Source organism: Vibrio sp. M250220 (assembly GCF_036533795.1).
Taxonomy (GTDB): domain Bacteria; phylum Pseudomonadota; class Gammaproteobacteria; order Enterobacterales; family Vibrionaceae; genus Vibrio.
Map to the genome: position 1 here is coordinate 57,672 of NZ_JATABI010000006.1, position 57,671 is coordinate 115,342.

Genomic DNA, 57,671 nt, shown 5'->3' on the forward strand with positions numbered 1-57,671 from the left:
AGTGAGATTTCATCCTCGTACAGCAGGTAGGGGCAAAGTTCCGTTATTGCGCCATGCTGCGTCACAAACTGGTAGCTGAGGGCGACATCGGTCGGAAATTGACCTCGGAAGTGTGCCAAGGTGAGATAGCAGTGAGCGCCAAGCGGTAACTGGTTACACTGTTCGAGGTCTTGGCTGAAAATTTGACCTTGGTTCGGTTCTAGATTGAGTTCAAATTTGCCTTGCAGTGGTTCACTGGTAACCAGCCAAAATACCAAGTCGTTGGCGGTTGTTTTTCTTAATATAGGGCCTGCGATAACAAAGGGTAACTTACTATTCATTGACTACTCAGTGGGTGGCTCAGGGACTTCAGGATCTTCCAGTATTTCGATGATGTCTGAGCTGGAAAGTTCATGACCCATGAGAAAAAGAGCCAGCATGGCATCTGCTTTCGTTTTCGTGTCCGAACTTTCTTCAAGAATCTGTTCAAAGCGATGGCGGATCATGGCGACTTCATGTTCGACAAAACCGCGACCTTCCTCTTCTCCCTGAGTCTCTTCTGGTGCTGAGTCGAAATGCAAAAACATCATTTCGCCATCTTGTGACGTATCAATCAGGCGCTCTGGTAGCCAGGCTTCACCTGTTACGATGTCTGGATCACTCCCTTCTGGCAGTGAATTTAATAAACTTTTTAGTTCAGATGCTTTCACAATATTTTGATTTAGTGGATCATATATACATATTTTAACGACGAATGACCAAGAAACATAAGTATTAACTGCGATGTTTAGCTAGATTTTGGCTCTCTTCGTCACTTTTGGACCAATAATGACATTTAATAAACGTCTCATTGCCTTAGCCGCGATGGCTAGCAGCATGACATCAATGCAACTGCGCGCAAGCCAAGACGCTTCAATCGGAGAACAAGATTGGGGTATAGCAGCAGTGTATCGAATGGCGTCGATTCCTTTTAATACTCAGAGTGAGGATCAGACCGTCAGCACGTTTGTTCCCCTGATGTACTTTAATAATGACCACTTTTTCGTCAATGGACTTGAAGGTGGCGCTTATCTTTATACATCGGACGACGAGCGTTACCAGTTGAATGGTTTAATGCGCTTACGTTTTGTCGATATTCCTGCGTCGGCACAAAATGCCCTCCAAGGCGATACCTTCGATTTTGGTGCTCAACTTAGATACCAAATTGACCAGCAGTGGCATCTTGATAGCGAACTGATGTCTGATTCAGATTCTCGTATTCATGCCAACCTCACGGCCTCAGGATATTATGAATTTGGCGATTGGGAGTTGGAACCTCATCTGACTGTGCGCTATAAAGGTGCTGATTTTAATAGCGAGTATTACGCCTTTTCGAGGCAGGCCAATCAACAAATTGGCGCAGGGGTGGATGTTAAGCTAGGGGTAAGTGCACGCTACCATGTTTACTCCAACTTGTACTTGCTTGGCGCGACCAGTGTCACTCGTCTCGATAATAATGCTTATAACGCTTCTGCAATTAACGACCGATATCAAGGTGAAGTTTATCTTGGCTTTGGATTCTTTAATGACAAGAGCAAAGCGCCAAAATCCGAGCTAACCAACAAGCGTTATTTCAGGGTTGCACACGGTTGGGCTACGCCATCCAATATCGGTGAGATTATGAAATTTAACACCGAGAAAGATCCCTATAATAACCAACTGACTTCGTTGTTTTATGGACACCCATTAACCGATGAGATCTTTGGCGTTCCGCTTGATATCTATTTCACGCCGGGTATTGTTCACCATTGGTCATCAGACGTTCAGTCGTCAGCCACTGAATATGTTGCGGCGATTAAGGCGTATTACACCGTTGATTGGCCAACCAAATGGCGTTTTGGTTTCGCAGAGGGTGTCTCTTATATCGACAGTTTTACTTACATCGAACATGAAGAGATGAAATCGAAACGCTACACACCTAGTAACTATTTGAACTATCTTGATTTTTCTTTTGATGTCAATGTCGGGGATCTGTTCAATAGCCGCGATTTCGATAAAGTCTGGGTCGGATACTCTTTGCATCATCGCAGCGCGATTTTTGAAAAAGCCTCTCAATACGGACGCATTAAGGGTGGCAGTAACTACAATTCCATCTACGTCCAGATCGATTTTTGATCCGAGCCGATTAGCTGGGCCAAACTCTTAAAACCGAGCGGCAGTGATGCCGCTCGGTTTTCATCGCATAAAAACTCTAACGAGCCCATGATAGTGCTTCCTGGGAACGGTTTACTCGTATAACACTAGCTTTGTTGAGACGCTAACATGTTTGCAGAACAGAGTGGTGTAAGCCTGACGGTAAGTTGTGTGATACAATTCGCACGCTTTTGAATGAGAAATAAAAAATAGGAAATGCTTTGACTTCGTCACAGCCTAAAAAAGAGACCAACATGACTGCATCAACAAATAGCGCAGCCACGTTACGTAAAGCCCTAAATGAGTGCATGCTGCGCGACCGCTTCCGTTTGAGTAAGCGTATTTCGGGTGCCAGTAAAATTAAGAATGACGCCTCACGCTCTGCCGTGTTTGATGAGATTGCGCTTGATATTGCCAAGTCTATGATGGAAGCAGAACAGCGAGGGCATAGCTCACCAACAATCGAATACCCTGAAATCCTCCCTGTCAGCCAGAAAAAAGACGATATTGCGAAAGCGATAGCAGAGAATCAGGTCGTGATCGTTGCAGGTGAGACCGGTTCAGGAAAAACGACGCAGCTGCCAAAAATTTGTGCCGAACTCGGGCGTGGAAAATATGGTCTGATTGGTCATACCCAGCCTCGACGTCTTGCGGCGCGCTCTGTCGCTAGTCGTATTGCACAAGAGATGGAAACACAGCTCGGTGAGTTTGTGGGTTATAAAGTTCGTTTTAACGACCAAATATCTGACAATACACAGATCAAGTTAATGACGGACGGTATTCTACTGGCTGAAATTCAGCATGACCGTTTTCTGAACCAGTATGACACCATCATTATCGATGAAGCGCATGAACGTAGCCTAAACATTGATTTTATTCTCGGCTACCTCAAAGAGCTGTTACCGCGTCGTCCGGATTTAAAGATTATTATCACGTCTGCAACGATCGATCCTGAGCGATTCTCTAAGCATTTTGGTAACGCACCGATCATCGAAGTGTCGGGGCGTACTTACCCTGTTGAAACACGCTACCGTCCACTTTTTGGTGATGACGATGTTGACCGTGACCAACTGCAGGGCATTTTCGATGCGGTTGACGAGCTTTGTGAAGAGGGTCTGGGTGATATCCTGATCTTTATGAACGGTGAGCGTGAAATCCGTGATACCGCTGATGCGTTAGCAAAACGCAATCTAAAGAGCACAGAAATTGTGCCTCTGTATGCGAGATTGTCAGCTGGCGAACAGAACAAGATCTTTCAGCCACATGCCGGACGTCGAATTGTGCTGGCAACTAACGTAGCCGAAACATCATTGACGGTACCAGGTATTAAATACGTGATTGACCCTGGTACCGCGCGTATCAGTCGTTACAGTTACCGAACTAAAGTACAGCGTCTTCCCATTGAGCCAGTTTCTCAAGCAAGTGCAAATCAGCGTAAAGGTCGATGTGGTCGTGTTGAGGAAGGGATCTGTATCCGTTTGTATTCAGAAGAGGATTTTAATGCTCGTCCAGAGTTTACTGATCCAGAAATCCTGCGTACCAACCTAGCTTCAGTTATCTTGCAGATGACGGCATTGGGACTGGGTGATATTGAAGCTTTCCCATTTGTCGAAGCGCCAGATAAGCGAAATGTCCAAGATGGTGTTCGTTTGCTGGAAGAGTTGGGTGCGATCAATGAAAAAGCGAAAGACCCGAAAAAACGCCTGACGCCGATTGGACGCCAATTAGCAAGATTGCCTATCGATCCGCGCTTGGCACGCATGGTACTTGAAGCGCCTAAATATGGTGCACTGAAGGAGCTAATGATCATAGCGTCTGCGCTTTCGATCCAAGATCCTCGTGAGCGTCCAAGTGACAAGCAGCAATCTTCGGATGACAAGCACCGTCGCTTCTTCCATGAAGATTCAGATTTCATGACTTTGGTAAACCTTTGGGATTACATTCAGAAGCAACAAAAGGCATTGACGGGCAACCAGTTCCGCAAACAGTGCAAGCAAGATTATTTGAACTACTTGCGTGTTCGTGAATGGCAGGATGTCTACTTCCAAGTCCATCAATCAATGCGTGAAATGGACTTTAAACTCAATGACGAACCGGCGAGCTACCAAGGTGTGCACAGTGCGATTTTAGTTGGTTTGCTTTCTCATATTGGTATGAAAGACCAAGAGAAAAATGATTATCAAGGCGCACGTAACGCTCGTTTTCATATTTTTCCAGCCTCAGGTCTGTTCAAAAAACAGCCGAAGTGGATCATGTCGGCTGAGTTGGTGGAGACCTCCAAGCTATGGGGTCGTATTATCGCCAAGATTCAGCCAGAGTGGATTGAGCCTTTAGCGAAGCATCTGATTAAACGCAGTTATAGCGAACCACATTGGTCGAAAAAACGTGCTGCGGTTATGGCTCACGAAAAAGTGATGCTTTACGGCGTGCTTATTGTACCAAAGCGTTTGGTTAACTACGGCAACATTGACCCAGTCGTCAGCCGTGAACTCTTTATTCGCAGTGCTTTAGTGGAAGGAGAGTGGGAAACCAAACATGCTTTCTTTAAGCAAAACCGTAAGCTATTGCAGGAAGTTGAAGAGCTCGAACACAAATCTCGTCGCCGTGACATTCTGGTTGACGATGATGAACTGTTTGATTTCTACGATCAGCGCGTGGGCACCGAAGTTGTGTCTGGCAAACATTTTGATACTTGGTGGAAGAACGCATCAAAACAAAACTCAGAGCTACTGAATTTTGAAAAAGAGATGCTATTTAAAGGCGATGCCAGTCATGTCACCGATCTGGATTACCCTAACTTCTGGCACCAGAATGGGTTAAAACTCAAACTAAGTTATCAGTTTGAGCCTGGTGAAGATAACGACGGTGTAACGGTTCATCTGCCGCTGCCAATATTAAACCAAGTAGACCCCGCTGGTTTTGATTGGCAAATTCCTGGTTTACGTCATGAGTTGGTGGTCAGCCTTATCAAGTCGTTACCAAAGACTATCCGTAAGAATTTTGTGCCAGCCCCTAACTACGCTGATGCATTTTTAGCACGCTCGACGCCTTTTGAGTCGCCATTGCTGGATTCATTGGAGAAAGAGTTACGTCGAATGACGGGGGTAGAAGTACTTCGCGAAGATTGGAATCTAGAGCAAGTTCCCGACCACTTGAAGGTGACTTTCCGTGCCGTTGATCATCGCAACCGCAAGCTCAGAGAGCATCGTAACCTTCATGAGCTCAAAGAGAGCTTAAAAGATAAGGTGCAGGAAACCCTATCAAAAGTTGCTGACGATGATATCGAGCAGCAGGGTTTGCACACTTGGAGCTTTGGCGAGCTACCGAAAGTTTATCAGCAGAAACGCGGTGGTTATGACGTTAAAGCGTATCCAGCGATCGTTGACAGCAAAGACAGCGTCGAAATCAAGCTATACGAAACCGAGTATGAGCAAATTTCAGCAATGAAAGCCGGTCAGCGCCGTTTGATATTGTTAAACGTACCGTCACCGATTAAATATCTGCATACCAACTTGCCAAACAAATCGAAGCTCGGTTTGTACTTCAACCCTTACGGTAAAGTTCTCGATCTCATCGATGACTGTATCGCTTGTGGTGTTGATAAATTAATAGAAGAGAAAGGTGGTTTGGTGTGGGAGCCAGAACAGTTCGAACAGCTTAAAGAGCACGTACGCGCTGAATTAGGTGACACTGTGGTAGAAATTGCTCAACAAGTAGAGACAATTTTAACGACGGCTTTTAATATCAATAAGAAGCTGAAAGGCAAGATTGACTTTACGATGGCTTTTGCCCTGTCTGACATTAAAGCGCAAATTGAAGGGTTAATCTTCAAAGGTTTTGCGACAGAGTGTGGGTGGAAACGTCTACCCGATATTCTTCGCTATATGAAGGCCATTGAGCGTCGGATGGAAAAACTGCCGATCGACCCTAACAAAGATCGTTTGCACATGCTCAAGATTGAGTCGGTCAGCAATGATTACAAAGAGCTGCTTAACAAGATACCTAAGGGTGTTGCCGTGCCTGATAACGTCAAACAAGTGCGTTGGATGTTAGAGGAATTGAGGGTGAGTTTCTTTGCTCAGCAACTTGGTACGCCATATCCGGTATCGGACAAACGAGTTAAAATGGCAATTGATGCCTGTTAGGTATGCAAATTGCATCAGTAAATATACAGTTCGGAATTTTGACAAATACGGCAGAAGCTTGCCAGCCTAAGCTTCTGCAACTTATAACTAGAGAAGGTTTATTATGAAAAAGACACTACTCGCGCTAGCTCTGATTGGCGCATCAGCTACAGCTTCTGCGGACTCTTGGATTTACGGCAGCGCAAGTGTGGGTCAAGCGGATCTGGGCAATGAATCATCAACCTCGTACAACGTTCACGTTGGTACAGGCATTCTTCCATTCATCGGCTTGGAAGCGGGTTACCAAAACTTTGGTGATTTCGATAATGTGAATTACGGTGGTGAAGTACGCGATCTTGAAGGTTCAGCTGTTTACTTCGCAGCAAAACCAAGCATCGATTTTGGTCCGCTTCACATTTACGCAAAAGCGGGTATTCACTCTTACGAACTGACTGGCCGTAATAGCGATTTCAAAGAAGACGAAATTGACATGATGTACGGTGTTGGCGCTGAGTACTTTGTAATGGGTCCAATTTCACTAGGCGCAAGCTACAACGTATTCTCAATGAAAGAAGAAGACGTTAAGAACTTCTCTCTTAACGCGACTTTCCACTTCCTATAATCAATAGGATAGAATGACTTAAAGCCTGACTCCGGTCAGGCTTTTTTTTGCCGACTCGATAGGGAAACGGTTTCTATCTTTACCAACTAGCGATAGTCTAGTGAGGCATTGTTAAGCGAACCCCGCTGCAATTTGATAATCACAAGGCCGTGTTATGCAATCGCAAATCCCAGTTCGTAACGATTCAGCATCGACAGCGACGTTTTCAAAACCTGACAACAAGAATCTCAGCATATTGCTAGAGTTAATGACCTTTATCAGACCTTATAAGCTCAAAGTGGCGGCGGCGCTGATTGCTCTCGTTTTTACCGCCTCGTTGACACTGGCAGTCGGCCAAGGGGTAAGAGTATTAATCGACCAAGGATTTGCTCAGCAGTCGATTGAAGAGCTCAATAGCGCGATCGTTTTTATCTTACTTATCACACTGCTCATTTCCGTGGGGACATTTTTCCGTTTTTATCTCGTGTCATCAGTGGGTGAGCGCGTCAGCGCCGACATCCGCCTCGCGGTGTTTAATCATGTTATCACGCTACACCCGAGCTATTTCGAGACCAATGGCAGTGGTGACATCATGTCTCGTATCACCACCGATACTACCTTGCTGCAAAGTATCATCGGCTCCTCCTTCTCTATGGCAATGCGCAGTGCGTTAATGTGTGTGGGGGCAATCATCATGCTGTTTGCCACCAACATCAAACTGACTTTGATCGTGCTTGCTAGCGTGCCTTTTATACTGGTGCCAATCCTATTTTATGGGCGCAAAGTTCGTGCATTATCTCGTCAGAGTCAGGACTCGATGGCCGACGTAGGCAGCTACGCTGGAGAAGCGATTGAACAAATAAAAACTGTACAAAGCTACAGCCGAGAAGCCCAAGAGACAGCATTTTTTGCCAATCAAGTTGAACGTGCTTATTCCATTGGTCGTAAACGGGTAAAGCAGCGAGCGATACTCATTTCTGGCGTTATCGTCATCGTTTTCAGCGCGATATCGGGCATGTTGTGGGTTGGCGGTAGCGATGTGATTAACGGGGCAATGAGTGCTGGCGATCTCGCTGCATTTGTGTTCTATGCCATCATGGTGGCATCTTCACTTGCCACGATTTCAGAAGTGATGGGGGAGCTACAACGCGCCGCAGGTGCAACGGAACGTTTGATAGAGATTCTTCAGGTAGAAAGCCACATTACCGCGCCTGCTGAAACTAAGCTGATCCCCATCAAACTCAGCGCCGATGTGACCTTCGAGGCAGTTAACTTTCATTACCCTTCAAGACCGGATCAAGCGGCACTGAGCCAGCTCAATTTAGCCGTAGAAGAAGGGAAAGTACTCGCTTTGGTCGGGCCTTCTGGCGCTGGCAAAACGACGCTGTTCGAACTTCTCCAGCGATTCTATGACCCTCAGAGTGGACGAGTAACGTTAGGGGGAGTCGATGTGCGTGATTTCACGCCGAGCGATTTGCGCCAAAGAATGGCGTTGGTACCGCAGCAGCCAGCCCTTTTTAGTCATGATGTTTTTCACAATATCCGCTACGGCAATCCTCAAGCGACGGATGAGCAAGTCATCGCTGCCGCTAAACAGGCGCACGCTCATGAATTTATTGTCGATTTGCCACAGGGCTATAACAGCTTTTTGGGTGAGCGGGGCGTACGCCTTTCGGGCGGGCAACGACAACGAATTGCAATCGCGCGAGCGATTCTAAAAGATCCCAACATTTTGCTGTTAGATGAGGCGACCAGTGCATTAGATAGCGAGAGTGAACATCACGTTCAACGCGCATTGGAAGAACTAATGCAAGGGCGCACAACCATCATCATTGCTCACCGTCTCTCGACAATCAAACACGCAGATAAGATTGCGGTACTTGATCAAGGCAAATTGGTTGATGTTGGCAACCACGACTCACTGATAAAGAGTTGTGAGCTTTATCAGCGTCTGGTTGAGCTGCAATTCAAACACCTTCACCGACAATAGTTATGCTTGGTTTAAGCCTGTTGATTGAGTTTGCACGTATACAAGGGTAAAACCCGCAGAGAAGTATTATGGCGACAAAACAGAGAAACATACCTACACACAGAATATCGCGCTTTGGCAAGCTTGCCTCTTTAGCCACGCGTGTCGCCGGCAACGTGCTGAGCGAATATTCATCGTCTTGTCACGCCATATCTTACACTCTAAGTGAGCATGAAATCATAGTGTTCTGGTTATAGCTTTGCAGGTTCTCAAAGTATTACCGACACAAAAAAGCCACTCTTTTTGAGTGGCTTTCTATTAACTGAATATCGAGAAGCATTAAGCTTGTTGTTGTTTCAACTCTTGTTGTGCTTCTTCTTCAATAAGCGCGTCGACGATAACCGCACACGCTGCATCACCAGTGATGTTAAGTGCTGTACGAATCATATCGAAGATACGGTCTAGAGCGAACAGTAGCGGTAGACCTTCAATTGGAATACCAGCAGCCAGAAGAACAGCGACAACAAGGAAAGAAGGACCTGGAACACCCGCTTGGCCAACCGCACCCAGTGTAGAGGTCACGATGATCGCGATGTAAGCGCCGATACCTAGGTCGATATTGAATAGCTGAGCAAAGAAGATTGCCACTAGACCGTAGTAAATTGCGTTACCAGACATGTTGATGGTTGCACCTAGAGGCAGAACAAACGACGCGGTAGAGTTTCTTACGCCTAGTTCATTTTCAACGGTATCCATTGTTACAGGAAGCGTTGCCATAGATGACGCTGTTGATAGTGCAACCGCTTGTGGTTTCTTCATAGCAACAAGGAATTTTTTCGCTGAAGTCTTAGTGAAGATATGCACCATTAATGGGTAAGCGATGAAGCCGAAGATCATGATAGCGGCAACGTAAACAACGAATAGTTTGAAGACGACCATTAGCGCGCCAAAACCAAACGTACCGACCGCTTCAGCCATCAGACCGAATACACCAATTGGAGCAATGATCATGACTTTGTTGATCATCCATACCATTGCATCAACAATACAGTTCACGCCATTCATGATTGGTTCGCGACGCTCTTTTGACTGCTTAGAAATTGCAATACCAAAGAACATACAGAAAACCAGAATCTGAAGGATGTTTGCTTCGTTAAGTGATTGGAAAACGTTAGTTGGGATCATACCAGTAATGGTTGCCCAGAAAGTAGGTAGCTCACCTTTAGAAGCGTATTCTGCTGAGAACATGCCTTCAACACCTGATACGTCGATGCCAAGTCCAGGTTTGAATACTTCACCCATAAACAGCGCAAGTGCAACGGCTAATGCTGAAGTTAGACCGAAGTAACCTAAAGTTACTAGACCCACTTTACCAGCAGACTGGCTGTTACCTAGGCCTGCCGCACCTGAGATCAGGGCAACCGCAACTAAAGGAATAACCAGCATTTTGATTAGGTTAATAAAAATCGCACCAAGTGGAGCGAACATGGTAGCGCTGTCACCCATGAAGGCACCAACGGCAGTACCCAGGATCATGGCAATGACGACTTGTACGCCAATGTTGCTTAGTAAATTCTTTTGTTTTAACACTTCCATAACCTCTGTGCTAAGAAAATTTAAATTCCTAGAATTACCCACCAAGAGAAAACTTGTAATTGGATAATAATTTCGTCGTGAGTTGTACACTTAATTTTTACATTTAGCAATATCGAACAGGGCATGTTGAACGGATTATTCGATGATTTATTGACGAGTGCTAATTTTTTGCTCAATAGCAACCGTTTGCTATTTGATGTGATGATGGTTTGGGGTGAAATGATTGCTTATTGCGGTTGTTTAGCAGTGGCAACAAAGAGTGGGATTTGTTAAAAAAAAGATCAGCTTTTTATGCTTGATAAGAAGCTGATCTCATAGAAGTTTAGATGGCTAACACGTTACTTATGTGTTGCTGACTTCATTGAAGAAACAAAGTTTGCCAGTTGATTTAACATTTGTTGTGGGTCATCAAGGTTATTTTCGATGATTTTGACCACCGCCGAGCCCGAAATCGCCCCCGCAGCACCAGATTCAATCGCCTGCTTTACCTGAGCGGGTTCTGAAATACCAAATCCTAGCAACGCTGGTGGCGCATCAAAGCGTTTTAGTTTCTCTAGCATGTCACCCACGGGCATGTTGGCTTTGGTTTCTGCACCAGTAACACCAGCTCGAGAAAGTAGATAGGTATAGCCACCACCCAATTGAGAAACTTGCTTAAGCGTCTCGTCACTCGCCGTTGGCGGTGCGATAAAAATTGGATGAATGCCAAACTTTTCAGCCGCAGAGACAAACTCGCTACTTTCGTTGGTCGGAACGTCTGCGATAAGCACAGAGTCAATACCTGCATTCGCGCAGCGTTGGTAGAAGTTATCTATCCCACGTGAGTAAACTAGGTTCGCGTACATAAGCAGACCAATTGGTAGATCTGGATATTTGCTACGAATCTTCGCGATCATATCAAAGCAGATATCAGGTGTTGCACTCGCCTCAAGAGCACGAATGTTCGCCCCTTGAATGGTAGGGCCGTCTGCCAGAGGATCTGAGAATGGAATACCTAACTCAAGGGCATCTGCACCAGACTCAATCAAGGTTTCCATGATTTTGAATGACTGCTCAGGATTAGGATCGCAAACCGTTACGAACGGAACGAAAGCACCTTGATTGGCAGCGTTTAAGCGCGTGAATAGCTTTTCATAACGGTTCATTAGATCGCTCCTTTTTGTTGCAGAATGTCATGGACAGTGAAAATATCTTTATCGCCACGACCAGAAAGGTTTACCACAAGTAATTGTTCTTTTTCAGGGTTTTCACGTGCCATTCGTAACGCGTGAGCTAATGCGTGAGATGATTCTAACGCCGGAATAATCCCTTCGTTACGTGCTAGCTCTTGAAATGCTTCCAGCGCTTCATCATCCGTTACGTTATCGTATTCAGCTCTACCAATAGCGTTCAAGTAAGCATGCTGTGGACCTACAGAAGGGAAGTCTAGGCCGGCAGAGACAGAGTACGACTCTTCAACTTGGCCATGCTCATCCTGCATCAAGGGGGCTTTCATACCAAAGAAGATACCTGTTTTACCATGTTTCAGTGGTGCGCCATGTTGGTCAGTATCGATACCCTTACCAGCAGGTTCAACACCGATCAGGCGAACACTCTCTTCTTCAATGAAATCGGCAAACATCCCAATAGCGTTTGAACCGCCTCCGACACAGGCGATGACCGCATCTGGGAGACGTCCTTCACGAGCCAAAATCTGGTTTTTGGTCTCTTCACCGATCATATGTTGGAACTCGCGAACTATGGTTGGGAATGGGTGAGGGCCTGCCGCAGTGCCAAGGAGGTAGTGTGCTTCTTCATAACTGGCAGACCAGTCACGCAATGCTTCGTTACAAGCGTCTTTGAGCGTCGCTGAGCCAGAGTGAACTGGAATGACTTCTGCACCCATAAGTTTCATGCGGAATACGTTAGGGCTTTGACGTTCGACGTCTTTCGCACCCATGTAAACACGGCACTTGAGACCAAGCAATGCACATGCAAGAGCGGTAGCAACACCGTGTTGACCTGCACCGGTTTCCGCGATGATTTCGTGCTTACCCATGCGTTTTGCCAGCAGGGCTTGTCCTAACACTTGGTTAGTTTTGTGTGCACCACCGTGCAGTAGATCTTCACGTTTTAAGTAAAGTTTGGTTTTGGTGCCTTTGGTTAAGTTACGCGTCAAGGTCAAGGCAGTCGGACGGCCTGCATACTCTTGGAGCAGAGACATGAATTCGCTTTGGAACTCAGGGTCTTGTTGTGCGTCGATAAATGCTTGTTCAAGCTGATCCAGAGCTGGAACGAGAATTTGTGGTACATACTGACCACCATATTCGCCAAAGTAGGCATCAAGTTTTGCCATGGTGTTTAATTCCTTTAATTTTGTCCAACGTGAAGCAACTCACGTCGCTGATAATTTAGTAGTTTCTAATCGCAATAAAAGCTTGTTCGAGTTTGTCTGCGTCTTTTTTACCCGGGGAGTGTTCCACGCCTGAGTTAAGGTCGAGTCCAAGGCATCCTTGCTCGGCCGCTTTTTGAGCGTTGAAAGGAGTGATACCGCCCGCGAGCATGACTTTGGATGGGTCGCCAATTAAAGACCAGTCGAACACTAGGCCAGTCCCGCCAACTTGCGCACCGACTTTGGTATCGAGTAAATGGCGGTCGATGTTTTCACTTAATAGGACAGGAACGGATTGATTCACACCATACGCTTTCCAAATTTCTACTTGTGGTGGCAGTGCGGACTTGAGTTGATTTACAAATGCTTGGTCTTCACTACCATGCAATTGAACAGCGGCTAAACCCAGTTCACACACGGTGTCGACTATGGTTTCTAGACGGTGATTTTGGAACACGCCGACATAATTGAGCGGGGCTCCGCTCATTGTCAGACGTGCGCTTTCCTGATCGACGTAGCGTGGAGACTGTTCAACAAAAATTAGTCCGCCAAAAACGGCACCAGATTGATAGGCTTTCGCGGCATCGTTAGGGTGGGTGAGCCCACAGACTTTGTTCTCGCCCATGGTCACTTTACGAACTGCAAGTTCTAAGTCATCTTCAGCCATTAATGAACTGCCAATCAAGAAACCATCGGCATATTGGCTAAGGTCACGAACTTGTTGATGAGTATAAATTCCTGATTCAGAGATAATAACGGCATCAGGTGCGAGCTCACGGATGGTTGGAGCAAGTTGTTTGGTACGGTTCAAATCCGTTGTAAGGTCGCGTAGGTTACGGTTGTTAATGCCAATCACTTTTGCGCCTAATGCGACAGCACGTTGCAACTCTTCCTCATTGCTAACTTCGGTCAGGACACCCATATCAAGAGAGTGAGCGACTTCAGCTAACTCAACATATTCGTTGTCATCCAATACCGATAACATCAGCAGGATGGCATCAGCGAAGTAGTGGCGTGCAAGGTAAACCTGATAGCGATCAATCATGAAGTCTTTGCACAGAATAGGCTGCTTGGCTTGCTTCCTCACCTGAGGCAAAAACTCAAAGTTACCTTGGAAGTACTTCTCATCAGTCAGTACTGAGATTGCATTCGCATGGTTGTTATAAACATTAGCAATGTAATCTAGGTCGAACTCTGCACGGATTAAGCCTTTAGACGGAGATGCCTTCTTACATTCCGTAATAAAGACGGTTTTTTGTTGATTGAGCGCCTGATAGAAACTGCGATCAGATGCAACCAGTGTATCTTTGAAGGAGGCTAAGGGTTGGGCTTGCTTACGTTCAGCGACCCATTGATGCTTGTCTCTAACAATTTTTGCCAATACTTCTGCCATCTCAGCTTCTTTCACTGAAACGTGCTCGGATAATTTATCTTTCACCTGAGTCATTGTGCTTACCTTGTACTGCCGTTGTTATGCATGTGCTGCGAGTTGCTGAACTAACTGATACGCCTTACCGGAGTTCATCGCTTCGATGGCTTGTTGTGTGTTTGTTTTGAGATCTTCATGACCAAATAAACGCATCAAAAGCGCCACGTTGACGGCAACAGCACCTAACTGAGCGTCGGTTCCCTTACCAGTCAGCATATTGGTAATGATCGCACGGTTTTCTTCAGGAGATCCCCCCTTGATCGCTTCAAGAGGGTGCGCCTCAAGACCAAAGTCAGCTGGTGTCAGGCTGTACTCATGGATCTGACCATCTTTAATCTCAGCGACGGTGGTTTTGCCATGAATCGCCACTTCATCTAAGCCGCTACCGTGGACAACCGCGGCGCGTTTCATCCCCATCTGCAACATGGTTTCTGCGATAGGGCGAACCAGCTCCTCACTATAGACGCCCATCAGCTCAATGTTAGGGCGAGCAGGGTTAATCAACGGGCCCAAAATGTTAAAGATGGTTCGAGTTTTCATGGTTTGGCGAACAGGCATTGCGTGGCGAACACCAAGGTGGTATTGCGGCGCAAATAAAAATGCTACGCCTAGAGTATCGACCGCAGCTCGCGTGTCTTCGGCGCTCATTGCTAAGTTGATACCGAATGAATCAAGCAGATCTGAACTGCCTGATTTACTAGAGACACTGCGGTTGCCGTGCTTTGCCACTTTTAATCCACATGCCGCTGCCACAAATGCCGCTGTGGTAGAAATGTTGATTGTGTCGTGACCGTCTCCCCCTGTGCCGACGATGTCAGCAAAGTCGTAGTCTGGGCGTGGAAATGGATTGGCGTTAGCGAGCAAAGCCTTAGCAGCGCCAGCGATCTCGTCGGGTGTTTCACCTTTGATTTTCAGAGCGGTCAATGCTGCCGCCATTAAAATAGGGTCTAATTCGCCGCGAATAATCACGTCAAATAACTGCTGGCTCTCTTGCTGAGTTAACGACTGCTGTTCGTAGAGCTTACTAATAATCTGTTCCATGATTCTCTTCCTTATTTATTGTTCTTTTCTAGAGCCCATTCAATGGCATTCGCAAGCAATGTTGCGCCATATGTTGTCATGATTGACTCAGGGTGGAACTGGAATCCACATACCTTGTCTTGTTCTTGTACTACAGACATAACCAAACCATCAACCTCTGCGGTAATAGTCAGCGTTTCAGGCACCTTGGTTGCGACAAGTGAATGGTAGCGTGCAATCGCCAACGGTGATGGCAGTCCTTGGTAAGTCGCATGGTTTTCGTGCTCCATCATCGAAACTTTACCGTGGATGATTTCGCCAGCGCCCGCGACAATGCCGCCGTAGGCTTCCACAATGGCTTGGTGCCCGAGACAGATGCCAATCATTGGCACCTTACCTTTTAAGCGCTGAAGAATCTCAGGCATCGAGCCAGCTTCAGAGGGTGCGCCCGGCCCGGGAGATAAGAGTACGACGGGATTCTCGAGTTCGGCAACGGCGCTTTCAATCGCTTGGGCAGAAATGCTATTGCGGTATACCGTGACCTGATGACCAAGAGAGCGAAATTGGTCAACCAAGTTGTAAGTGAACGAATCAAAGTTGTCGATGAATATGATATTTGCCATCTCGATGCTACTCCTTGTGTGCTGCTTGAATAGCAGAGATTACTGCTTGTGCCTTGCCGCGCGTTTCATCGGCTTCGCTTTGTGGGTCAGAATCAAATACCACCCCTGCGCCAGCCTGAACCTGTGCAATGCCATTTTCAACATACGCAGAACGAATAACGATACAAGTATCCAGCGTACCTTCGCCCGTTAGATAGCCCACCGCACCACCGTAACTGCCACGTCGGGCTTGTTCGACATCGCGGATTAACTGCATTGCGCGAATTTTAGGAGCGCCGGTTAGTGTTCCCATATTCATGCAAGCCTGGTAAGCGTGTAGGGCATCCAAGTCATCGCGAAGTTGCCCAACCACGCGAGACACTAAGTGCATGACATGGCTATAGCGATCAACTTTCAACAGATCGGCAACGTGACGTGTACCTGGTTGAGAGATACGTGCTACGTCGTTTCGTGCTAAGTCGACTAGCATCATATGCTCAGCGTTCTCTTTTTTATCGGTGCGCAGCTCAAGTTCAATTCGACTATCGAGATCGAAATCAATCTCTCCGTTTGCGCGTTTGCCACGGCGACGAGTACCGGCAATAGGGTATATCTCGATTTGATTGGTATGAGTTTCGTATTTAAGTGCGCTTTCTGGTGATGCGCCGAACAGAGTAAACAACTCATCTTGCATGTAGAACATGTAAGGACTTGGGTTGCTTTGCTTCAGTGCTTTGTAAGCGGCAAGAGGCGACGGGCAAGGTAATGTGAAGCGGCGAGAAGGTACAACCTGAAACACATCTCCCTTGACGACATATTCTTTGAGGTCGCGAACAATCTGGCAGAAGTCTTGATCAGATATATTTGGTGTCGCTGTGGTATCGCTGACCAACGTCGCTTTTGGTAATGGCTTGAGCTCTGCACACTGTTGGCGGATAGAGTCAAGGCGTTGCTCTAGTTGAGTTGGATTCGAAGTGTCCGCAAATAGTGTCGCTTGCAGTTCACAAGATTGCTTCTGATGATCGACCACGAGCAGAGTTTCGGCCACATAGAACACATAATCTGGGCATTGATTCGTCGCTTCTGCATCGCCTAAGGGTTCGAAATTCGCCACAAGATCATAGGCAAACAGACCGCCGATAAAAATGGCGTGTTTGTGTAGCGAGTCGATATCAAAGCTATGTTGAATCAAACGTAAGGCATCAAATGATGAGGCCTCACGCAGACGAGAATCCTCGTCAATCGTGTCACAAGGCGTTGTAAAATGGAGGACCAACTGATTGCCATCAAACGAGTGTTCGATATTCGCTTGGATATTGTTGGTGAGGTGAGTAAGTAGGTTTTTACCGTTCTCCGTTAAGGCTGTCATGGTCACGGTATGGCCAAAACAGACAATGCGAACAGCTGAATCTACGATAAGCAGACTTTGCAGATCCTGTTTCGAATCAATTTCCGCCGACTCTAACAGTAAGCTATCACTTTTGTGTTCACATAAGGTGTGAAACAACTGTGTTGGATCTTCGGCATAAGGTGCGGTGGTTCGAAGCAGTTCGATAGCGCCTAGCTTTTTGATTTCAATGGCCTTGTTCACCAGACCTCCTTATCTCTAAAAATAGTTTCCTGCCTACATAGTCGCATAAAGCGCACAGTCGCCCAATCAAGTTTCGGTTAAATTTGTCCATTGTTTGAGCAGTTAGATGTGAGACAGATTACAAAACAAAAAAGCCCGCTTCGGCAGCGGGCTTTTGAACATGGTTTTCACTTATTAAAAGTACACGTTAGCCCACCAAGAACTTGTCCAAGTGCGCCACCAAGCAAGATCTACTGCTCTATTATTAATAGAGTGAGCAGTAACTTTTGCTTTTTGCTTTTGTTGGATGTCTTGTAACATAGTGAGCCTTAAATCAGGTACTTCGTATTTGTGTACTAGTTAACTAGTGCAGAGGTAAAAAGTCAACCAAAAAAACTAAAATTATGCGAATTGATTTACATAGTCACACTACAGCCTCAGACGGACGATTACCTCCCAATGAATTAATCGATAGAGCATTGAGCTTTCAGCTTGAAGTTTTAGCGATCACTGACCATGACACGGTCGATGCACTGGAGCCTGCGCATCAGTACATAAAGCAAAATAATTTACCGCTGACACTGATCAACGGGATTGAAATTTCCACTGTGTGGCAAAACAAAGATATCCATATTGTTGGATTAAACATCGATCCCCACTCTCAAGCGCTCACTGACTTGATTGAGCAGCAAAAGAAGCATCGAGAAGGTCGTGCGGAACTGATCGCCAGCAGGTTGGCTAAAGCCACTCGAGAAGGCGTGTTGGAAGAGGTGAAGGTTATTGCAGGCGACGCACCAATTACCCGAGCGCACTTTGCCAAATGGCTGGTGGATAACCAATATGCGAAGACCATGCAGCAGGTCTTTAAAAAGTACCTAACTCGTAACAATCCAGGGTACGTGCCCCCAACATGGTGCTCGATGAAAGACGCGATTGACGCGATTCATCAAGCTGGAGGGCATGCGGTACTCGCGCATCCGGGGCGCTATGATCTAACGGCAAAATGGATCAAGCGTCTGTTAACAGCCTTTACTGAAGCCGGTGGTGACGCGATGGAAGTCGCACAGCCGCAACAAGCTCAACAAGAAAGGCACAACTTGGCAGATTATGCTATACAATACAAACTATTAGCTTCGCAAGGTAGCGACTTCCATTATCCATCTCCTTGGATGGAGCTAGGTCGAAATTTATGGTTGCCATCGGGTGTTGAACCCGTATGGAAGGATTGGGGTATTGAACCTTCGGCAACAGATTCAGCCCATATTGAATAACTATAGAGTCGAGAGACTCGATAATGAGGAATTACAATGAGCCAGTTTTTTTACGTTCATCCAGAAAACCCACAGGCTCGCTTGATCAATCAGGCTGTAGCAATCATTCGTAACGGTGGGGTAGTGGTTTACCCGACCGATTCAGGCTACGCACTTGGTTGTCAGCTTGAAAATAAACAAGCATTGGAGCGTATCTGTCAGATACGTCGCTTGAACGACAAGCACAACTTTACTCTATTATGTCGTGACCTGTCAGAGATCTCTTTATACGCTCGAGTAGACAACACGGCATTTCGTCTACTCAAGAATAATACACCGGGGCCTTACACTTTTATCTTTAAAGGGACTAAGGAAGTACCACGTCGCCTAATGAATGCAAAGCGTAAGACGATCGGTATTCGTATTCCAGACAACCGCATTGCGCTTGATCTACTTGAAGCGTTAGGTGAACCATTGATGTCGACTTCTCTTATCCTACCGGGTAACGAAGTGACGGAATCTGATCCAGAAGATATCCGCGATAAGTTGGAACATGCGGTTGACTGCATCCTTAACGGTGGTTATTTGGGTGAACAACCAACCACTGTGGTTGATTTTAGTGAAGACGAACCTGTGATTGCCCGTGTGGGTGCTGGAGATCCTGCACCGTTCGAGTAATCAAAAGTACGTGATTTTTAGCACACTTTTTGCGATAATGTGCGACCGCGATTTTTGGTCGCACTTGTTTATTCGACGTCTGAGAAGACGACACATAGGTAGATAAATGAACGAAAAACTACAGAAAGTATTAGCCCGAGCTGGTCATGGCTCTCGTCGCGAACTAGAAGCTTTGATTAAAGCAGGTCGCGTGAGTGTGAACGGTGTCGTTGCTAAGCTTGGTGAACGACTAGAAGATGAAAACGCAGTTGTGCGTATCGATGGTCATACTGTTTCTGCTAAAGCGCAGGAAGAAGTGATCTGTCGAGTACTCGCATATTACAAGCCAGAAGGTGAACTGTGTACTCGTCATGACCCAGAAGGTCGTCGTACTGTATTTGACCGTTTGCCTAAAATCCGTGGCTCTCGCTGGATTTCAGTTGGCCGTTTAGATGCCAACACATCAGGACTTCTGCTTTTCACAACAGATGGTGAATTGGCAAACCGCTTGATGCACCCAAGTCGTCAAGTAGAGCGTGAATACTTAGTACGTGTTTTCGGCGAAGTAACGGAACAAAAAGTGAAGAATCTAGTTCGCGGTGTTGAACTAGAAGATGGTATGGCGCGTTTCGAAGACGTTGTTTACGCGGGTGGTGATGGTATGAACCACACTTTCTACGTAGCCATCAACGAAGGTCGTAACCGTGAGGTTCGTCGTTTGTGGGAATCTCAAGATACCACGGTTAGCCGCCTTAAACGTGTACGCTACGGTGATATCTACCTAGATAAGAAATTGCCTCGTGGCGGCTGGATGGAACTGGATCTTAAAGAAGTAAACTACCTACGTGAATTGGTAGAACTTCGTCCTGAACGTCAAACGCTTCTTGATGAGAGCAAATCAAACTCATCACGTAAACGTGAGCGTTCACGCAGCCAAAAAATCCGTCGTGCGGTTAAACGTCACGAAGAGCGCGTGAACAGTACTGGTGGGCGTAGCAACAACCCATCACGTCGTAAACCGAAGAAAAGCTCAGGTCAGCAAGGTGTTCGTAATAAACAGCGTTAATTGAACGTTGAGATTTTAAAACACAACTCCTATCACTTACAGTGGTTTGAACGCACTGGATAGCGAACCATACGCTTACAAACGGCCCTCAATTGGGGCCGTTTTTCGTTCTATCGTGTTACAGCCAATACCCGCTCATTGATGTATCGGACGGCGGTTGAGGTTAAAGTACAGAGGTATCGAGCCTTCCATCGACCCCTCTGTAGCAGTGGGGTATTTTCTGATTTTTCATAATTTGTGATTATTCACAGTCTCCTTGGTGCATTTTTTGCTTCCGGGCAACTTTTTGCTCGATTCAAGCAAAAAGTTGCTCAGCTTGTATATTAACAAATGCTTAAATTGTTGATATATATACATTTTCATTGTCATTCCTAAACCACCGCCTTTGGCGGTGGTGATTGTTCCTAAGGGCTGTAGCCCGAAAACACGCCCATGTTAGAAGTAATACTCTTATTCACCACAAGTAAGAGGAAACAAGTAACATGGGCGATTATAGAAGTTCATCACACGTCTACTGGCGATGTAAATACCATATAGTTTGGACTCCAAAATACAGGTTCAAAATTCTTAAGGGCAACGTAGCCAAAGAGTTGTACAAGTCAATCTACATACTCTGCAATATGAAGGATTGTGAGGTACTGGAGTTAAATATTCAGCCTGTTCATGTTCATTTGGTTGTCATCGTCCCACCAAAAGTTTCTATTTCAACGTTAATGGGCACCTTGAAGGGACGGTCCGCAATTCGCCTGTTCAATAAGTTTGCTCATATTCGAAAAAAACTATGGGGAAATCATTTTTGGGCGAGAGGATACTTTGTTGATACGGTAGGTGTGAACGAAGACATAATTCGGCGTTACGTTAGACATCAAGACAAATAAAGACCAAGAGTATGAGGCTCAGTTGGAGTTGAAGATGAACTAACAGCGCGGAGACGCCCCCTTTGAGGGGGCTGAAAGCCAAAGCCGCCTTCTAAGAAGGCGGATTTTTACTTTCGCCAATGGCTGCGCTTAAGCTGTGGCTTCTTTTTCTAGCAGCAGCGCGTTGTAACGTGCGAAACCAACTTCAAGGTCTGCAATAAGATCGTCAACATTTTCCAGACCAATATGTACACGTATTAGTGTGCCTTCAAAATTAGGATTGGCAACGGTGCGCAGGTTATCAAAACTTTTAGGTTCGTTGGCTAAGATTAAACTCTCAAATCCACCCCAAGAGTAACCCATACTAAAGTGCTGCATACCATCAAGTAATGCGGTAGTTGCACGTGGATAGCTGGTTTTTAGAACAAACGAAAACAGGCCGTTACCGCCGGTAAAATCACGGTTAAAGAATTCGTGGCCTGGGCAAGAATCCAAGGCAGGATGACGCACGTGGTCAACTTCAGTTCTTGTTTGGAGCCACTGTGCCACTTTGAGGCTGTTTTCTGCGTGTTGGCGCATGCGAACGTCGAGTGTTCGTATACCACGCAGCCCAAGGTAAGCGTCATCCGGAGAAACACACTGACCCATTAAGTAGCTTTGTTCGCGAAGTTGGTCCCAATGCTTCTCGTTGGCTACCGCGGTTCCAAGCATCACGTCTGAGTGACCGACAATGTATTTGGTCGCCGCTTGAATAGAAATATCGACGCCGTGATCAAATGGTGAAAAGTTCACTCCCGCAGCCCATGTATTGTCGAGCATGACAATCATCTCATTTTCATGAGCGATACGCGCTAGGGTAGGAACATCTTGAACTTCCATCGTGATAGAGCCTGGAGATTCCAAAAACAGGATCTTGGTATTGGGTTTGATGAGGTTGCGAATCTCTTCACCTATGGTTGGCTCATAGTAGGTGGTCTCGATTCCCATCTTCTTGAGGATCTTATCACAGTAGTCGCGTGTCGGCTCATAACAGGTGTCAACCATCAAAATATGGTCTCCTGTTTCGACAAATGACAGAATAGCGTTAGCAATCGCTGCTGTACCGCATGGGTATAACGCACAGCCAGCGCCGCCTTCGATTTCTGTCATTGCGTCTTGAAAAGCAAAATGCGTATTGGTACCACGGCGACCGTAGAAGAGAGTTTTGTTCGCTCGGTTGACGGTTGCATGGTGTTTTTCCGCAACGGTATCGAAGACCACAGTTGAAGCGCGTTGAACGGGTGGGTTGACAACCCCATTAGTCCATTTTTTGTCGCGGCCTGCCGTAACATACTTGGTCTGTTTGCTTTCTGACATTGGAAGTCCTTATCTATTAACGCATTGCCATATTTAAACCATGGCAAGGCGTCAATATCAAGCACGGATCAGAGTAGAGGGTTAAACAGGTAAAAAACTCGTTCCAAAAAGCGCGAATAAAGAGTGCGTTTTTGCCATTGTTCGATGTCGACCTGATGAGATTGATTGATGTAGCTTTGCTGAAGCCACAACATCTCTTTGGTAAAGGCTTCATCGTCAATTGCTAATGTCAGTTCGAAGTTTAGCCATAGACTACGCATGTCCATATTAACAGTGCCCACTAAGCAGAACTGTTCATCGATCACGACTGACTTAGTGTGGAGTAGACCACCATAAAACTCGTAAATTTCGACCCCTGCACTAAGCAATTCACTGTAGAAGGCACGAGAGGCCCACTGAACCATGATGGAGTCATTCTTATGCGGGATGATCAACTCAACTTTAATACCCCTTTGAGCGGTCATTTTGAGTGTTTCTAGTAAGTCAGAACTTGGCACAAAATAGGGTGTGGTAATTCGAACGGAATGATTGGCCTGATTGATTGCTAATGTGAGCACCTGGGATATTAGGTGATCAGGCATCCCTGGACCAGACGGAACGACTTGAATAGGGTGCTGAGGTTCGTTCGGGTTAATGCGGCATTCTGGTAACTGAGGAAAACGACGAGAGCCAGTTTCCACTTCCCAATCCCAGCAGTGAATTGCTGATAGCACATTGACGGTAGGGCCCGTTATACGAACCATAATATCAATCCACTGACCGACACCAGAATCTTGCTTGAAGTACGCCGGATCAACCATGTTCATTGAGCCCGTATAGGCAATTTTTTCATCAATAACGATGATTTTTCTATGCTGACGTAAATCGAGGCGGCGTAAGAATATACGCCATGGACTGACTTCTAGAGCTTGAACGACTTCGATACCAGCATTGTTCATCATCTTTAACCACTCGCTGCGGAAAAAGCGTGGACTACCAGCGGAATCAAGCAGTAGCTTCACGTTTACACCACGTTTGGCTGCTCTGATTAAGGCAGATGCAACGGAGTCGGCTAGTCCACCCGGATGCCAAATATAGAAAACCATTCGAATACTTGATTGCGCATTTTCGATATCGTCGATGACCGAATGGAGGATTTGTTCGGGCGAGCTTTGTAGTGACAAGGAGTTGCCAGACAATGCAGGCAAGCCCAATCGGTTATTACACAGTTCGTCTATACGGTAAATATGACGGCCGAAACTCTCGGGTGAGTGAGCGTGGCAGTCATTGAGTTTGGCGAACCATTGTGCAAAGGGAGACAGCATCTCCTTTGCTCTCTCTGCCCGTTTACGGCCGAGGTTGAGTTCACCAAATAGGAAATAGCAAGCGACACCTACAATCGGAATGATGTAGATAACCATTAACCAGGCAAGCGACACACTCACCGCTCGGCGCTTTAGTACAACACGGATGGTTACACCTGCAACGAGTATCCAGTAAAAGACAATGCCAGCGAGAGTCAGGAAGTGATAAAACTTTTCCATTCAGATACCTAGGTAATATATAGCACTCCAATATTAGAGCTCACGGCGCGCTAGGACAAGTCACAAATTAGTGGCGGTAGAAACTATACGGAATGAATGCTGAAAAGCACAAATATGTTATGTGAATGTAAAATCTGGTGTTTGGCGGGTGTTATAGGCGAAAAAAACAGCATTTAAACACAATCTTTACATTTATGGTGGAAAAATATACTGTTCGGGCTTCCAATTTTAATCTTAAACTGTTTTACTTGCTACAACGTTAGCGTCACTGACAAGTTTAATAAGTGTAAAAAAAATTATACAACCACTTTTAAAGACGCCTAACAGAAGCAAACACAACTTAAAACATGATTTAATGGAGTAACCATGGCTACAAGTACAAGTGCACAGCCCCGTGATACATGGGGGTCTAAACTAGGCTTCGTCATGGCCGCAGCAGGTTCTGCTGTTGGTTTAGGCAACATATGGAAATTTCCTTACACAGCGGGTGAGAGTGGCGGCGGTGCGTTCGTTGCAATTTACCTACTTTTTGTAATTTTTATCGGCTTTAGCGTAATGCTTACAGAATTCGCTATTGGTCGAAAGACAGGTCTATCAGCAGTAGGTGCGTTCAAATCGACTGACCGTCGTTGGACCTTTACTGGGGTAATGGGGGTTCTAAGTGGCCTACTGATCATGGGTTTCTACCCTGTCGTAGGTGGTTGGGCTCTTGCATACATCTTCAAAGTGGGTGGTGGTCTACTAAGCACACCTGAAGCAATCGGTGATAGCTTCGGTAGCTTTATCTCAGATCCTGTTCAGCCACTTATGTGGATGGGTATCTATCTAGCTTTCAACATCATTATCGTAATGAAGGGTATTTCAGGCGGTATCGAGAAAGCGGGTAAGATTCTAATGCCGCTTCTATTCCTAATTCTGATCGTTGTGTCGGTAAAAGGTTTGATGCTACCAGGTGCAATGGCAGGTCTAGAATTCCTATTCATGCCAGACTTTTCAAAAGTAGACAGTAATGTTGTTCTAGCTGCGCTAGGTCAGGCATTCTTCTCACTAAGTCTTGGTATGGGCTGTATGATGACCTACGGTTCTTACCTGAAGAAGAAAGAGAACTTAGTTCAGACGACAGGTATGGTGACGGCTATGGATACGGGTGTTGCGATCCTAGCAGGTGTCGCGATGTTCCCAGCAATGTTCGCGTTCGGTATGGAACCCGCAGCAGGTCCTGGCTTGGTGTTCGTTGTTGTACCTCAGCTATTCGCTGAAATGGGCGGCGTAATCGGTTTACTATTCGCTCTAATGTTCTTCATCGCACTAACGGTAGCAGCACTAACATCTTCAGTTTCTCTTCTTGAAGTTGTTGTATCTTACCTAATCGATGAAAAAGGTATGAAGCGTTCAACAGCAGTACTTAGCTCAAGCGTAGTAATGGCTTCACTATGTGTGTTCGCTTCACTATCTCTAGGCGGTGTAGGTCCAACATTATTTGGTACAGGTGCATTCGATATTTTTGACTTGTTAACCGATAAGATCTTCCTAGCGGTTGGCGGTATGTTGGTGTGTATCTTTGCTGGCTGGCGTCTATCTCGTGCAGACCTTGAGAAAGAAATCACTAACGACGGCGAAGTATCATTCCCACTATTCGGTCTATGGTACAACTTGGTTAAATACGTGATTCCAGTTGCTATCGCTATTGTTGCCTTCATGGGTGTCAAGTCAGGCTTCGATAGTGGCAAAGGTGAAATCATGCTGTTAGGTCTTGGTATCATCGCGGTTGCGGGTATCTTCTCTAAGAAGCTATAAATCTGTCTAAAAAGCGGACCTAACTAAAAACCTCCCACTTGGGAGGTTTTTTCGTTTTAGTTAATAACCTTGTTAAAGAAGTATAATATACAGCCGATAAGTCATATAGATTCTAAATTTACCTAAAGCATTCAATAGAGGAAGCTACATAGTGAAATGGTCTGTTCGAAGTAAATTGTATGCCGGGTTCGGCTGTATTCTTGCCATTATGACTATCATGGCAGGTGTTATCTGGATGGAAGTGAATCAGTCACATGCTGTTGCTGATGAAATTAGAAAAGATGATGTTCCTGAAGTGGTTGGCTACTTGAGTTTAATTGATGAGGCGGGTGATGTGTATCGAGATGCAACGGGAGCCATTACAGGCGTGCCGAGCGCATTTGACGATTACAAAACCAATAAGCAAGAATTTGCTGATGCAATTACTCACGTGAAAACATTAGAGACTCAAGGAAAGTCAGATTATCAACGTGTTGAAAAAATTGAACAACTGATGCGCGGTTTTACTCAAGGGTTTGAGCGAGATATCGTACCTTTGTTGGGTAACAAAGATGCGTTAGAGCAAGAAATTACAGCATTGCGGGAGTTGTACGAATCTTACCTAGCGCCAATCGAAGCACTGCTTGATGGAGCTTCATCAGAATCAATTGAAGGCACGGACGGTTCTCTTCTTGGGCTGATGGAGTCATTTAACACCATTGAAAATACGATCTTAATTCTGTTTGTTATCGCATTGATCCTGACTTGTACCATTGCGTACTTGCTTTCAAACTCAATTACCACACGTCTCACCAAGTTAGATAGTGTGGCGCAAAAGGTCGCTAACGGCGATCTGACAGCAGAAGATATTGCCGATAAATCGGGCGATGAGCTGGCAAACCTAGCGGTGTCGATTAATAAGATGCAAGCTTCGTTAACCACACTGATTGGTAGCATTTCATCAGTCGCGGTTGAAGTGAAAAGTGTCACTAGCGAACTATCAAATGTCAGCCAAGATATTGTACAAGGCGCCTCATCCCAAGCAGGCAAAGCTAACTTGATAGCAACTGCAGCAGAGGAGTTAAGCTTAACGATTGCAGAAGTTGCACAGCAAGGAACAGCCACCTTTGAAGAGGCACAACGCTCAGAAGGCAGCGCTGAATCAGGTCGTCAGATTATCACTGAGATGGTCGATTCTATTCAGCAGGTGAGCTTGCAGATGACAGAGATGTCAAAGCAGATGAATGGCCTTGGTAAACATAGTGAGCAAATCGGCTCAGTGATTCGAGTGATTGAAGATATTGCTGGACAAACTAACTTGTTAGCACTTAACGCTGCGATTGAAGCGGCTCGTGCTGGAGAGTTTGGTCGTGGCTTTGCTGTGGTTGCTGATGAAGTGCGAGCACTGGCTGAACGTACGACTAACGCGACAAAAGAAGTGGGCGGCATTATTCAGCAGATTCAATCAGGCACTCAAGAGGCTGTAACCTATACGGTTGAGAACTGTCAGTTGGTTGAAATCGGTGTAGAGCGTAGCTCTGGAGCGGTAAGTGTGCTAGAAGAAATCGTTGCTGGAGCTGCCAACGTGCAGGCGATGGTTAACTCGATTGCTACTGCAGCAGAAGAGCAGACGGCCGTGACTAAAGAAATTGCTGCGGATATCACTGCGATCAGCGATATATCAGAACGCTCTCTTCAACTGGCAAATAGAAGCTCACAAAATGTTGAAGGTTTAAACTCTAAAGTGGCAGAGTTAGAGCTGCTAGTGGGTAAATTCAAACTAAGTTAGCACCTAACTGGTTTAGAACCGCACACTTGAAACTGGCTTTCACATGGATTATGGGTATACTCGTGCGTCCAAAGTGGAGCCAGTTTTAATGTTCGATATCTTACACACTCACACTGATTTTATTGTCATCAGCAAACACCCCAATGTTTCAGTACATAAGGATGATGGCGATACCATGCTACTGCAAGAAGTTGCCAAACTGACCAGTGACGCGAAGCTCTATCTCATCCATCGTCTAGATAAAATGACTTCAGGTATTTTGCTATTGGGTCGAAGTTCTTCTGCCGCCAGTGAACTCTCACAGATGTTTGTACAGCGCAGCGTAGAAAAGTACTATCTTGCGATTGGTAGTAAGAAGCCGAAAAAGAAACAAGGGCTGGTGAGTGGTGATATGGAGCGTTCACGCCGCGCTTCATGGAAGCTGCTTAACTCTCAGACTAATCCTGCCATTACTCAGTTCTTCTCATCAGCCGCAGAGCCGGGTGAAAGACTCTTCTTATGCAAGCCACATACTGGAAAGACGCACCAAATCAGGGTGGCGTTGAAATCTGTCGGCTCTGGCATCGTCGGCGATCCTATTTACAATGCAGGTTCCGAGTCGGACCGTGGTTATCTGCACGCTTTTGCGCTGCGTTTCACTTATCAACAACAAGATTTTAAATTTATTTGTGACCCAAGAAACCAAAGTGTTTTAGGGAGTAAATGGAACACTGATATCACATGCCAAGGTATCGAATCTTGGCTTACACCATGGGAGTTATCATGGCCGAAGATAAACAAATAACACCAATCGCGATGCAGGATGAACACTTACCGTGTTTCTTTGCACAACTGACCACACAACTAGAGATGGTGCCGAATGAAGTAAGACGTTTGTTCCATGGCCGTGGGCGTCGTTTTGATGGCTTAGAACAGTTAACGTGTGATTGGATTCAAGGCCAGTTAATTGTCAGTATCTTCAAAACCGTTGATGATCAATTTTTAAAAGCGCTTAAAGCGGGTTTGATGGAGATTGCTCAGTCTGCTCTCTGGGTTGAGAAACAGGGGCAAGCAATAGTCATTCAGCACCGATATGCGGAAGGCGCGCCTTCTGAAGTACTGCTTGGCGATTTAAACAGTCGTCCAGTTGTCGTTGAGTCGCAGTTGAAATACCAGCTTGATATCGGACGCAACCAGAACACGGGCCTGTTTTTGGATATGCGCTATGGACGTGACTGGGTAAAGGCAAACGCCAAACATAAAAATGTACTCAACTTATTTGCTTACACTTGCGGTTTCTCCGTGGCAGCGATTGAGGGTGGGGCTGATCAAGTGGTTAACGTTGACATGTCGAAAGGTTCACTGGCGAAAGGAAGAGAGAACCACAAACTCAACGGTCACAATATTAATCAGGTAAAGTTTCTCGGCTACGACATTTTCCGCTCATGGGGGAAAATCAAAAAAATGGGTCGTTACGACCTTATTATTATTGACCCACCGTCGTTCCAAAAGGGTAGCTTTGCTTTAACTAAAGACTACAAACGTATCTTGAGAAAACTCCCAGAACTATTGGCTGAGGAGGGGCAAGTGCTCGCGTGTGTAAACTCACCGCAAGTGACTTGCGATTTCTTGATCGATGGCATGAAGGAAGAAGCGCCTACATTGAATTTTGTTGAGCGTCTTGAGAATCCACCAGAATTCGCAGATGTGGACAGTGAAGCGTCATTAAAAGTTATGTTGTTTAAATAAAAAGCGCCCTTTAAGGGCAACCCCTATCACTTACAGTGGTTGGAACGCACTGGATAGCGAACCATACTCTTGCGAACGGCCCTCAATTTGGGCCGTTTTTTCGTTCTATCGTACGACAGCCCATAGCCACTATCAGCCAAACGAGCTACCCGCTCATTGTTCAAAAAGAGCTTCGCGCCCATTTAGCGAGCCTGTTTCAAGCCTTACGTTAAGCCTGATCACGGCTCTGTTTTAAAGTAATAAAACCCGAATAAATTCGAGTTAGAGTTGTAAACCAGCATGCTGCACCAAACAGGTAGGCAATCAGTGCAAAGTGGTTAGGAAGCAAGCAGAATAAGATAAAGCACGCAATGGTTTCTGTCCCTTCTGTCAGACCACTCATGTAGTAAAGAGATTTGTGCTGATAGACTGGATTTTCAATGCCTCGTTTCCCTGCCATGACTGCGAAGGCCAAAAAGCTGCTACCGGTACCGATAAACGAGAAAATCAAAAATGCACCCGCAACGGCATTTTGCTCAGGGTTTGCCAATACGAACCCAAAAGGAATGAGCGAATAGAACAGAAAATCGAGACTAATATCGAGAAAGCCGCCCGCATCTGTTATTCCTTGAATACGCGCCAGAGCGCCATCCAGGCCATCGCAGATTCTATTGGCGATGATGAGTAGCAGTGCCAGAGTATATTGCTCAAAAATCAACGCTGGGAAGGCGACGCAGCCAAGCGCAAAACCAAACATCGTGGTTTGGTTTGCGGTGATACCACATCGGTCTAAGAGATTTGCTGACTGTGCCAACGGCCAGCGAATAACTTTGATACTCAAACGATCAAGCATGAACCGTCTCCCATGGCCAAGTTAGGCAACGGCTATTGTCGGGAATGTCGGTTTCATCATGAGTGACCATAAGCGCAGGGATGTCTGCTTTTTTGAGTTGCTCCACAACCCATTGACGAAACTGAACTCGCAACTCTCTATCCAGTTTACTAAATGGCTCGTCTAGCAAGGCCAGATTAGGTTTAGCGAGTAGCATTCGAGTTAGGCTAATTCGCGCACGCTGCCCCCCTGAAATCTGGTCGGGAAAAGAGTCCGCCAAGTTGGTGAGTGAAATGTTTTTCAGTGCCTTCATCGCCTGCTCTTTACGCGCAGCGCCTTTGACTTCATTCGGTAATGAAAACGCGAGGTTTTCCCATACAGAAAGGTGTGGAAACAGTAAATCATCTTGGAACAAAATCCCGACCTGACGTTGATGCGCTGGCAACGAGTCAATCGGCTTTTGATTCAACGTGATTTGACCTTGGTAGGTGAAGTCACTGCTTAGGTGCCCGGCAATCGCATCAAGCAAAGTTGATTTACCGCAGCCACTTGGTCCCATTAGCGTGACAATTTCTCCGTTATTGATTTGAAGGTTCAACGCGTTAAACAGTACCTCACCACTTTTGTTACAGATGACGAGGTTTTTGAGACAAAGGCTCATTGGGTAGCAATCCTTTAATAGACAATCTACGGTATTTAACCTGAAGTCGGCTGAGTACCATAGCGATAGAGAAGAAAATGAGGGGCAACAATGCTTGCCACAACGCATAAATTGCGGTGACACGACGGTCAAAACCACTCGAAAGCGCTACGGCTTCAGTCGTTATCGTGCTTATCCTCCCCGCGCCTAAAACTAGCGTAGGTAAGTATTGTGCCAAGCTGACACTAATACCGATAGCCCAAGCAAAAAGCACCGCGGGCAACAATATCGGTAACTTAATCTGCCACCAGACTTGAATCGGGCTTTTACCCAAACTTAGGCCGACACGGGTCAAGCCATTGTCGAAGCTGCGCCAAGGGCCATCCAGTGAGAGGTAGACGTAAGGAAAGGCAAAAAATACGTGTGCCCAGCACACCCAGAATAGGTAAGCACTACTGTTTAGATAGAGCGTGACTACCTGAATACCAAATAGAATCGAAAGTTGTGGGATTAACATTGGAATCGCAATCACGTATCCAGGTATCTGTCGATGATGTCTTTGGTGGTACTCGTGAGCCGCTAACGCAAGCAACAGAGCAATACTGGCACTGACTAATGCGATTAACAGGCTTTGATTGAGCGCGCTAAAAATACCCGCCCACTCATATTGCCAGAAGCGCAAACTAAACTGAGTAGGAAGTAGGTCAGGGAATCGCCATCTCTGAGCAAAGCTCCACAAAACCAAGATGGGTACTATAGCCAGACTTAAAACGAGCACAATGCTGAAGGTGGACTTACCTGGCAGATCCATTCCTGAACGCCCTGAATATTGCCAATGTTTGAGCCCTTTTGTGATCACCCATTCGACGATTCTGGCGAATAGAATCAGTACGCTGGCGATAAGAAACAGTAATGTCGCACCCGATGCAGCGCGAGGAAGTTGAGCTAAATCTGGTTCGTTAAACCACTGCCAAATTAAAACAGCAAAGGTTGGAGGATTGGTTGGACCGATAATCAAAGCGACATCTACCACTGAAAGGCTGTAGGCAATCACAGCCAACATCGGAAAGCGAAGTTTGGCAAACCATTGTGGAAAGATGCATTTCCACCAAGTCTGCGCCCTAGAATAACCCAGTGACAGGGTTACTTTTTCGGTTTGTGACACTTTTAGCTGCTGTAGAATTGGGATGCTCATCAGCAATAGGAAGGGAATTTCCTTTATAGCCAGCATGAGAACCAGTCCTATTGCATAAGGATCTTTGATCACAAAGGCGAGATCAGAGACAGATTGTGCATTCGGATCATAGCCAAACAGATGGTACAACGATCGAGCCACCAATCCGGTTGGAGAAAAAAGAAAGGCAAAACCAATAGCAAAAGCGACGTGTGGCATAGCGAGTAAAGGGGATAACGTCAGCTCGATTTTACGCCAAAATGGATGATGCCAACTAGAAAGCAGAATCGCAAAGGTCGCTAAGCAGGCAAGATAGCTACTAGCAAGAGTCGAAAAGAGCGTGAGACCCACTGACTGTCCGATGCCCTGCCAAGCGAAAACTGACTCAAAGCCATTTAATGAAAAGGACTCAAGTCCAATGGGCGGAATATAACCAAACGCAGCCACTACCACTCCGGCAAGTCCCGGAATGGTAGGCAAGATGCAAATTAGAATAAGAGAAAAGTAGATTGCGCGTAACATCGAATCACTTCTAGTTTCCGTAACGTTTAAGCCATTCTTGCTCTAACGCATTTTGCCAACTTGGGTGAGGCTCGGCGATAGATTTGAACTGCTGAGTATTTTTGGCCGTTCCAGTGAGATATTGGCTACTCAATACGGATGGATCGCCCCAAATCTTAGTATCCCCCTTGCGTGATTGGGCATCTGGGCTTAACAAAAAGTTGATGGCGACTTGTGCCCCTGCGCTCGCGTTGGCATTCCATGGAATCGCTAAGAAGTGAATGTTCGATAGTGCACCGTTATCCATCGCATAGGCTTGGGTTGAGTTCGCAAGATTGCCATTTGCTTGGGCGGAATACACAGCATTAGGGTTGAAGGTGATAGCTAGATCGATCTGGCCATCGTCGAGCAACTGAATTGACTCTGTTGTACCTGATGGAAATTGTTTACCCCCACGCCAAGCCACTTTGTGGAATTCATCCAAATATTGCCATAAAGGTTGAGTAATGATGGCAAAACTCTTCTCATCAATTGGCTGCATTAACGAAGCGTCGTTGTTGGTCAGTTCAATCAGCAGTGCTTTTAGGAAGCTGGTGCCATGGAATTCTGGTGGGCGAGGATAGCTTAGGCGATTTGGAAAAGCGTTCGCATAGCTTAACATCTCATTAAACGAAGTCGGTGGGTTATTGAGTTTCAACTTGTCATGAATAAATACCAGTTGCCCCACACCCCAAGGTGCTTCTAAGCCTTCTGTAGGTTCAGAAAAATCAACGTCTATCGGCAATGTTTTGTCGACATATTGCCAATTAGGTAGGCGAGTTGTAAATGGACCAAACAGCAATTGATTGTCTTTCATTGATTTGAAGTTTTCGCCATTGATCCAAACCATATCAACGCTACCACCGCTGTTTTTTCCTGCGGCTTTTTCAGCAATTAGGCGGCTGGTGGTTTCAGCAATATCCGTAACTTTAACGTGTTGCAGTGTGACGCCGTATTGAGATTGAAGCTGGCTATTCGCCCATTGGATATAGCGGTTAATTTCTTGGCTGCCTCCCCAAGCGTGGAAGTATACCGTTTGTCCTTTTGCTTGTTCGATCGTTTGCTGCCAAGTATCAGTTGCGAATGATGAAAAAGACACGATTAATGTTGAAAGTAAAGTGATCAGCCTTGTCATAATGGTCCCTGTTAGTTGGTTGTTGCTATCGGCCATTGAGTTAGACCGGAACAATTCACTTATTCATTCATTATGACTGAAAAAAGATAGGTTTATTATATATTTGAGGTAAAAGTGGATGGATCGTGTAAAAAGTGAGTCGCAATAAGTAAAAAAGCAGCCCGAAAGGCTGCTTCTAAAATAGGATGACTTGACGCGTCGAATTAGTTTTTCCAATCGCTCAATTTGAACGTAAGCGTGTGAACGTCGTTTTTCAGTACCATTGAATCATTGGTCAATGTCATGTCACTCCAGTCAGAGAGTGTTTGAGAAAATGCTTGTTCAACGTCCATCACATCGCCGACGCACATTTTCATGGTCATGCCCATCTTTTCAATGCGGAACTGGTTGTCTTTTAGTTCAGCTTGACCAAAGAAGTTATTACAGCCCGCGTTACCATTCGCTGTCATCTTTTCGCCAACCTCTAGGCGAGGAGCTTGCTGGCGGCCTTCTAGTACAATATCTTTACCGTCAATGCTAACCAACTCCCAGTTGTGGTGTTGGAGATCCTGAGCTGTAATTTGTTTCACATCGTCACCATTGCTTGCACATGCGGTCACTACAACAGGTAGGGTAATTGCTGCAAGTAACATTTTTGGACTAAGCTTCATAATAAATCAACTCCAATAAGTAGATAATAAGCCTTTTAGCTTCGGCTTTGATGGTTTCAGTATAATTAATAAAACACTGTTTTTGTCAGAGGAGAGTCATAGTTTGGTCTAAATCACATATTGGAACTTATTGATAAACATCTAATTATAGATGCCGTAGAGTGTAATTTGTGCTTTTAGCAAATGGGTGACCGTTTGGAACAGTTAGAGTTTTTTGTCGTACCAAGTCCTTGCGTAGGCGTATGCACAGTAGATGAAAAAGGCTACTGCAAAGGGTGTATGCGTAAAAGAGAAGAGCGCTTTAATTGGTTAACCATGACGCCCGCCCAGCAACTGCATGTCATCAAGCTATGCCGACAGCGATACCTGAGAAAAATCAAACGAGATTCAGTAGATCGCATCGATCAAGATAGTACGGATAGCCCTCAACAAGCTCTTTTTTGAAATCAAATACCCAACCCTTGTATAGGCTATTGTCAAGTTGACACAAAAGGTTTCTGTTTAGGCTGTGGTAGAAGCCGTGAAGAACGTTATCTTTGGTACCAACTGACCGAGACAGAACAAAGAGAGATTTTACTAAGAGTGTGCGTACAATCTCTCTATCCCGTTAAATAGACGCCTACTTACTTTAACCCCCATCGGTCGCTAACCCATCCTCCGGCGTGCTCATCAAAATGGCTACCAGAGAAACGATGGTTAGCTTCGGTATGCTTTTCGCAAGAGGGTTGATCGTCGATCAAATGCTGAATATAACTTGCCATTGGATCACCGCTTTTCAGCCGGTCTTGCCTGGTGGCAACTTCTTTAATCAACTGAAGACGGTATGAGTTACTAGCACGTTTCATGCGGTGATCCTCCTTGGTTATGACACTAATATGAAAAGTTAGAAGTGGATGTTTCCAGCGTCAATCTAATTTGATTATTTTTTGTTCTATTTTGGTTTTTAAGAACTCTGTTTCAGTTATGAAACCATGATCAAAATGGGCTATTGCATTGAAATTAGAAGGGGAGTTGCACGGAGACTGAAAAAGGGTAGTGAAATAAAAAATTCACATAAATTTATTGCGACTTTACTTTGTGATCATTTGCTACTAAGGCCTATTTGGGGAACAAAAAAAACCAGTCGTATATTACGACTGGTTTGAGATGAAGATTGGAGTGTTACTTAGCGAAGTTCACGATTGGGAAACAAGGTAGGAAGCCGTTATCAGCACAGTTGATTAGGCCGATTTGAACCCCTTCAATTTTACTTGTCTTGTTGAACACGCCTACTTGAACGGTTGACTCGCTCGACAGGTTAACCGCCCCCACGTCGACCATGGTGTCGCCTTCAGAGTAGTTAACAAAACTCACGTTTGCGCCATTCACGTTGTTGGTAATGTTAACCGCACCAAGGTTAACCCCGGTAGTTAACCCTTCATTCCAGTTGAATAGACCAAGAGAGGCGCCGGTCATTTCTTGATTCACTTTTGAAGCGCCTAAAAAGAGGCCAAAGTTAACGCCTGTTGTTGTATTGGTCTCAGACATACCGACAATCGCAAAGTCGACACCTTTCACTTGGTCTACTTTACCGTGTAGAGCTGCGAGACGAACGCCAGAAACTTGTGAGTTATCTGGTGCATTAAAATCATTGATAGAAGAGAACATCACTGGGGATGAAGCAACAGCGAAAGAAGAGGCGAACGCTGTAGAGATAGCCACTGCAGTAAGAATTTTTTTCATAATAACTCCAAGTATTAGCTGTGTATCCAGATTAAAGACCAATGTGTATCCGCATTAGCCTACTTTGTAAGCATAGTCAGTATGTTAAGACTGCGTGAAATATGATCTGTGTGACTATATTATTGAACTTATTGTACAGCAATCCGTTGAGTTTGGGGAATAAAAAAACCTCGCATAAGCGAGGTTTTGAATTTGTATACACAACTGCGGTTAGCGTTTGGCGTTCAAACAGCGTTCATGCGTGACTATCTCGTCTGCAATCAACTGGCCTCGGCTGTTACGCATTTTAATCCGATAACTCAATCCAACCTCTAAGTTAGCTTTGGTGTCGGCAACAGTACAATACGTGTTGATGCTGTTGTTCATGACCTGCGTGGCAGGCTTTGCACCGAGGGCATCAGCGTTGTAAACCATCATAATCTCAACGGTTGAACCATTAGAATTTGCGCGCATTATTGAAAGCGGCCCCGCTTCTAGCGGAAGCTTAGACGCCAGTAGATTAGCGCGAGTATTCGCCAACAGCGAGAGTTGACGCTCTTTCTCGGCTGAAGCAGAAGAGCATCCAGCAACAACCAGTGCGACCATTAAGATCGAGAGAGTTTTAAACACAGATGGCATAATTAGAAGACTTTCTTAAAAGGTTTAACAATAACCTTTTCGTATACACCAGCTTCAATGTACGGATCAGCATCAGCCCACTCTTGCGCTTGTTGCAAAGAATCAAACTCTGCAATAACGGTGGAACCAGTAAAACCAGCTTCACCAGGGTTGTCAGAATCAATGGCAGGCATAGGCCCCGCCGTTAGCAAACGACCTTCATCTTGCAGTGCCTGTAAACGCTCTAGGTGAGCAGGGCGGACACTCAGTCGTTTTTCTAATGAGTTCTCTACGTCTTGTGAAAAGATGACATACCACATGTACAGATATCCTTATATCGATGATGTAACCGTTGGTGGTTACTCTACCTTAAATACTGGTTTTTAAAAGTATTGATTTGGTGTTATTTCGTCTATGCCATGAACTTATTGTACTGGTCGAGGTTTGCCATCTGCGTCAATAGCGACATAGTTAAATGTGGCGTCACAAACCATAAAGCGATCTTCAAGACCGTGCTCTTTTACTGGTTTCACCCACACCTGTAAGTCGATACTCATTGATGTACGACCAATACGTGTACATTCACCGTAACAGCAAACCACATCTCCAACACGAACAGGTTTCTTAAAAGTGATGCTAGAGACGGACACTGTCACGATTCGACCTGAAGAAATTTCCTTGGCGAGAATCCCTCCAGCAAGGTCAAGTTGAGACATAATCCAACCGCCGAAAATGTCGCCATTGGCATTGGTATCGGCTGGCATGGCAAGGGTTCTAAGTAGGAGCTGACCTTTTGGTGTATTAATTTCTTGGCTCATTTTGACATCCACTACAAACGACACAGTGACCAAAGTGGTCGCTGTAAAAGAGGTATTGTAACAAAACTATTCACTTATTCGCCAGCGCTCGCCTCGTTGTTCTATTTTGGTACATGCTTGTAGATATAGAGCCCGGTCACTAGGGTGAACGCAAACGTGGCAGCGAGTAAGCCAAACACCTTAAAGTTTACCCAGATATCCAATGGTAACTGAAATGCGACATAGATGTTTAAAGCGGCACAGAAAGAGAAAAAGGCAACCCATGCCCAAGTGACCTTAGCCCACACAGGTTCAGGAAGAGAAATTTCTTTGCCCAGCATCCCTTTGATCGCAGACTTGCCTAAGAGGTGGCTGACGGCAAGACCAATAGCAAACACCATGTAGACGATGGTCACTTTCCACTTAATGAAATTGTCATCGTGTAAGAAAATTGTCATTCCACCGAATACGGCAACCATCAAGAAGGTGATGAACTGCATTTTCTCGATTTTCTTATAGATCATATAGGTCAAAGCGATTTGAACCGCGGAAGCAATGATCAGCGCCCCTGTTGCGACGTAAATATCAAACAGCTTATACAAAGCGAAAAAGATAATTAGGGGGATGAAGTCGATGAGTTGTTTCATTGGCATGGTCTTTTGTGTAACAAGAAGCCCTCAGTCTAACCAAATCTCTGGTTAAGACAAAGGGCTTAATGGCAAACTCGGGTTTCTCTACTAACAGCAAGGTAGGGAGATTAGGCTATGTAACGCTTGTAATCTTCGAGATAACCTTCGCTACGCAAACTGTCTACCGTAAATTGCAACTCTTCGTCACTCATAGCAAAACAACTGGATTTGCCTGTCATGCCGTTGAGGTATTCGTGGTACTCAAGCTCGGTGAAGTGGCCAATACGGTCCACGAGCAGAGTCTTGATTCCGTGATGAATCAGACGATAGTAGGTGTGACGCTGAACTTCCATAACAGTACCTCTTACATCAGCGCAAAGAAGAATCTTTGCCGCTTTTACTTCGTTGTACGAAAGAAAGCATAATCGGTGCCACTTGATGTTCAAATTAATCACAACCCGATGATTGGTGCCGTTCGCCGTTAATAGAGATGGATACCGCTGCTGAAAATTCGTTCGCGGTACGGTTTCAGATATGCAAAATGCGAGTCGAATTGAGAGCAGAATTGCCAATTGTTTGACAGGCGCATCTGCTCTTTTGCTATACAGTGGCTACGAATGAATTTCTTGTCCTAGAGTTGACTTCAGAATGGTATCGAGTGCGTCTTTGGTTGTTGGTTTTGATAGGCGTCCATCCATAAGCTCGCTCATCCTTTGCACATCTTTTTCTCCGGATTCACCAGAAAGAGCAATGATAGGGATAGCTGGATATGACTGACGTATAATGTTTGCTGCCTCAAAACCATCCATAATCGGCATCTGAATATCCATAAACACCAGATCAATGGGATTGCTTTGGATGATCTCGATTGCGACTTTACCGTTGTTAGCAAGCACAACACCATAGCCAAGCTGCTCCAAATAGAGCTTAACGAGTGTCCGCTGAATCTCTTTGTCATCCACGACCAAAATCATATGTGATGACTTAGCAACAAAACCTAGTTCACCTTTTGCCACTTGAGGATTAATTGGTGGGGCAAAATCGATCGCCGTTGGTGCGATAGGTGACGTTTTTATTTCATCAAGTCGTACGCTAGAAGAAGGGAAGGTCAGAGTAAATTCTGTAAATTCGCCTGGTAGAGAATGACAACTTATTCCACCCCCAAAGGACGTCATGACGCGTTGACAGTAGCCTAAACCTAGCCCACTACCACCACTCTTATTGTGGCTGAAAAAGTCATCGAAAATACGTGAGAGTAAAACCTGAGGAATACCAGGTCCAGAGTCTCGGAAGATGACATGATTTTCATATAGGCCGACTTCAGTACGGATTTCGATCCTGCTTTTTGGGTACGAATCAAAATAGTAGATAGCATTGCGTAATAGGTTGAACAGCACAAAATTAAACAGGGTATCGTTGATCTTAACGACAAAGTCATTCTCAAGGTTCAGCTCTATCCGATTAAATTCATCTTCGCTCTCAAAGCCATATTGATTGATCGCACTATGAATGGCGTGACGAATAGAGGTCGCTTCCGATGGCTCTTGATCGAGAGATGAGCTATTGACCTCCCGAAGAATGATGTCAATCAGTTGTCTGCCGCGACGAATCGCTTGCTTGCCACTATGAACATGACGAAACAGATCATTCTGGTCTTTGATGTTATTCAGTTTGCTTTCCAGAGATTCAAACTCATATTGTACTTGTGCGAGAGGATTTCTCATCTCATGGGCGATAGAGTTAGCAAGTGCCTGTGACTGTTTAACTTTACGCTCATAGTTTATGTGCACTTGAACTTTTTTCAGTACCCTCTCCAGCGCTCGCAGCTCTTCGAATGAGAAATTAACGTCACCTTGTTTATGACTTGAGACTAAAACGTGAGAGAGTTTGTTCTTACCTTCGTAAATCGGCAAGACCAATGCTGAATCCATCTGATTCATATTGGTATGCAAATTGGAAAGCTCGGCGTTACTGGTTTGTTCTATTGCGTCTTCCAACTCGTCGATCACCAAAGGCGTCGAATGATTTTCAAAGTACGTGCGATAGAGACTTGCCCCTTGATAGTCATCGAGTAATTTCAGCTTGTCACTTGGCACTCCAAGGTAGCTAGCCAATGCTTCTATCGCTTTCGATGGTGAGTTTTGAAACTCTTCTTCTAAATGGGCAATTTTATCTGTAGGGGGCGTAGATGAACCGTACAGAACGAAGCTGAGACAACTTCTCATCACTTGAGACGCGTATGGCCATGAAATACCAATAGTGATCAGCAAAGTAATCACCGTAGCGGTGCTGAGATAGTCGAGGGGCTTAAACAGCGCGATAACTCCCGTGTAAGCCGCAGCAGTAAGCAGTAAAGAGCAAGCAACCAAACACAGGTAGCGAAAACTGTAAAAACGAGAGGCCAGTATCGCATAGCCCATAAATAGCATTTCACTGACTGACAATGCAGGTGGCAGCCAAGTCAAGGAGAAGTCATTAAAGAAGTAAGTGAAACCCAACTGTATGACCGCGGTAGAGGCCATGAAAATGGTCATTCCGAGGATCATGTAGTTAATCCGAGTGCGACGGATGCGGTTACTTGATCGCTTGATGGATAATAGATTGGCAAACGTTAAAGCAAACAGCAGAGTCAAACCAATGAAGAATGGTTGAGTATAATGGCCAAATTCAAGTACAAATCGGCTTGGCCCCTCTATCGTCACACCTAAGATAGTCAACCCGGGAATAAGGTTTACCACAGTACACATCACAATAATTGTGGTGGCGAAGGCGAGCTGCCACAGACTGGTATGGCTGTCTGTGTAATGTGCTCTCAGTTTTGCAGAAAAAAAGTAGGCAGAGCCAAAGGCCAGCAGTGCTGACAAGTTAGCGATAACGGCCATTGTAATGGCACTTTTTGCTCCCCAATCGGGCAACAAGCCAGTATGAAAATACGCGTTGCTGCAAATCCAGACAAACAAGCCCAATGTGTAGGAGACATAGTAGAGATACTGCTTGATGCTAGAAAAGCCATGTTTTTTCGCCAGCGTTGAACAGAAATAGCCTGCCCAGACAAAAACCAGTAGTGCCGTTAGTATTAACACCACTGCCTTTGGATAAAGTAGATGAGTGGTTAAGTAACTAAGCATAGTGAGGTTTGTGTCCATGATTTCGATATTTTCTTAGCTGACGGATGGTGAGTTTTTTGTAGCTTTTATAGCTCGCTCTCGCTAGCTCTTGATTGAGTGGTTGGATAAACCACAGTCCTTTATAGGTGGCAAACTCTGAACTAGAAACGTGGCTCGTACTGAGCTGACTGAACACCGTTTCGCCTAAGCTCAAATAGTACTGAATCATTAAAGGTTGCTCAATCACAACAAATGCAATTTTATAACGGAGTGAGAACAACTGTTCCATTAAACGCTTCTGAGCCAAATAGAGATAGAAAATCATCTGAGACTGATTGCCGCTAACGGTAAGACGGATGACTTCACAACACTGTTGGTGTGACACTATCTTCTGCCACAACGAGTTTTCAAAATGGGCAGATGAATGCCTTGGAATGTCTTGATTGTCTAACAAACCGTGGTCAGTAAGTTGGTCGACGGTTTTTTTTGTTGCAAGCAATTGCCAACTATCGGTTTGAAAAAATGGGGAAAAGTAGAGCCACTGTTCAGCGTGTGTATGGTGATTTATTTTGGCGCTGGCGACTATCAGTGCGCTATCTGAATCTGCTACTCGAGTTGCCAAAATGAAATGCGTTCCGCAGGTTGATTGATTGATCTCATAAAGCATTTCATACCACTTATGTTGCCAGACAAAGGTCGAAAGGTTAATCAATACAATGGCATCGGGCAGTGTAAGAGCGTGTTGGCAGTGTAAGGTATAATAGTGTTTTTTGTGATGCTCAATACAGTCGATCACACTGTCAAAATAGTCTGCTTCGTTGTGAGAGAGATTACGCTGTCTCTGGTCAAGAGCGGAATCATTTAGTGAATGGTAGCCTTTTTTGAGTTTCCAAATCTTATATCCGCACCAAGCTTGTGCCCAGTCATCAAACAGAAAAAGCGCATCTTGCTCAATTTGATGCCACTCTTTTGTACCAATACTCAGGGGACGCTTAAGCTCCGCGTAATAAAATGGAGACATCAGCTTTGTCGCGATGTTTTTGTCCTGCAATGTCGGATCACTTTCGCAGACTAGACGTAGACGTTCATTCAGTATTTGTTGGAAAAACAAGTCACTGTTATCGCCAAATAATCGATCTATTTGCGTAAATAAAGCGTATGCGTCGTCCGCGACTCCTGATGAGGCAGGAGCAGGGGTGTTTGTGTTAGCCATAGACGTTTGTCGTATATTTTTGTTTTTAGATGGCTAGTATTAATACAGATGAATATGTGTGCAACCAAATTGGTATAAATAATTCATATTTAACATGATAATTAATCAAATCGGTGATGTTGAGCACATAAGTATTCGTCTAAATAGCAAGCTGATGAGGCGCAGTTAAAGCACCCTTTAACACAGCATATTGCATGGTAACAAGGTTCATTATCTATGCTTGTAGGACTTTAAGACCCGATTGCACCATTTTTCTTATCCACATCAATGCTTTATTTGCAACAATAATTTCATTTAGAGGATTGTACTGACTAAAATGTTAATATTGCGTTAATGTACTGAAGTACAAGATAATTTTGCCGAGCCATTTGTTGTTAATTCTGTTGGTGATAGAGACTATGTCGTTGTTTTTTACGGTTCAACTCTGCTCATTGAAGAAAAAAGTTGGCGTAAATCATAAGCTTGGCATACACTTTCCAAGGTAAAGCCGATAGGTTGTTGATTGGCTTGGTTAAAAGTTTTGGCGCTGCCTTTGGGTGGCAATGTTTAACACAGCTTTGAGGAAAGTTTTATGGCGCTCACAAAGGCCGATTTGGCTGAGAACCTGTTTGAAAATCTTGGATACAGTAAACGGGATGCCAAGGAAACGGTTGAGGCGTTTTTCGAAGAAATTCGTAAGGCACTCGAAAGTGGCGAGCAGGTAAAACTGTCTGGATTTGGTAATTTTGATCTGCGTGACAAGAATGAACGTCCAGGTCGAAACCCGAAGACAGGTGAAGACATTCCCATCAGTGCTCGTCGCGTAGTAACCTTCCGCCCAGGGCAGAAATTAAAAGCCCGCGTTGAAAATATTAAGGTTGATGACTAAGCCTCTGATAAGTTTCAGTTTATCCTGCTTGATAGATTAGGCATTGAGCGTATGATTCCACGCTCCTAGGTCTCAATAACAAAACACCCCAGCCAAGGCTAGGGTGTTTTTGTTTGTGCGCTAAGTCTAGTCACGTTTCCAAAGAGCGTGGCAAAACTTGTGTTCAGGATCACGACTAATCAAAAGTCGTGCAAAAACATCATCAAGCACATCGTCTTCTTCGTTTACGAGACCAATACGCACTTCAGCATAAACTTCTTTGTCGACGTCAAAGCCAACATGCTCTGCCCAGTCATCACCTGTTTCAACTAACTCCGCAGCACCACGGTCATCAAATTGCGCAGTGAACAGGATCACATCAGCTGGCTCAAGATTGTCAGGCGCCATTTCCAAGAATATGTCGTAAGCGGTATCAATCGCGTCGTCGTAAGACATTAATTCAGCCATGACTATGCGCGGCTCATGTATTTACGTTCAGTCGTGTTGATCACGATGCGGTCACCCGTTGCAATGTACTCTGGTACTTGAACAGTAAGGCCTGTAGAAAAACGAGCCGGTTTAGTACGAGCAGAAGCTGATGCGCCTTTGATAGACGGGTCTGTTTCTTCGATAACGAGCTCTACTGATGCTGGAAGTTCCAGACCAACCGCATTGCCATTAACAAGAATGATATGTAGACCTTGGATCTCTTCAGTTACAAATAGCAACTCGTCCTCAATCTCTTCTTTCTTGAATGTGTATTGAGTGTAGTCTTCGTTATCCATAAATATGTATTCATCGCCATCTACATATGAGAAAGAAGAAGCACGTTTGAACATGTCGACAGTTTCTAGAACGTCATCTGATTTGTAGCGTTCGTCAACGCGAGCACCTGTTGTTAGGTCTGTACAGCGCAGTTTGTAGATTTTTGCGCCGCCACGACCACCAGGAGTGGTTACTTCGATGTCTTTAATTAACAATGTTTTACCATTAGATTCGATAGCAAAACCTTTTTTAAGCTCACTTGCCTTTGGCATGAACAATATTCCTTAGTATGTTAGGTAGTGGCAGCATTATATACTGACCCTGTTAAGGAAGGAATATCTTGATTCATCCATCGTGGTGAGCGAACATTAAGGCATTGAGTTCGATTATTTTGTTATCAATCAAATGCATTTATCCACTATTGACCCAAAACAAGCCTTTCAGCCTAAATATCAACCCGCCATTGATGATTTGGTGAGCTTTTTAACCAGTGGGTTAGGGGATAACCTTCACAGCGTCTACTTGTATGGTAGTGTGGCACGTAAAACCGCCAAACCAAATCAATCGAATATCGATGTGGTTGTGGTGACTCACCGTGGATTCTCCGATCTCAGAACAACCCTATTTAACTCAATCAAATGGCGCTTTCAGAAAACTCACCCCCATATTACCGAAATTTCATTTAAAACCGCACTGGCACAAGATGTTGCGAGTCTTGACAGTATTTTCTCGTGGGGATTCCTATTACGCCACTGTGCGGTGTGTGTGTATGGTGAAGATTTATCTGAGTGTTTTGGTGATTACGAACCTAGCTGGGAGATTGCCAAACATTGGAATATGGACGTAGAAGATTGGGTAGCCGTATATCGTAACCGTATTGCTCGAGCGGATAAGCCAGAAGAACAGGTCAAAGCACAGAGAATTATCGCGAAAAAGTTATTGCGAGCAAGCTATTCTTTGGTGATGTACAAAGACAAACAGTGGTTCGAAGATCCTATCGAATGTGGTCAGCAATTTTTACGTTATTATCCTGACAAACAAGTCGAGATTGAAAGACTGGGTATTCTGTTGTCAGGAAGGTTGATTGCGAAACGCTCAGTCATTGGCATTCTTGATGGTTTTGGTGACTGGCTAGCAAAGCAGTATAAAAAGACCGAGTTTAGAGTCGGCTAAAGAAATATCGAGAAAAGTCTTCTTATCCGTTTAATTGTGCTAGCTTTTATATGTATGGACATATTGAGGTTAGCATGTACCAAGGAACGGATAACCGCCAATTAAATGGTGTTTCTAATTACTCTCTTTATCACCGATTTGTTATCCCTTCTTTGCAGGCCATTAGAGAGGGAATGGTTTGGCTTATTCCCTGTTTAATGTTGTCATCTTTTGCGCTTTTCTTTGCCAGCATTGGTGAGTTTATATTAGAAGGGCGCAATGTTTGGATATCCCAACTGTATGATTTGCATGATGCTATCGCTCGGTTTTTTCCATTTTTAATGACGGCCACTATCTCCTATGTTTTAGCGATGCAGTGGCGTTTGCCAAGACCGCCAATCGCACTTTTGATGATTACATTGCTATTAATCACTGAACAGACAATTCCAGATAGCAAAGTACTGCTCACCTTCCACATAATCTTAGCGATTATAACGCCGTTGTACGCGGTTCCGCTGTTAGCTTATTTACTCCGCTTTGATATATTCAAACTGACAAGAACCGAGTCCGCAGGGCAGATTGTCAAAGAGTCGTTGAATATGGTGATTCCTGCGTTCATCACTGCTTTGTTGGTGGTGGTCATTAACCACATTTTCGTGCTCGGTCTATCGGCGGTTGCTTACTCTTCGGTGTTGACGACGGACTATGCCAATGAGCCAACCACCTTTGGTGTTCTCTTCGCGACACTCAATTCGATATTGTGGTTTATTGGTATTCATGGGTATTACGCATTACTTCCGTTAGTTGATTTGCTAGAAGAAGCGAGCAACCTTAACTATTCCACTGTACTGGCAGGAGGCGACGCTCATTATCTGATGAACTTGTCTTTTATGGGTGCATTTGTGTTTATTGGTGGCAGTGGGGCAACATTGTCGCTGGTGATTGCGCTGTTGCTGTGTTCCAAACAACATGGGTTTAAGTTGATTGCGTTAGCAAGCATTCCAATAGGCTTGCTCAATATTAATGAGATCTTATTGTTCGGTCTGCCGATTATTTTCAACCCTAGGTTATTTCTGCCGTTTCTGTTGGCGCCAGTGACCAACGTTGTCGTCAGCATGGCTGCGGTATCGATTGGTTGGGTGGTGACGCCCACTGTCTCTGTTCCGTTTAATAGCCCAATATTGTTAAATGCTTGGATGGCGACACAAGGTGATTGGGTGGCAGTTGTGCTTCAGCTTGTCAATATCGCCATTGGTGTCGTGATATATCTTCCGTCGGTTAGGGCACTTAATCAGAGTGTAAGCGAGAAGACAATATCGTTGCCTGTGTTTGATACCTTTTATGCTCGGCGTCAAGAGGAAGCACGTACGTTAATGGATGATCCCATTATGCAGGCTGTCGATAGGGAAAAAAGCACCATTTTTATCGAACATCAGCTTGAGCAACTGAGTTCGCGCGACTTCTGTATCGAGTATCAGCCGCAAGTGTCGCGTGATACCGAGATGACAGTTGGCTGTGAAGCGCTGATTCGTTCAATTGATAAAGATGGTAAACTCCAATATCCGAACTCTTTCATTCCATGGCTGGACAAGGCCAATTTGATGAAAGATGTCGATCTCTGGGTTTTTAAGCAGGTGATTAAAGATATACGGCGGATGCAGAAATCGGGTCTATTCATTCCTGTCAGTGTGAACATTACTCCTCAAACATTAGTTGACCCTAGTTACATTGATGAATTGGAGAAAATCATTCAGCACCATGCGCAGTATATCCATATTGAAATTACAGAAGAGTCATTACTTGAGGATGAACTGGCATTGGTTGTTGCGTTTAACCGCCTACATAATCTGGGCGCGAAGATCCACATCGATGATTTTGGAACTGGCTTTTCGTCTCTCAGCTATCTCAATAAATTTGAGGTCGACTATCTAAAGATCGATCGTTCATTTGTATTGGCACTGAGTACTCTAAAAGGCAAAAAAGTATTCGGCAGCATTCTGTCGATTGCGAAGCAATTGGATCTAAAGGTAATTGTCGAAGGTGTCGAGACCAAAGAGCAGCTCGACCATATTTGTCGTGACTCTGATATATCTGTGCAGGGTTGGTACTACGCCAAATCACTGCCTTTAGACAAATTCATCGATTATGCTTCAAAATAGCCCAAGTTGAGGTTCACTGAGTGAGCTGAAGTCTATACCGATAAAGGGTAATATCGCTTCGCCAACCGGTTTAAGCTGCTTATCGATATAGTGTTGGTAATCGATCGGATTTTTTTGATATTCCTTGGGTTCAGGTCCTGCGAGTGTAATGACGTACTCAATTTGCCCTTTGTTCTGGTATTGCAAAGGTCTACCAAGCTGGGCATTCATCTCATCCGCCATTCTGGCTGCTCTTACCTGAGGTGGAACGTTTTTCTGATACTCATGCAGCCTTCGTCTCAAGCGCTTTTGATAGGTCAGTTTGTCATCGAACTTTCCGGCTTTGGTTTGCTCAACAAATTCACGGACATAGTCACTCGGGTTTTCGCCATGAAAAATCATCGAGTATAAGGTTTGCTGAAACTCTTGCGCGAGAGGCGTCCAGTCGGTTCGAGCGCTCTCTAAGCCCTTAAAAATGATCCGCTCACTATCACCTTCTCCAATCAGCCCTGCGTAGCGTTTCTTCGATCCCGTCTCTTGTCCTCGAATGGTTGGCATTAAGAATTTCTTGTAATGAGTTTCGTACTCCAGTTCGAGCGTTGAATCGAGCTGATACTCTTGCGCTAAATGTGTCGTCCACCACTGGTTAATATAGTTGACTAGTTCGAGACCAATCTCATCAGCTTGTTGCTGGCTGAACTGACCGTTTAAGGAGACGAAGGTTGAATCGGTATCACCGTAGATGACCCGATAACCTTTATCTTCGATAAGCTTTTTGGTTTGTATCATGATCTCATGGCCACGCATAGTGATGCTCGAGGCAAGGCGAGTATCAAAGAAGCGGCAGCCTGAAGAACCCAATACACCATAGAAAGAGTTCATGATGATCTTTATGGCTTGGGAGAATGCCTTTTCGTTGTTCTTCTTTGCGGCATCACGGGCGGCCCAGAGATTTTCGATCATCTCAGGGAGGAAGTGCCGAGTGCGGTGAAACTGGCCACCTCGAAACCCTGGCACTGCTTGAGAAGCTTTGCGTCCGACTTCGAGTTGAAGGCCTTCAATCAGTCCTATTGGATCGATTAAGAAGCTACGAATGATGGATGGGTAAAGACTTTTGAAGTCGAGAACCAATACAGAGTCATACAAGTTTGGAATCGAATCCATGACGTATCCGCCAGGACTCGCCAACCAGTTCTCAGGTTGCAGATTAGGTGCAACATAGCCAGCTCGATGAATTTGCGGCAAGTAAAGGTTAGTAAAGGCGGCGACCGAACCGCCCACTCGGTCGAGTTCGACGCCAGTGAGTCTAGATCGTTCGATGGCAAACTCGAGTAGATGCGTGTGAGCAAATATCTTGTTGACCAGTACACAATCCTGCAAGTTGTATTTCGCTAGTGATGGCTTATCACGACGGAACATCTGATTGATTTCATCCATTCGGTCATGAACATTATGGATCTGTTTCCCCTCACCAAGCAGCTCTTGCGATACCGATTCAAGTGACCAGCGACGGAAATGATAGGTCGCGGTTTTGAGCGTATCGATGCCATCCATAATCACGCGGCCGGGTACAGAAACGAAGGCTTGCTGGGTGGTATTGGAGGTTCGGAAAAAACTCGCTTGACGGCCACGGCCTATCATCAATTTGACTTGATTCCATTCTGCCCGTTTGTGTAATAGTCGAAAATCGAAGTCAATAACGTTCCAGCCAATAACCACATCTGGGTCATACTTTTGGAACCAGCTAACGAGAGCGTTTAGCAGTGCTTTCTCATCTTTTACCCACTCTATAGGGGTCTCGGCGGGCTGCTTATCACCAATCATGATCACACGGCTATCCATCGGACTATCAAGTCCAATGGAATAGAGAATGCCTTTTTCAGAACACTCTATATCGAGGGAGACGACTTTCAGATCGGGCGTGTAGTCCCCCTGACGACACTTGACTGATGTGAATCGTCGGCTTTGAGGGGCCAGTTGCTCAATACCGCTAAACTCAACCCCGCCTTTAATAAAACGTTCCATCAAATAGCGGTCAGCCAAACGAATATCGTCTTCGAGTACCGTAATATCTGCCAGCTGTAATGCACGGCTAAGCTGCTGAGAGTGTTTGATAGTCGTGGTGTAACAAGCGGCTAGTGACTCCAGATCAAAGCTGGTCAATTCCAGTGGACGCCACTCTGCGAAAAGATTCTCTTGTTCAGCGATAGACTTGCATTGTTCTAACTGACTTTGTGCAACAAAAAAAACGGGCTTCTCACCTCGAATAATGAGTTGAGAGGGGCCTTGAGGCGTTGATAGCCACAGCTCGATTTGAGTTTGGCCACTGACATCACGTGCCTGCCGAGTGAGTAAGAAACCGTTATGAATCATTGTGCGTAATAGGGTGGTTAGATTGAAGCGAGATCAAGACAGTAGGGCTAGAGTATCACATGCTGAAAAAGTTAAATACAAAGGTAAGAAATAGACCTAATATCTAAGGCGAAATTGGTAGAAAAATAACCAATAAACTGACCTAAGCGATTGATTAATAGATTAATAACAATTTAAGTACCAGATCTGAAAATTACTACTTGCTAAAGTTTGCGTTTAAGCACATATTCAGAGTAAGCAAAATTTTAATTTTAAGTTAGACTAGGCAGCAATGCTGTAATCCACTCTATGTGGGTGCAGAGCCAAGTAAAAAGTGTGGAGATACAAGTTTGATAAATGTTTTCCTTGTAGATGATCACGAGCTGGTTCGCACAGGGATACGACGTATTATTGAAGACGTCCGTGGGATGAACGTAGCAGGGGAAGCTGACAGCGGTGAAGAAGCAGTAAAATGGTGTCGAAGCAACCATGCTGACGTCATTTTGATGGATATGAATATGCCTGGTATCGGTGGTCTTGAGGCTACCAAAAAGATCCTGCGATTTAATCCTGATGTGAAAATCATCGTTTTAACTGTTCATACGGAAAATCCGTTTCCAACTAAAGTGATGCAAGCAGGAGCCGCAGGCTACCTGACTAAAGGCGCTGGCCCTGATGAAATGGTCAACGCAATTCGTATGGTTAATAGTGGACAACGCTATATATCACCAGAGATCGCTCAACAAATGGCTCTTAGCCAATTTTCTCCGGCATCGGAAAACCCATTTGCTGATTTGTCTGAGCGTGAACTGCAAATCATGATGATGATTACTAAAGGGCAAAAAGTCACTGACATATCTGAGCAGTTGAATCTTAGTCCTAAGACAGTAAACAGTTACCGTTATCGCTTGTTTAACAAGCTTGATATTAGCGGTGATGTTGAGTTGACTCACTTAGCAATTCGACACGGAATGATAGATACCGAGACACTATAAGGTGCCAATACCATCAGTGATTTTAATCTTCAGCTAATGGTATTGGTATGAGCCAATTCGATTCAGCCGCCTTTCTTAAAACAGTAACAAACCAGCCCGGCGTTTATCGTATGTATAACGCCGAGTCTGTTGTTATCTATGTAGGAAAGGCGAAGGATCTCAAAAAACGCCTCTCCAGCTACTTCCGTAGCAAAGTTGATAGTGAAAAAACCCGTGCTTTAGTCAGTAACATCGCCAAGATTGATGTAACGGTGACGCATACCGAAACAGAAGCCTTGATCTTAGAGCACAACTACATCAAGCAGTACCTACCTAAATACAACGTACTGTTGCGTGACGATAAATCCTATCCCTATATCTTTATTAGTGGACACAAACACCCACGTTTGTCGATGCATCGAGGGGCGAAAAAGCGTAAAGGCGAATACTTTGGACCTTACCCAGATTCAGGCGCTGTACGTGAGACCTTGCATCTAATTCAAAAGATATTTCCGGTGCGACAGTGTGAAGATACTGTCTACAGTAATCGAACTCGACCTTGTTTAATGTACCAAATCGGTCGTTGTGCTGCGCCGTGTGTGAGTAGTGTTATTTCTGAACAGGATTACGCTGAACTGGTTGGTTACGTAAGACTGTTTTTGCAGGGCAAAGATCAGCAAGTGCTTGCCTCTCTTGTCGAAAAGATGGAGGTGGCGAGTCAAGAACTACGCTTCGAACAGGCCGCCAAATTCCGCGATCAAATTCAGGCTATTCGCCGTGTCCAAGAGCAACAGTTTGTCTCGGAAGATTCGATGGACGATATGGACGTACTTGGTTTTGCTCAAGAAAATGGCATTGCGTGCATTCATATTCTTATGATTCGTCAGGGTAAAGTTCTGGGAAGTCGCAGCCACTTTCCGAAAATACCCAACGATACCACTCAGCAAGAAGTGTTTTATAGCTTCCTGAGCCAGTATTACCTGAGCCACAATGAGGCGCGAACTATTCCGACTCGTATCATCCTCAACTCGGGCTTAATTGACGAATCACAGCCGTTGGAAGAGGCTTTAACGAGCTTAGCGGGACGCCGAGTCCACTTCCATGTCAATCCGACCAGCACTCGAGGGCGTTATCTTAAACTGGCCAACACCAATGCTTTGACTGCGATTACGACTAAGATCAATCACAAGATGACGATATCTCAACGTTTCAAAGCGTTGAGAGAGTTGCTTGATATGGAAAGCATTACGCGAATGGAATGTTTTGATATCTCGCACACCATGGGAGAGAGCACCATTGCCTCTTGTGTGGTTTTTAATCAGGAAGGCCCCGTTAAGCAAGAGTATCGTCGTTATAATATCACGGGCATCACGGGTGGTGATGATTACGCAGCAACGGGGCAGGCACTTGAACGCCGTTACTCAAAGCAGCTCGATATAGAAAAAATCCCTGATATTGTTTTTATCGACGGTGGTAAAGGTCAGTTGAACAGGGCTCATGAGATCATCTCTCGCTACTGGGGAGATTGGCCAAAACGCCCGCATTTGATTGGTATTGCTAAGGGTGTCACGCGTAAACCTGGTCTCGAAACTTTGATCACCGTCGAAGGTGATGAATTTAATTTGCCTAGTGACGCACCAGCACTGCATTTAATGCAGCACATCCGTGATGAGAGCCATAGTCATGCGATTGCTGGCCATAGGGCAAAACGAGGAAAAACCCGTAGAACGAGTGCTTTAGAGGGCATTGAAGGCGTAGGACCAAAGCGTCGCCAAGCTCTGTTAAAATACATGGGTGGTTTGCAAGAATTGAAACGAGCGAGTGTAGAAGAAATCGCCAAAGTGCCAGGGATTAGTATTTCTTTAGCAGAAAACATTTATCAAGCATTGAAACAATAGCAAAAATCCCGCACCATAAGGCGCTGTTTGAAATATCAAATAGAGCCATACGCAAACAAAAAGAGCCTTTTAAAAATATGCGTTTAAATATCCCTAACATCTTGTCTTTGTTGCGACTTTTCTTGATTCCAGTATTTGTCGTTGTTTTTTATCTACCTTATAGCTGGTCTCCTTTTGCAGCAGCAATGGTATTCTGGGTCGCAGGGTTTACTGATTGGCTCGACGGTATGTTGGCGCGAAAACTAGGTCAAACCTCTCGTTTTGGGGCTTTTATTGATCCAGTCGCTGATAAAGTATTGGTTGCTACCGCACTCATTTTGATAACAGAGCACTACCACACGATCTGGGTAACGATTCCCGCAGTCACTATGATAGCTCGTGAAATTATCATCTCCGCACTGCGCGAATGGATGGCGGAAATTGGTAAACGAGCGAGTGTGGCGGTATCTTGGGTAGGTAAGGTTAAGACCGTCAGCCAAATGTTCGCCTTATGGGTACTGATCTGGCGTTACGACGATTGGATGGTTTGGGTTGGCTTTGCTGCACTGTATGTTGCCACTGTACTGACATACTGGTCGATGGCCCAATATCTGATGGCTGCCAAAGATGATTTGCTCAACGAAGAACACCACTGATTAGAAAGCAGGCGATGGCCTGCTTTTTTGTCTCTGCCTTTTCGCATTAACACAATTAACTCCGTGGATTTGCTAAAAAATTTGCTAGCAAACTAACCAAATTAGCTTGTTTTGGCGGTTAAATAGACAAACGATTTAAAATTTCAAAAATAGTGTTGACTCATTAGTTCGAATCCGTAGAATGCATCCCGTACCCAAGAGGAATTGAGCGTTTAACTCTTCCACTTGGTGTGACAGAGGCGCGTTGGCAGAGTGGCTATGCAGCGGATTGCAAATCCGTGGACCTCGGTTCGACTCCGGGACGCGCCTCCATTTGCGACACTAGCTCAGTTGGTAGAGCGCAACCTTGCCAAGGTTGAGGTCACGAGTTCGAACCTCGTGTGTCGCTCCAGATTATTTTGGTAGCGGTTTTACATCGATATCATAGATGGTGTCTCCATCACAAATTTAGATTTGTGTGCCCTGGTGGTGGAATTGGTAGACACAAGGGATTTAAAATCCCTCGGCGTTCGCGCTGTGCCGGTTCAAGTCCGGCCCGGGGCACCATCTAACGCATTACGCGACACTAGCTCAGTTGGTAGAGCGCAACCTTGCCAAGGTTGAGGTCACGAGTTCGAACCTCGTGTGTCGCTCCAAATTTAAGGCCCTAGCAGAAATGCTGGGGCTTTTTGGTTTCTATACACTGCTACTTGCACCTGATTGATTACGTCAACTAATGAGTAAATAATCATCATTGGGTATGTGAATTTTTCGACGGATCGCATAAAATTACAACTTTATCAGTAGAGAACGTATGCAAGTTCAACTGATAAGACTATAGCTGGTAATTTTTTGTGGGCTAATGATGTAAGGATCATCCTCTTCACAGCTCAAGGCAATCACTTTTAGGTAGTGTGATAGTGACTAATGCTCCCAGAAGGCTGTGCTCTAAGCTTTCTATCAATCAAATGTTGGTGCTCTCGCGAGTGAGCAAGACTTTGAACAACGCTACATGTCTCACCAAGCACTGCAGACAGCGTTATTTAATCTCGCCGATAAAGCGTTATATCGAAGTAAACAGAGCGGGCGTAACCAAACCTCTTGGGCAGATAGATAAACGTCATTAAGCTAATTCTGCTCGTCTACCAAGCGATAGATTTTGCCACTGTCGGTACTGAATACGATCTCTCCATTGGGAAGCACTTCGAGATCACGTATCCTTTCACCTAATTCTGTCAAGATTCGCTCTTCTTCCATCGCTTGGTTGTTGTCTATCTTGACCACGTTAATGTGGGTCAACTTCAAGGCTCCCGCTAATAATTTTCCTGATAACTGAGGATATTGACTGCCACGGTATAGCAGCAATGAACTGGGTGCTATCGATGGTATATACACTTTAGTTGGCGAGACTATCCCTTCTTTTTCTGTCGCCTCTCCGACTGCGATAGGCCCCCAATATTCCTTACCATGAGAAGTTACAGGCCACCCATAATTGGCCCCCTTAACGATCTGGTTTATCTCATCACCACCACGAGGACCGTGTTCAATAGACCACAAGGTTGTACTCTGACGATCATAGTAGAGCCCTTGAGGATTGCGATGACCATAGCTCCATATCTCACCTCGAGCGCCCTTGACATTAGTAAATGGATTGTCTGGTGGAGTCGTACCGTCGGGTAATACTCTAAGAATACTTCCTGCATGGGTCGCCAGGTTTTGTCCATTATCTCGTTCACCGCGATCTCCGACAGAGAAATAGACGAAGTGGGTATCGAAGGTAATTCGACTACCAAAGTGTCGTCCGGTATCAGAACCGGATTGTGTCACGACCAAATCTGTCCAGTCAGAGAGTGTGCCATCTTTGTAGCTGGCACGAGCAAGCGTGGTTTCGATGGCAGAGCCCACCACCTTTGAATAAGTGAAATAGAAGTGATGCTTGTTAAACGGCGAGTGTGCAACATCGAGCAATCCGCCTTGTCCATACGCTTGTGACTGGACGAGCTTTGCAATGGTACTGTAATTGCCTGTAGAGAGAGTCACTACACCTATTTCGCCGTTTTGTTGCGTCACCATGAGTTGGTCATCATTAAACGCGCTCATTCCCCATGGCACATTAAGACCAGATACTATGATGTCTGCTTGCCAAGCATGGGTTGAAAGCGATGCGGTGAGAGATAATAGGGTGGCTGTCCAAACATTGAAAGCGCTCATCGTCATAGGTTCCTTTTAAAACGACTGTCACCTTATCTTAGCAGTGAGAATCAATTATCACTGCAATCAATAGGTGACTTTTCACGTTGGTTACGAGATCAGCCAGAGACTGATCATGTTGCAACCTTGTCCGACGTTTATAAACGTCTAAATAAGAACATGCATGGTGACGACGAGCTCTACTACACCTTGCCACTGGTTTGCAGCTAACGCGCCTCAGTATCAGGTTGTCGCTTCGAGCCCTTCACTAATGTTTGCGCATATTGGTGAAACAAACATGGCGAGTATGCTATCAACGTTGCCTATCACGTTGATATTAATCTCGGCATTGAGGATTTTCGCTAGAGTATTACTTCTAAAGTGTGCCTATATCACCCTTTTTAAGTGTGATATTAATTCCATTAATGTAAGAGGCTGATCAAGTTCCCTTTTTTTGATGCGGACCCCTTAGCCTTGAGTTAAAAGCATGTATTATCGCCCCTAATCAGTTAAGGTAATTATGTTATTGCCCTTATTGGTAAGGGCAATGAATGATTTGTAAGGCTAGGTTGAATGAAATCATTTGAATGGGATAGCTGTTATGAAACAGGGTTGGATGATGTCGATGAACAGCATCAATACTTGGTCGAAATCATTAACCGCTATGGTGCTCTGATCGCACAGAACAACATCTCTATGCAAGATATACGCATAGCGTTGTTTGAGCTGTCGCGATACTCCGAGTTCCACTTTAAGGAAGAAGAAAACTTGATGCGCACCGCTGGTGTATATCAAAAGCATGTTGAAGAGCATATCAAGATACACAGAGCGTTTATGGCTGATATTTTGAGTATGCAAGCGTTTATCAATGAAGGAAATAAAAAGGCTTCTGAGCATCTACTCAACTTTCTTATCCATTGGTTGGCTTACCACATACTTGGCATCGATCAGAATATGTCTCGTCAGGTGAAGCAGATTGAATCGGGGGTTGATCCTAAGCTAGCTTGGGAAACAGAAGAGAAAAAGCAAGACTCCTCCACTGAGCCGTTGCTAAAAGCTTTGAATGGACTGTTTGAGCAGGTGTCAGAGCGAAATAAAGAGCTACTAGAGCTAAACCAGTGCCTAGAAGACAAGGTGTTAGAGCGCACCCAGCAGTTGTCGAGGGTTAACAAGCAGCTTGAAGAATTGTCACTGACGGATTCTTTGACTAAGTTGCCAAACCGCCGTTGTGCTATTCGCAAACTCAAAACTTACTGGCATGAATCGATACACAACAAAGAACCACTGGTTTGTATCATGATCGATGTCGATTACTTTAAACAAGTGAACGATACCGCAGGCCATGACGGGGGCGACCGATTGTTAGTTGAGCTTGCTCAAACGCTGGCTGACTCGTTTAGAAGTGACGATCTTGTTTGTCGCTTAGGTGGAGACGAATTCTTTGTGATTTGTCCTAACACGGATCTAGCGGGTGGTATGCACATTGCTGAACTGACTCGAAACAAAGTGAATCAAATGCTAGTACCAGTGGGGCAAAGTGTTTGGAGAGGAAGTATTAGCGTTGGTGTAGGGGAACGCACTTCTGCAATGAGCGACTTCAATGATTTGATCAAAGAAGCCGACAACGCGGTGTATCGCTCGAAAGCCGAAGGCCGCAATCGCGTGTCGAGTGCGGCAGATATATCGATGGAGCTATAACTTCTTTAGCATCCAGACATCACATGAACTATGTTCTGTACCATCTAGCGGTTGCTCAAGATGTGTAAAGCCCAGTTTTTCATACAGTGAAATAGCGGATTTCATCGAAGTGAGTGTATCTAAATAGCACTCACTGAAGCCTTGCTGCGTCGCGAACTCTAAACAGAGTTCAGTTAGCTGTTTACCAAGGCCTAGACCGCGACTTTCTGGTAACAAGAACAGCTTTTTCAACTCACAGGTTTGCTGTGAGTGATTAAAGGGGGCTAATCCACAGCCTCCGACGATCTTGCCATCAATGGTCGCAACGAGATACAGACTCTGTTTATCCAGTGTGTAGCTTTGGCTCATCGCATCCACTTCAGGGTCTGATGGGCCAAATCCTTCACCAATGGCGCCAAATTCAGCGCCAACCGCTTTAATAATTGTGCGAATCTCACTGTCATCAGTTGGTTGGATTGGCTTGATGATTACTGTCATTGTGACTCCTTTCTATACTTCTCATGCCAAATAACTGGGTATGAAAAACACTTTTATCAAGCGTTGAGGTGAATTTTTGCCCAAAGGCAGTAAATAAGCAGATTTCAGTTTGGATT

Annotated in this window: 51 protein-coding genes, 4 tRNA genes, 2 pseudogenes and 1 other annotated feature (1 of these 58 only partly in view); of the genes and pseudogenes, 26 read left to right on the plus strand and 31 right to left on the minus strand. The window is 45.1% G+C overall.

Annotation, left to right across the window (positions count from 1 at the left end; all coding sequences use genetic code 11):
* Positions 1 to 320: the 5' portion of an alkaline phosphatase D family protein gene (locus tag QTN94_RS04120; protein WP_331426980.1), read on the minus strand. 1,582 nt of this gene lie to the left of the window's left edge; 320 of the gene's 1,902 nt are visible here — the first part of the coding sequence; the start codon lies at positions 318 to 320; its stop codon lies off the left edge, out of view.
* A gap of 3 nt (positions 321 to 323) precedes the next feature.
* Positions 324 to 689, minus strand: coding sequence for a hypothetical protein (locus QTN94_RS04125; RefSeq protein WP_138973266.1), 366 nt, complete (start codon positions 687 to 689; stop codon positions 324 to 326).
* Positions 690 to 807: 118 nt separating this feature from the next.
* Between QTN94_RS04125 and QTN94_RS04130 the strand changes: the two genes are divergently transcribed.
* The 4 genes from QTN94_RS04130 (at position 808) to QTN94_RS04145 (ending at position 8,866) form a co-directional block, all read left to right on the plus strand.
* Entirely contained in the window at positions 808 to 2,133 is a 1,326-nt protein-coding gene (locus QTN94_RS04130) for a MipA/OmpV family protein (RefSeq protein WP_443088778.1), read from the plus strand.
* A 272-nt stretch (positions 2,134 to 2,405) separates the two neighbouring features.
* Positions 2,406 to 6,296, plus strand: coding sequence for an ATP-dependent RNA helicase HrpA (gene hrpA, locus QTN94_RS04135; protein ID WP_331426981.1), 3,891 nt, complete (start codon positions 2,406 to 2,408; stop codon positions 6,294 to 6,296).
* 103 nt (positions 6,297 to 6,399) lie between these two features.
* Complete coding sequence (locus tag QTN94_RS04140) at positions 6,400 to 6,897, plus strand: porin family protein (RefSeq protein ID WP_331426982.1); 498 nt, start codon at positions 6,400 to 6,402, stop codon at positions 6,895 to 6,897.
* A gap of 154 nt (positions 6,898 to 7,051) precedes the next feature.
* Positions 7,052 to 8,866 carry an ABC transporter ATP-binding protein/permease gene (locus QTN94_RS04145; RefSeq protein ID WP_331426983.1) on the plus strand — a complete coding sequence of 605 codons (1,815 nt, stop codon included), beginning with the start codon at positions 7,052 to 7,054 and terminating at the stop codon, positions 8,864 to 8,866.
* Positions 8,867 to 9,184: 318 nt separating this feature from the next.
* Here the strand turns inward: QTN94_RS04145 and QTN94_RS04150 are convergent, their stop codons facing one another.
* The 8 genes from QTN94_RS04150 to QTN94_RS04185 form a co-directional block, all read right to left on the minus strand.
* Positions 9,185 to 10,441, minus strand: a complete 1,257-nt coding sequence (locus QTN94_RS04150) for a dicarboxylate/amino acid:cation symporter (protein ID WP_331417037.1) — start codon at positions 10,439 to 10,441, stop codon at positions 9,185 to 9,187.
* A 338-nt stretch (positions 10,442 to 10,779) separates the two neighbouring features.
* Entirely contained in the window at positions 10,780 to 11,586 is an 807-nt protein-coding gene (gene trpA / locus QTN94_RS04155; RefSeq protein WP_331426985.1) for a tryptophan synthase subunit alpha, read from the minus strand.
* Positions 11,586 to 12,776 (minus strand): tryptophan synthase subunit beta, encoded by a 1,191-nt coding sequence (gene trpB / locus QTN94_RS04160; protein WP_331426986.1) that lies wholly within the window; start codon positions 12,774 to 12,776, stop codon positions 11,586 to 11,588. The genes trpA and trpB overlap by 1 nt, the downstream gene beginning before the upstream one ends.
* A gap of 55 nt (positions 12,777 to 12,831) precedes the next feature.
* On the minus strand, positions 12,832 to 14,259 hold the full coding sequence (trpCF, locus tag QTN94_RS04165; RefSeq protein ID WP_331426987.1) for a bifunctional indole-3-glycerol-phosphate synthase TrpC/phosphoribosylanthranilate isomerase TrpF: 1,428 nt from the start codon (positions 14,257 to 14,259) through the stop codon (positions 12,832 to 12,834).
* A 24-nt stretch (positions 14,260 to 14,283) separates the two neighbouring features.
* Positions 14,284 to 15,282 carry an anthranilate phosphoribosyltransferase gene (gene trpD / locus QTN94_RS04170; protein ID WP_331426988.1) on the minus strand — a complete coding sequence of 333 codons (999 nt, stop codon included), beginning with the start codon at positions 15,280 to 15,282 and terminating at the stop codon, positions 14,284 to 14,286.
* Positions 15,283 to 15,293: 11 nt separating this feature from the next.
* Positions 15,294 to 15,884, minus strand: a complete 591-nt coding sequence (locus QTN94_RS04175; RefSeq protein WP_138973257.1) for an aminodeoxychorismate/anthranilate synthase component II — start codon at positions 15,882 to 15,884, stop codon at positions 15,294 to 15,296.
* A gap of 7 nt (positions 15,885 to 15,891) precedes the next feature.
* Positions 15,892 to 17,454, minus strand: coding sequence for an anthranilate synthase component 1 (locus QTN94_RS04180; RefSeq protein WP_331426990.1), 1,563 nt, complete (start codon positions 17,452 to 17,454; stop codon positions 15,892 to 15,894).
* Between the two features lie 125 nt (positions 17,455 to 17,579).
* Positions 17,580 to 17,682, minus strand: a sequence feature (Trp leader region).
* Positions 17,629 to 17,754, minus strand: coding sequence for a Trp operon leader peptide (locus tag QTN94_RS04185; RefSeq protein WP_138973255.1), 126 nt, complete (start codon positions 17,752 to 17,754; stop codon positions 17,629 to 17,631). Its footprint overlaps the feature before it by 54 nt.
* An 83-nt stretch (positions 17,755 to 17,837) precedes the next feature.
* On the opposite strand from QTN94_RS04185, the gene rnm reads away from it, so the two are divergent.
* The 4 genes and pseudogenes from rnm (at position 17,838) to tnpA (ending at position 21,327) form a co-directional block, all read left to right on the plus strand.
* Positions 17,838 to 18,704, plus strand: coding sequence for an RNase RNM (gene rnm, locus QTN94_RS04190; protein WP_331426991.1), 867 nt, complete (start codon positions 17,838 to 17,840; stop codon positions 18,702 to 18,704).
* A 36-nt stretch (positions 18,705 to 18,740) separates the two neighbouring features.
* Positions 18,741 to 19,361, plus strand: a complete 621-nt coding sequence (locus tag QTN94_RS04195; RefSeq protein ID WP_269375897.1) for an L-threonylcarbamoyladenylate synthase — start codon at positions 18,741 to 18,743, stop codon at positions 19,359 to 19,361.
* Positions 19,362 to 19,467: 106 nt separating this feature from the next.
* On the plus strand, positions 19,468 to 20,406 hold the full coding sequence (gene rluB / locus QTN94_RS04200; RefSeq protein ID WP_138973252.1) for a 23S rRNA pseudouridine(2605) synthase RluB: 939 nt from the start codon (positions 19,468 to 19,470) through the stop codon (positions 20,404 to 20,406).
* A 482-nt stretch (positions 20,407 to 20,888) separates the two neighbouring features.
* Positions 20,889 to 21,327 (plus strand): annotated as a pseudogene (gene tnpA, locus QTN94_RS04205) (IS200/IS605 family transposase).
* Positions 21,328 to 21,413: 86 nt separating this feature from the next.
* On the opposite strand, the gene QTN94_RS04210 reads toward tnpA, so the two are convergent.
* Together QTN94_RS04210 and cls are read right to left on the minus strand one after the other, a co-directional pair.
* A complete protein-coding gene (locus tag QTN94_RS04210) occupies positions 21,414 to 22,619 on the minus strand; it encodes a cystathionine beta-lyase (protein ID WP_331426992.1) in 1,206 nt (401 codons plus the stop codon).
* A 68-nt stretch (positions 22,620 to 22,687) separates the two neighbouring features.
* A complete protein-coding gene (cls, locus tag QTN94_RS04215; RefSeq protein WP_331426993.1) occupies positions 22,688 to 24,142 on the minus strand; it encodes a cardiolipin synthase in 1,455 nt (484 codons plus the stop codon).
* A 366-nt stretch (positions 24,143 to 24,508) separates the two neighbouring features.
* Here cls and QTN94_RS04220 point away from each other — a divergent pair, with 366 nt between their 5' ends.
* The 4 genes from QTN94_RS04220 to QTN94_RS04235 all read left to right on the plus strand — a co-directional run bounded on the left by QTN94_RS04220 (position 24,509) and on the right by QTN94_RS04235 (position 29,435).
* Positions 24,509 to 25,939 (plus strand): sodium-dependent transporter, encoded by a 1,431-nt coding sequence (locus QTN94_RS04220; RefSeq protein WP_138970338.1) that lies wholly within the window; start codon positions 24,509 to 24,511, stop codon positions 25,937 to 25,939.
* 151 nt (positions 25,940 to 26,090) lie between these two features.
* Positions 26,091 to 27,707 carry a methyl-accepting chemotaxis protein gene (locus QTN94_RS04225; RefSeq protein WP_331426994.1) on the plus strand — a complete coding sequence of 539 codons (1,617 nt, stop codon included), beginning with the start codon at positions 26,091 to 26,093 and terminating at the stop codon, positions 27,705 to 27,707.
* Between the two features lie 88 nt (positions 27,708 to 27,795).
* Complete coding sequence (locus QTN94_RS04230) at positions 27,796 to 28,491, plus strand: TIGR01621 family pseudouridine synthase (protein WP_331426995.1); 696 nt, start codon at positions 27,796 to 27,798, stop codon at positions 28,489 to 28,491.
* 11 nt (positions 28,492 to 28,502) lie between these two features.
* On the plus strand, positions 28,503 to 29,435 hold the full coding sequence (locus QTN94_RS04235) for a class I SAM-dependent methyltransferase (protein WP_331427019.1): 933 nt from the start codon (positions 28,503 to 28,505) through the stop codon (positions 29,433 to 29,435).
* Between the two features lie 208 nt (positions 29,436 to 29,643).
* On the opposite strand, the gene QTN94_RS04240 is transcribed toward QTN94_RS04235, so the two are convergent.
* From QTN94_RS04240 to QTN94_RS04260, 5 genes are all read right to left on the minus strand, one after another.
* Entirely contained in the window at positions 29,644 to 30,267 is a 624-nt protein-coding gene (locus tag QTN94_RS04240; protein ID WP_331426996.1) for a CDP-alcohol phosphatidyltransferase family protein, read from the minus strand.
* Positions 30,260 to 30,907 carry an ATP-binding cassette domain-containing protein gene (locus QTN94_RS04245; protein ID WP_331415871.1) on the minus strand — a complete coding sequence of 216 codons (648 nt, stop codon included), beginning with the start codon at positions 30,905 to 30,907 and terminating at the stop codon, positions 30,260 to 30,262. Before QTN94_RS04245 ends, QTN94_RS04240 begins: the two co-directional genes overlap by 8 nt.
* Positions 30,873 to 32,582: an ABC transporter permease gene (locus QTN94_RS04250; RefSeq protein ID WP_331415870.1), complete on the minus strand. Its 1,710-nt coding sequence runs from the start codon at positions 32,580 to 32,582 to the stop codon at positions 30,873 to 30,875. Before QTN94_RS04250 ends, QTN94_RS04245 begins: the two co-directional genes overlap by 35 nt.
* 10 nt (positions 32,583 to 32,592) lie before the next feature.
* On the minus strand, positions 32,593 to 33,735 hold the full coding sequence (locus QTN94_RS04255; protein ID WP_331415869.1) for an ABC transporter substrate-binding protein: 1,143 nt from the start codon (positions 33,733 to 33,735) through the stop codon (positions 32,593 to 32,595).
* A gap of 203 nt (positions 33,736 to 33,938) precedes the next feature.
* Positions 33,939 to 34,385 carry an META domain-containing protein gene (locus QTN94_RS04260; RefSeq protein ID WP_269377331.1) on the minus strand — a complete coding sequence of 149 codons (447 nt, stop codon included), beginning with the start codon at positions 34,383 to 34,385 and terminating at the stop codon, positions 33,939 to 33,941.
* A 195-nt stretch (positions 34,386 to 34,580) separates the two neighbouring features.
* On the opposite strand from QTN94_RS04260, the gene QTN94_RS04265 reads away from it, so the two are divergent.
* Both QTN94_RS04265 and QTN94_RS20630 read left to right on the plus strand, forming a co-directional pair.
* Positions 34,581 to 34,829, plus strand: a complete 249-nt coding sequence (locus tag QTN94_RS04265) for a DUF1289 domain-containing protein (protein ID WP_331415868.1) — start codon at positions 34,581 to 34,583, stop codon at positions 34,827 to 34,829.
* 21 nt (positions 34,830 to 34,850) lie between these two features.
* Complete coding sequence (locus QTN94_RS20630; RefSeq protein ID WP_443088779.1) at positions 34,851 to 35,000, plus strand: DUF1289 domain-containing protein; 150 nt, start codon at positions 34,851 to 34,853, stop codon at positions 34,998 to 35,000.
* Positions 35,001 to 35,008: 8 nt separating this feature from the next.
* On the opposite strand, the gene QTN94_RS04270 is transcribed toward QTN94_RS20630, so the two are convergent.
* The 9 genes from QTN94_RS04270 to QTN94_RS04310 form a co-directional block, all read right to left on the minus strand.
* On the minus strand, positions 35,009 to 35,230 hold the full coding sequence (locus tag QTN94_RS04270) for a hypothetical protein (protein ID WP_269377334.1): 222 nt from the start codon (positions 35,228 to 35,230) through the stop codon (positions 35,009 to 35,011).
* Positions 35,231 to 35,546: 316 nt separating this feature from the next.
* Positions 35,547 to 36,107 (minus strand): VC2662 family protein, encoded by a 561-nt coding sequence (locus QTN94_RS04275; RefSeq protein ID WP_269377335.1) that lies wholly within the window; start codon positions 36,105 to 36,107, stop codon positions 35,547 to 35,549.
* A 210-nt stretch (positions 36,108 to 36,317) separates the two neighbouring features.
* Positions 36,318 to 36,725 carry a GspS/AspS pilotin family protein gene (locus QTN94_RS04280; RefSeq protein ID WP_331426997.1) on the minus strand — a complete coding sequence of 136 codons (408 nt, stop codon included), beginning with the start codon at positions 36,723 to 36,725 and terminating at the stop codon, positions 36,318 to 36,320.
* 2 nt (positions 36,726 to 36,727) lie between these two features.
* Positions 36,728 to 37,024, minus strand: coding sequence for a YciI family protein (locus QTN94_RS04285; RefSeq protein WP_004746701.1), 297 nt, complete (start codon positions 37,022 to 37,024; stop codon positions 36,728 to 36,730).
* 105 nt (positions 37,025 to 37,129) lie between these two features.
* Complete coding sequence (gene yciA / locus QTN94_RS04290; protein ID WP_331415866.1) at positions 37,130 to 37,522, minus strand: acyl-CoA thioester hydrolase YciA; 393 nt, start codon at positions 37,520 to 37,522, stop codon at positions 37,130 to 37,132.
* A 101-nt stretch (positions 37,523 to 37,623) separates the two neighbouring features.
* Positions 37,624 to 38,148 carry a septation protein A gene (locus tag QTN94_RS04295; RefSeq protein WP_331426998.1) on the minus strand — a complete coding sequence of 175 codons (525 nt, stop codon included), beginning with the start codon at positions 38,146 to 38,148 and terminating at the stop codon, positions 37,624 to 37,626.
* Between the two features lie 110 nt (positions 38,149 to 38,258).
* On the minus strand, positions 38,259 to 38,483 hold the full coding sequence (locus QTN94_RS04300; protein ID WP_138970393.1) for a hypothetical protein: 225 nt from the start codon (positions 38,481 to 38,483) through the stop codon (positions 38,259 to 38,261).
* Positions 38,484 to 38,741: 258 nt separating this feature from the next.
* Positions 38,742 to 41,258 (minus strand): response regulator, encoded by a 2,517-nt coding sequence (locus QTN94_RS04305; protein WP_331427020.1) that lies wholly within the window; start codon positions 41,256 to 41,258, stop codon positions 38,742 to 38,744.
* A complete protein-coding gene (locus QTN94_RS04310) occupies positions 41,251 to 42,450 on the minus strand; it encodes an acyl-homoserine-lactone synthase (protein WP_331426999.1) in 1,200 nt (399 codons plus the stop codon). Before QTN94_RS04310 ends, QTN94_RS04305 begins: the two co-directional genes overlap by 8 nt.
* Positions 42,451 to 43,021: 571 nt before the next feature.
* Between QTN94_RS04310 and ihfA the strand changes: the two genes are divergently transcribed.
* Entirely contained in the window at positions 43,022 to 43,318 is a 297-nt protein-coding gene (gene ihfA, locus QTN94_RS04315) for an integration host factor subunit alpha (protein WP_331418553.1), read from the plus strand.
* A 126-nt stretch (positions 43,319 to 43,444) separates the two neighbouring features.
* Here the strand turns inward: ihfA and QTN94_RS04320 are convergent, their stop codons facing one another.
* Positions 43,445 to 43,765 carry an HI1450 family dsDNA-mimic protein gene (locus QTN94_RS04320; RefSeq protein WP_138970360.1) on the minus strand — a complete coding sequence of 107 codons (321 nt, stop codon included), beginning with the start codon at positions 43,763 to 43,765 and terminating at the stop codon, positions 43,445 to 43,447.
* A gap of 2 nt (positions 43,766 to 43,767) precedes the next feature.
* On the minus strand, positions 43,768 to 44,334 hold the full coding sequence (yeiP, locus tag QTN94_RS04325) for an elongation factor P-like protein YeiP (protein ID WP_138970361.1): 567 nt from the start codon (positions 44,332 to 44,334) through the stop codon (positions 43,768 to 43,770).
* Positions 44,335 to 44,467: 133 nt separating this feature from the next.
* On the opposite strand from yeiP, the gene QTN94_RS04330 reads away from it, so the two are divergent.
* Both QTN94_RS04330 and QTN94_RS04335 read left to right on the plus strand, forming a co-directional pair.
* Complete coding sequence (locus QTN94_RS04330; RefSeq protein WP_331427000.1) at positions 44,468 to 45,235, plus strand: nucleotidyltransferase domain-containing protein; 768 nt, start codon at positions 44,468 to 44,470, stop codon at positions 45,233 to 45,235.
* 74 nt (positions 45,236 to 45,309) lie between these two features.
* On the plus strand, positions 45,310 to 47,373 hold the full coding sequence (locus tag QTN94_RS04335; protein ID WP_443088780.1) for a PTS sugar transporter subunit IIC/EAL domain-containing protein: 2,064 nt from the start codon (positions 45,310 to 45,312) through the stop codon (positions 47,371 to 47,373).
* On the opposite strand, the gene QTN94_RS04340 is transcribed toward QTN94_RS04335, so the two are convergent.
* Complete coding sequence (locus tag QTN94_RS04340) at positions 47,365 to 49,725, minus strand: DNA polymerase II (protein ID WP_331427001.1); 2,361 nt, start codon at positions 49,723 to 49,725, stop codon at positions 47,365 to 47,367. The two genes, QTN94_RS04335 and QTN94_RS04340, sit on opposite strands and share 9 nt — an antisense overlap.
* A gap of 329 nt (positions 49,726 to 50,054) precedes the next feature.
* Between QTN94_RS04340 and uvrY the strand changes: the two genes are divergently transcribed.
* The 7 genes from uvrY (at position 50,055) to QTN94_RS04375 (ending at position 53,846) form a co-directional block, all read left to right on the plus strand.
* Positions 50,055 to 50,699, plus strand: coding sequence for a UvrY/SirA/GacA family response regulator transcription factor (uvrY, locus tag QTN94_RS04345; protein ID WP_138970365.1), 645 nt, complete (start codon positions 50,055 to 50,057; stop codon positions 50,697 to 50,699).
* Positions 50,700 to 50,746: 47 nt separating this feature from the next.
* A complete protein-coding gene (gene uvrC / locus QTN94_RS04350; RefSeq protein ID WP_331427002.1) occupies positions 50,747 to 52,576 on the plus strand; it encodes an excinuclease ABC subunit UvrC in 1,830 nt (609 codons plus the stop codon).
* Positions 52,577 to 52,653: 77 nt separating this feature from the next.
* Positions 52,654 to 53,211 (plus strand): CDP-diacylglycerol--glycerol-3-phosphate 3-phosphatidyltransferase, encoded by a 558-nt coding sequence (pgsA, locus tag QTN94_RS04355; RefSeq protein WP_138970367.1) that lies wholly within the window; start codon positions 52,654 to 52,656, stop codon positions 53,209 to 53,211.
* A gap of 238 nt (positions 53,212 to 53,449) precedes the next feature.
* A tRNA-Cys gene (locus tag QTN94_RS04360) sits at positions 53,450 to 53,523 on the plus strand.
* Between the two features lie 3 nt (positions 53,524 to 53,526).
* A tRNA-Gly gene (locus QTN94_RS04365) sits at positions 53,527 to 53,602 on the plus strand.
* A 68-nt stretch (positions 53,603 to 53,670) separates the two neighbouring features.
* Positions 53,671 to 53,757 (plus strand) — tRNA-Leu (locus QTN94_RS04370).
* 13 nt (positions 53,758 to 53,770) lie between these two features.
* Positions 53,771 to 53,846 (plus strand) — tRNA-Gly (locus tag QTN94_RS04375).
* A gap of 472 nt (positions 53,847 to 54,318) precedes the next feature.
* On the opposite strand, the gene QTN94_RS04380 is transcribed toward QTN94_RS04375, so the two are convergent.
* Complete coding sequence (locus QTN94_RS04380; protein WP_331427004.1) at positions 54,319 to 55,401, minus strand: PQQ-dependent sugar dehydrogenase; 1,083 nt, start codon at positions 55,399 to 55,401, stop codon at positions 54,319 to 54,321.
* A gap of 60 nt (positions 55,402 to 55,461) precedes the next feature.
* Here QTN94_RS04380 and QTN94_RS04385 point away from each other — a divergent pair.
* Both QTN94_RS04385 and QTN94_RS04390 read left to right on the plus strand, forming a co-directional pair.
* A pseudogene (locus QTN94_RS04385) lies at positions 55,462 to 55,744 on the plus strand (RND family transporter); the annotation flags it as partial.
* A gap of 209 nt (positions 55,745 to 55,953) precedes the next feature.
* Positions 55,954 to 57,078 carry a GGDEF domain-containing protein gene (locus tag QTN94_RS04390; protein ID WP_331427005.1) on the plus strand — a complete coding sequence of 375 codons (1,125 nt, stop codon included), beginning with the start codon at positions 55,954 to 55,956 and terminating at the stop codon, positions 57,076 to 57,078.
* Here QTN94_RS04390 and QTN94_RS04395 read toward each other — a convergent pair.
* The gene (locus QTN94_RS04395) at positions 57,073 to 57,555 is read right to left on the minus strand and encodes a GNAT family N-acetyltransferase (RefSeq protein WP_331418501.1); all 483 of its coding nucleotides are present in this window, start codon (positions 57,553 to 57,555) and stop codon (positions 57,073 to 57,075) included. The genes QTN94_RS04390 and QTN94_RS04395 overlap by 6 nt on opposite strands.
* Positions 57,556 to 57,671: the final 116 nt, after the last annotated feature.

What these genes read in the sequence shown, in the direction of transcription:
- yeiP (WP_138970361.1), bottom strand. Translation starts at nt 44,334, where the DNA reads ATGCCAAAGGCAAGTGAGCTTAAAAAAGGTTTTGCTATCGAATCTAAT.
- QTN94_RS04300 (WP_138970393.1), bottom strand. Translation starts at nt 38,483, where the DNA reads ATGGAAGTTCAGCGTCACACCTACTATCGTCTGATTCATCACGGAATC.
- trpD (WP_331426988.1), bottom strand. Translation starts at nt 15,282, where the DNA reads ATGGAACAGATTATTAGTAAGCTCTACGAACAGCAGTCGTTAACTCAG.
- QTN94_RS04255 (WP_331415869.1), bottom strand. Translation starts at nt 33,735, where the DNA reads ATGACAAGGCTGATCACTTTACTTTCAACATTAATCGTGTCTTTTTCA.
- QTN94_RS04340 (WP_331427001.1), bottom strand. Translation starts at nt 49,725, where the DNA reads ATGATTCATAACGGTTTCTTACTCACTCGGCAGGCACGTGATGTCAGT.
- yciA (WP_331415866.1), bottom strand. Translation starts at nt 37,522, where the DNA reads ATGAGCCAAGAAATTAATACACCAAAAGGTCAGCTCCTACTTAGAACC.
- QTN94_RS04150 (WP_331417037.1), bottom strand. Translation starts at nt 10,441, where the DNA reads ATGGAAGTGTTAAAACAAAAGAATTTACTAAGCAACATTGGCGTACAA.
- trpA (WP_331426985.1), bottom strand. Translation starts at nt 11,586, where the DNA reads ATGAACCGTTATGAAAAGCTATTCACGCGCTTAAACGCTGCCAATCAA.
- QTN94_RS04260 (WP_269377331.1), bottom strand. Translation starts at nt 34,385, where the DNA reads ATGAAGCTTAGTCCAAAAATGTTACTTGCAGCAATTACCCTACCTGTT.
- QTN94_RS04185 (WP_138973255.1), bottom strand. Translation starts at nt 17,754, where the DNA reads ATGTTACAAGACATCCAACAAAAGCAAAAAGCAAAAGTTACTGCTCAC.
- QTN94_RS04245 (WP_331415871.1), bottom strand. Translation starts at nt 30,907, where the DNA reads ATGAGCCTTTGTCTCAAAAACCTCGTCATCTGTAACAAAAGTGGTGAG.
- QTN94_RS04210 (WP_331426992.1), bottom strand. Translation starts at nt 22,619, where the DNA reads ATGTCAGAAAGCAAACAGACCAAGTATGTTACGGCAGGCCGCGACAAA.
- QTN94_RS04280 (WP_331426997.1), bottom strand. Translation starts at nt 36,725, where the DNA reads ATGCCATCTGTGTTTAAAACTCTCTCGATCTTAATGGTCGCACTGGTT.
- QTN94_RS04195 (WP_269375897.1), top strand. Translation starts at nt 18,741, where the DNA reads ATGAGCCAGTTTTTTTACGTTCATCCAGAAAACCCACAGGCTCGCTTG.
- rnm (WP_331426991.1), top strand. Translation starts at nt 17,838, where the DNA reads ATGCGAATTGATTTACATAGTCACACTACAGCCTCAGACGGACGATTA.
- hrpA (WP_331426981.1), top strand. Translation starts at nt 2,406, where the DNA reads ATGACTGCATCAACAAATAGCGCAGCCACGTTACGTAAAGCCCTAAAT.
- QTN94_RS04175 (WP_138973257.1), bottom strand. Translation starts at nt 15,884, where the DNA reads ATGGCAAATATCATATTCATCGACAACTTTGATTCGTTCACTTACAAC.
- QTN94_RS04240 (WP_331426996.1), bottom strand. Translation starts at nt 30,267, where the DNA reads ATGCTTGATCGTTTGAGTATCAAAGTTATTCGCTGGCCGTTGGCACAG.
- QTN94_RS04330 (WP_331427000.1), top strand. Translation starts at nt 44,468, where the DNA reads ATGCATTTATCCACTATTGACCCAAAACAAGCCTTTCAGCCTAAATAT.
- trpB (WP_331426986.1), bottom strand. Translation starts at nt 12,776, where the DNA reads ATGGCAAAACTTGATGCCTACTTTGGCGAATATGGTGGTCAGTATGTA.
- QTN94_RS04320 (WP_138970360.1), bottom strand. Translation starts at nt 43,765, where the DNA reads ATGGCTGAATTAATGTCTTACGACGACGCGATTGATACCGCTTACGAC.
- QTN94_RS04270 (WP_269377334.1), bottom strand. Translation starts at nt 35,230, where the DNA reads ATGAAACGTGCTAGTAACTCATACCGTCTTCAGTTGATTAAAGAAGTT.
- QTN94_RS04230 (WP_331426995.1), top strand. Translation starts at nt 27,796, where the DNA reads ATGTTCGATATCTTACACACTCACACTGATTTTATTGTCATCAGCAAA.
- QTN94_RS04295 (WP_331426998.1), bottom strand. Translation starts at nt 38,148, where the DNA reads ATGAAACAACTCATCGACTTCATCCCCCTAATTATCTTTTTCGCTTTG.
- uvrC (WP_331427002.1), top strand. Translation starts at nt 50,747, where the DNA reads ATGAGCCAATTCGATTCAGCCGCCTTTCTTAAAACAGTAACAAACCAG.
- QTN94_RS04335 (WP_443088780.1), top strand. Translation starts at nt 45,310, where the DNA reads ATGTACCAAGGAACGGATAACCGCCAATTAAATGGTGTTTCTAATTAC.
- trpCF (WP_331426987.1), bottom strand. Translation starts at nt 14,259, where the DNA reads ATGACTCAGGTGAAAGATAAATTATCCGAGCACGTTTCAGTGAAAGAA.
- QTN94_RS04145 (WP_331426983.1), top strand. Translation starts at nt 7,052, where the DNA reads ATGCAATCGCAAATCCCAGTTCGTAACGATTCAGCATCGACAGCGACG.
- QTN94_RS04285 (WP_004746701.1), bottom strand. Translation starts at nt 37,024, where the DNA reads ATGTGGTATGTCATCTTTTCACAAGACGTAGAGAACTCATTAGAAAAA.
- QTN94_RS04220 (WP_138970338.1), top strand. Translation starts at nt 24,509, where the DNA reads ATGGCTACAAGTACAAGTGCACAGCCCCGTGATACATGGGGGTCTAAA.
- ihfA (WP_331418553.1), top strand. Translation starts at nt 43,022, where the DNA reads ATGGCGCTCACAAAGGCCGATTTGGCTGAGAACCTGTTTGAAAATCTT.
- cls (WP_331426993.1), bottom strand. Translation starts at nt 24,142, where the DNA reads ATGGAAAAGTTTTATCACTTCCTGACTCTCGCTGGCATTGTCTTTTAC.
- QTN94_RS04380 (WP_331427004.1), bottom strand. Translation starts at nt 55,401, where the DNA reads ATGAGCGCTTTCAATGTTTGGACAGCCACCCTATTATCTCTCACCGCA.
- QTN94_RS04130 (WP_443088778.1), top strand. Translation starts at nt 808, where the DNA reads ATGACATTTAATAAACGTCTCATTGCCTTAGCCGCGATGGCTAGCAGC.
- QTN94_RS04395 (WP_331418501.1), bottom strand. Translation starts at nt 57,555, where the DNA reads ATGACAGTAATCATCAAGCCAATCCAACCAACTGATGACAGTGAGATT.
- pgsA (WP_138970367.1), top strand. Translation starts at nt 52,654, where the DNA reads ATGCGTTTAAATATCCCTAACATCTTGTCTTTGTTGCGACTTTTCTTG.
- QTN94_RS04275 (WP_269377335.1), bottom strand. Translation starts at nt 36,107, where the DNA reads ATGAAAAAAATTCTTACTGCAGTGGCTATCTCTACAGCGTTCGCCTCT.
- rluB (WP_138973252.1), top strand. Translation starts at nt 19,468, where the DNA reads ATGAACGAAAAACTACAGAAAGTATTAGCCCGAGCTGGTCATGGCTCT.
- QTN94_RS04310 (WP_331426999.1), bottom strand. Translation starts at nt 42,450, where the DNA reads ATGGCTAACACAAACACCCCTGCTCCTGCCTCATCAGGAGTCGCGGAC.
- QTN94_RS04250 (WP_331415870.1), bottom strand. Translation starts at nt 32,582, where the DNA reads ATGTTACGCGCAATCTACTTTTCTCTTATTCTAATTTGCATCTTGCCT.
- QTN94_RS04390 (WP_331427005.1), top strand. Translation starts at nt 55,954, where the DNA reads ATGAAATCATTTGAATGGGATAGCTGTTATGAAACAGGGTTGGATGAT.
- QTN94_RS04305 (WP_331427020.1), bottom strand. Translation starts at nt 41,258, where the DNA reads ATGCTTAGTTACTTAACCACTCATCTACTTTATCCAAAGGCAGTGGTG.
- QTN94_RS04140 (WP_331426982.1), top strand. Translation starts at nt 6,400, where the DNA reads ATGAAAAAGACACTACTCGCGCTAGCTCTGATTGGCGCATCAGCTACA.
- QTN94_RS04235 (WP_331427019.1), top strand. Translation starts at nt 28,503, where the DNA reads ATGCAGGATGAACACTTACCGTGTTTCTTTGCACAACTGACCACACAA.